This is a genomic window from Pediococcus damnosus (assembly GCF_001437255.1).
Taxonomy (GTDB): domain Bacteria; phylum Bacillota; class Bacilli; order Lactobacillales; family Lactobacillaceae; genus Pediococcus; species Pediococcus damnosus.
In genome coordinates this window covers 1-47174 of record NZ_JQBD01000011.1, presented here as the reverse complement: position 1 = coordinate 47174, position 47174 = coordinate 1, and the positions used below count along the sequence as shown (strand labels likewise).

Below are 47174 nucleotides of genomic sequence, written 5' to 3'. Positions count from 1 at the left end.
GGTTTTCATAGAACTTTTGACGTTACCGAATCAGATAAACAGCAGCGGCCATATTGGATAAGCCGGCACCAATCAAAACAGCTTTATTCTTTTGCATAATAATTCCCCCAATTGTTATTTATCAAGTGTGTTTAAAAAGGTATCTATATCAATCCTACGAACAACGTCATCTTTATAGTAAACAAATATCGGCCTTTTTAGCTACATTACAAGATATTAATCAATCTTAAATTTTTTACAACAAACTAACGTGATTCAAATTCATCATACAAATGACGATCATCTTCAAAAAAACCAGTCTTTTTAGCAAGATACAAAACGCCCACCGTAAGTAAACCAGCGGTAATACCTAAACAAACTAATTTATCATTCATGCTGATGACTCCCTCCTTAAATTAGTGAAATGTCAGGTTATAAGCGTAATAATTTAAGCGCTTCCATTATCTACATTTCATGTCCATTATAAAGCTATCGTGAAAAAACGCAATAGCTGTTAGGAATAATTTTAGATTCGATTATAATCCTAAATCCTCATTTTTGAATCTAACTTATCCCCTCACCTTTAGCTTAGATTCAAGTGGCAAATTTTTTGCCAAAAACGGCCTTGCTAAACCTTCAGACAAAGAAATAAGCACAACATTTGCAACCGCTATCAGGAAACTTATATAGTGGTGATAGCCCCAAAAATTTAACTAAGGATGTGACCAATATGCATGATGATCAAATTAAAGATACTTTTAAACAAGAAGAAAAGCGCCGTGGTGCGCCTGACAGCAATATGAGTTACGACGAGCAAAATGATAATCCAATGGAACCTAATGAAGAATCACCTAAGAACACCCCAGATTCAGTTTTGAAACCAAAGGAAAACATTGTCCTAGAAGAAGATAATTTGGATCACATTTTGCATGCTGAACCCGAAGATATTATTAATGAAGAAGCTAATAAGGAAGCAGTTAACGAAGAGTTAGATCATGAATGAGATTATAAAAATCAGAACCAACAGAAGCCACATCAAGGAGAATTGACATGAAGACAACAAAGTTAGTAATTGGTATTCTTATGCTCGTCCTTGCCGTTTTTATTATATTTCAATCAATGGCCGCTGGAATGGCTAATGCTTTAGAGGGTAATATTCATACATCTGGTACAAATGGTGTTCTAGTCGCTTTCTTGTATATTATTATGGGAATTGTTTACCTTGCCACTAGAAATTCAAAAAAACTTGGCGCTGATATTACAAATCTTATCTTCTCAATTCTAATCTTAATAATTGGCCTGTCAGGTGCAGGAAATTATAGTGATTTACTAATTTGGTCTTGGCTTGGATTCATTATTGGCGCTGGATTTTTCATTTGGCATCTATCAATAAATCGAAAATTAGCTGTATAGTCTTTAGCCTTTAAATATACGTTAAGCGACCTGGCAAATTAAATTTAAACGTCCTCTGTCTGGAATTAGTGAATATCTAATTCCAGTTTTTATTTTGAATTTTTTTGATCGCCAAACATTAAAGCCAGCTTTAATATTTTTATCAAAATTATAAGTACAATGTTTTGTATTTTACTTAAATTTATTATAGAATACAACCACAAAAAATGAATTGCTCAATTTTAATGCTGGCAATTACGTTATTGCTAGCGTATCAGTAATTCTAATTTTTTATGATGGAAACTATAAATAGTGAGACTGGAGGAATATTTTATGAAAGAAGAAAGTAAGCTAATCCAAATTATCGGACGAATTGCGTCCGGATTATCTGTTTTAATGTACGTATCCTATATCCCCCAAATCATTGCAAACTTGAACGGAAATTATGGTAATCCTATTCAGCCTTTGGTTGCGGCCCTAAACTGTATCGTTTGGACTATCTATGGATACTTCAAACCTGCTAAGGATTGGCCGATTATCATTGCAAATGTCCCTGGAATTTTTCTTGGAATAATTACCTTTTGTACTGCATTACATTAGTTCCCAAATTGAACCTAAATTGATAACCACCAATTTTTATAAAAATTACCTCTACTTAAAAATCTATAAAACAAAAAGGTTGATACCAATAAGTGATATACACTTACCAGTATCAACCTTTTTGTTATTTAATGGAGTCGGCGGGGATCGAACCCGCGTCCAAGCATATTGCCACCCGGATATCTACGTTCATAGTCATACTATTTAAGTTTCACTAACCAAAACACCGTATGGCCAGGTTCTCTTGATTAGCTAATCTGATTAGTCTCTTCAACTCACTTCAGATGGGAGCAAGTTGCGTAAGTCCACTTAATTTAAGACCTGTATCTAACACATGGACGATGCCAGGCAGATCTACACTAAGCTGTAATTAAGCAGCTAAAGCGTAAGAATTGTTATTATTTTTTGCAGTTATAATTAAACTGAACGTTTTTACGTAGACGTAACCTACGAAACGCAATCCAGACTCAACCTATACCTGTCGAATCCATAACGACCCCATAACACTACCATCACTATACCACAGACAGCCTCGATACGTTTACTTCCGTGGTTGTGATGCTGAATTAGTTGCTGGAACCAAGGCAATTTGACCACGAGAAACCATTGTGACCAATAACTTATTAACAAGATCAGCATTCTGGACATTCTTAAGCAAATATTCTAACAACGCATTTTTGGTTTTTCTCATTGTAAAATCCTCCACGATTCTTCGCATTTAAAACCTAATCTAGATACCAATGATAAAGGTTGGCCCAAAAATTGTCAACCGAAAAACACCTGATTGAACCTACATATTTAGAAAAATTTATAAATTAGTTTGATCGTTTTCAATATCTTCTGGAAATTAGAATCATTTTAAACTAGAATAGATTTAAATACATTTACATAGGAGGTTCAATTATGACTGGTAATTCAAAATTAACAGCAGTTTTATTTTTTGTTTTCTATTTGATTTTAACTTATTTCGTTTTCGTACATCAAAACATGATTGCAATGTATATGATGGCCATCGGGATGCTATTAGAAGCCACCATCAATTTATGGCATATATTCACTCGTAAGTAAATCAAGTTGGCATACCGTCCTCTGACAGTGTAAACTTAAGGTATTAGGAAATCTGGGGGTATTTTGTATGTCGCAAATTAGCGAATTACATCGCATTGAACTAAATACTTTAAAAAAAGTGGCTGCTATTTGTGATGCTCACCACATTAATTATTTTTTAATTGGCGGCTCACTTTTAGGAGCAATCCGTCATAACGGCTTCATCCCTTGGGACGACGACGTTGATATTGGCATGCGTCGCGATGATTACGATAAGTTTGCTTCGCTCACGCCTGCGCTTCTTCAAAATACTCACTACTTCATGCAAACGGCGGATACAGATCCCAACTTCGCATTCAGCTATATGAAAATTCTTGATACTGATACTTATATTAAAGAACGAAACAATGTCAATGACGCGCGCAAAGGCGTGTTTGTAGATATTTTTCCCTTTGACAAAGTTCCTCGACAACCTGAAATTCGTCGCGCTGTTTATAATCGCTTCCGCTATTTTGACGCCCGAATTTTACTACGCCTGGGCTATAATATTATCCAAACACCTTTCCGCAAAGATCCTGAAACAAATGATCTTGATCATTACATGTCGGTTGCCAAGCTGAAAGAGAAACGCGAAAATATCATGCGTTTGTATAATAAAGAACCTTTTCATCATTATAAAAATTATGCGTCTCAATATGCCTACGATAAGGAAGTTTTAAATCAAGCCGAAATTTCTGAATTGGTTACCCATCAGTTTGAAAATATTCAGGTCAAGATTCCTGAAGCCTATGATCGAATTCTGACCCGTATGTACGATGATTACATGAAGTTACCGCCAGAACGTGATCAAAAAGAAAAACATGTGGACATCTTAATCGTAAATGGTAAACACATTAAATAAAGCAAAAAAGGTTATGACCTCTAAGATCATAACCTTTTTGCTTATCTAAACCTTTATCTAAACATTGTTTTAGTTGCTTTTGCTAAAACCTTTGGTTGCTTTTCATAATGATGCAATGGTGTCAATTCACTATCTGGAAGTCCCATAAAGTGATAGACAGCAATTTGTGCACATCTAAATGAATACTGCTCTGTGAAGACCATGTCAAATGGCATTTCTGCAAATTGACTGATAAACGCCAAGTTTTTCGAATTCTTGGGCACAACATCTGGACGATCACCCACAGCACGTCTGTTAAACAGAGCACTGGCATAAGGCATGTATGCAGGAATCACATTTACAACACTGTCCATAATCTCTTCAGTATGATCAGCAATGTTATCCCGAGCCGGATCAACTGCTGCTAAATGGCCTAAGAGTTCCTGCAACATCTCTTTTCCAGTCATCTCGATAAATGGCTTGTCTACATAGTCCCCATTACGTCGTGGATACATAGCATATCCCCAGAATACCGTTTCATTTTCTTTTTGGGCATGGAAATGAGGTTGATGATGGACAACAATTGATAATAGATTACTACTATCAATCCAAGTATTCAATGCATTACCTGGCTCCTGTTGTGTAATCCTTGAAATTTCATTCAACAAAAAATGGTTGTCAGTCGTAATTGTAAAACTCAACCACTCACTTTGCTTACGATCTGCAAAGAACTTATCTGGATTTCCTAAATTATAGAAATGCTCCGTAGCCTGTTTCCAAAGCGCTGCACTTGGCGCATACTCCATGTTTTCCTTAATTGGTGTATCTAGATCGCCAATAGAAGAACTGTCCGTAATGGAACCATTGGTATCAAAGACAAAGTCGTTCTCGCCGACTTCAATTTCACCAGCCTTATTATCATTATCTACTTCTTCATACTTCAGGCCAGTTACTACAATGTCATCGCGTAACGCGGTGTCTTTAAAAACAAATTCCGTAATTTTACGATTATCGATAAAGTTAACACCATGGTCCTTCAAATACTTACGCATTGGAACAATAATACTCTCATATTGGTTATAAGGGGTCCGCGTGACTCCTTCAAGTGTATTGATCCGACTAAACTCCAAAATCATACGGTTCATATAGCGACGTAATTCCATGGCCGAGCTTTCCTTCTTAAACGCAAAGGTAGTTTGCCACATGTGCCAGAAGTTAGTCGTAAAGATATGCGGACTCTTAGCAAACCATTGTTCAATGCTAACGTCGTTTAATTGCGACTCTTTTGATTCTGGCATCATCATCAGTTTGGTCAATAACATGCGGTCTTGATTATTAAACTGCATATGATTGTAATCTTTTTGATCACCCTTATTACGAATACCATCTAAACTATCCATCAAACGGGCAACATCATGGGTAGGATGAGCATGATCAAAGTTCAAAATATCATCTGTCACTGACTGTCCTGGATTGTCCAAAGAAGGAACTGATCGTAAAACATCCCACAGGTTCTCATAAGTTTCTTCGTTAAGCATCCGACCACCCTTTGCGAGATAGCCTTTACTATTTCCTAGTTTTGGATTGCCATATTCTTTTTCGTAATCTGTAACTTTAGCGCCATCGTTTGCCCCATGTTTTTCTAGCCCAAACATTGTGATTTGGTCGCCACTCCAGCCACCGTCACGAATTAAATAAATTCCTGCTGCTAAATTACCGATCCCAGTTCCAATCATATATGCTTTTGCCATTATATCGTCTCCTATTCACTGTTAATGTCTCGTCGCTAAACTCCTAACCCGGTTAGTTTAATGACTTCATTTATAAACTACGCATTTGATTCTCTAATTAATTTCACGATTCTTTCCAATCGATCCAAAGTATCATCCAACGTTAAAAAGTAGTTATTTTCCAGCCCATTTCGCGTTGAATCCACCATGTGAACTGAACGCAAAATTTTTAAATGATGCGATACGGCCGGTTGAGAAATATCCAGTTGTGAGGTCAACTCACTAACGGTCATGCCCTGTTTTAAACGAGATCCCAGCAAAATGATGATTCTTTGTCGATGTTTGTCAGCCAACGCATTTAAAATATCCAGATCATTAATGAATTCATCCAAAGCTGCCTTTTGTTTCGGTTCCATTGTTACCTCTCCCATAGGCTCACCTCTATCTATACATTTAAATATTTAAATCTATGAATAGAGTAACATGCTTTTTCAATCATAGCAAGCGCTTACAAGCAAATTTAAAAATAAAGCCGTTACCTATTTGGCCAACAGCTTTTAAATGCAGAATCATTCATCTGCCACCTCTTGTTTATCAAGAAACACAGTTGCTAACGTCCCAATCACAATAAAGATGACCAACGCTAAAATCACGCCAATCCATGATCCACTACTTTGGACACTGTTCGCTGCCCCTTTAATAGCGAGTTCCGCCAAAATCCAAATTCCGGCAACGATAATTCCTAACACCGCACAGTAAACTTGATGTGAGTAACGTTTTAGCAAATAATGGAGAGCTTTCGCCATCAGCATAACGCCCACAGCAGCTCCGATAATAAATGGCAGTAAAATCAATACGGAAGAAAAAGCCGATCTTGCTTGATCGAATTTACCGACCAATAGGAACATGAAAGTATCCAAAAGTTTGGCAACTGAATTATAAATCGTTCCATATTGATTCACCATCATGAGCATCACGGCCCCAGAAATACCAGGAACCATCATCATCGAAACTGCAAAAAATCCGGCAAATGCAATTGTTCCCCAATCTGACAAACTATTCAAATGTGTCAAAGCTATAAAATCACTCCCACTGTCAGTACCTTGATGGCTGACAAGCATAATGAAAGCAAACCCGAAAATAATAAGGGCAAAATCCAGCAAATTTAGATGTTGCTGACGGATTTTTTTGTAAACGAATGGCAGCACCCCAATGACCAAACCAATAAAGAATCCATAACTCATCACTGGAAATTGTTCACATAACCACAACACAAGTTTAGTCGATGCTAGCACACCGACTACCGCTCCTACCATAATGGGCAATAAAAATTTGATGTTTTTGCCCGGTTTTGCGCGAAATGTAGAAATTGCTTCAACCATTTTTTCGTATAAACCAACAACAACAGCGAACATACTGCCTGAGAGCCCGGGAATGACTAAAGCAATTCCAATTAGAAACCCCTTCATTGTGTTGATATAAGCTTTTGTTTTTATTTGCTTTACCTCTTTCCTATTCTGCGTTCATTTCTGTGATATATGCCTGTTTTTGTGTTTCCCATTTCTTTTTATCATCGTTATTAATTTCTCGTAGAATGTGACATGGATTTCCTACCGCAATCACGTTATCGGGAATATCGTGGGTCACAATTGATCCCGAACCGACAACCACATTATTTCCGATTGTTACCCCGGGATTAACAACGACATTTCCGCCAATCCACACGTTGTTACCAATTGTAATTGGATAACCGTACTCATAACCTTCAACTCGCACAGTCGCATCAATTGGGTGCCCCGCCGTGTATAAACCCACGCGAGGGCCAAACATTACGTTGTTACCAATTGTAATTTTCCCGACATCAATAAAAATACAATCATAATTGGCATAGAAGTTCTCTCCGATTGTCGTGTTCAATCCATAATCTGTGTGAAACGGAGGCTCAACATGAACATGCTCACCAACCTTGCCAAACAATTTTTTCAATAGTTCTTTTTGATAAGTCATCTGCTCTTCGGTTGTATTATTAAACAACCGCGTCAACACTCGACCATGTTTAAAGTCTTTTCGTAATTCGGGATCATTTGCCACATACAACTGGCTATTTAACATTCGTTCTTTATTGGTCATTAAATTTCCTCCGCATATTTAATTTGATTATATCGAACTTTGAAACCTGTGTCATTTGAAATACAGTTTAAGTTTTTCTAAACATAGTTAACTTGATTCTCAATACCAAACAAAATTTAAAAATAGTCTGTAAAAACAGCGATCCTAATTTAAACATGATACAATAATTGTAAGCGCTAAATTTTTAAAACTTGAAATACATAAATTTACGTTTCAAAAAATGAAAAGAGGTTACACATGTCAATTCGTTTAATAGCAATAGATGTTGATGATACGCTCCTAAACTCCAAGGGCGAAATCTTACCAAGTACAATTTCAGCGATAAAAGAAGCTGTCTCTCAGGGTATCAAAATCGTCCTCTGCACTGGCCGTCCCCTTGTTGGTATTTCTCATTTTCTTCAACAACTGGGGCTTTTCGGTGATGATCAATATGTGATCACTTATAATGGTGCTGTCATTGAAACTATAGCTGGCCGCGTCATTGCCAAACACCTGGTTGATAACGACCACTACAGGCAAATGACTAAATTCGGCCAACAACATAAAATTCCCTTTAACGTTTTAGATGAAGATGGCACAATTTATACTGCCGACCTTGACGTAAATGCCATTACAGTTGTACAGGCTTGGGAAAATAGTGCCGGTATTTTGATTCGAAAGCCGGACGAATTGCCAGCTGATTTTCAGATTACTAAGGGATTATTTGTTGGCAATGAAAAATTATTAGATGCTATTGAACCCCTAGTCAAGGAAAACTTTAGTCAAGATCTTTATGTAGTTCGGGCTGCTCGAAACTTCTTGGAATTAATGCACCCCGCTGTTAATAAAGGACAAGCTTTAAAAGATCTCGCTACCAATCTAAAATTCGATGCACATGAAGTCATGGCACTTGGTGATGAAGGCAACGATATTGCAATGTTTGATTATGCTGGCACCGCAATTTCGATGGGCAATGGCAGTGACCTTGCAAAAAAACATGCCGACTTTGTTACTGGCACCAATGATGAAGATGGATTGGCAGATGCCATCAAGAAGTATGTTTTAGAGTAAATTATCTCCGTAAGTGCATTTATCGAGAAAAACAGCCACGTCTCTTCAAAATTTGGAGAACGTGGCTTTTTACTATATATTTAATTAATTGAACTTCAATCTGACTAATATCCTGAAAAAAAGCAAATGTAACATGATAATTGCGTTACTTTTCCGATAGTTACACGTACGATTATAAATATAGAGGAGGAATATAGATATTATGAAGCTTTCTAGTCAGTTACGAGAAAAAAGAAAAGCGTTAAATTTAACTCAACAAGACTTGGCAGATCAACTACATGTGACTCGTCAAACGCTATCTCGTTGGGAAAACGACTTAAGTTATCCAAACTTAGATACATTGGTTCAACTCAGTCAAATTTTAGATCTATCTTTAGATAATTTACTCAAAGGAGAATCAAATCCAATGGTTACAAAAATCAGTTCCGATGTTCGCACTAAGAAAAAATACAAACGATCCTTAACAATAGTTGGATCCGTACTAATATTAATAGCTTTATTTTTAATACTTTTAGCCTACGGACGTGCTACCCAGAATTCAAACATTGATCGAGTTAATCCATTTTTAGAAACCCGATATGGTTATGCTATTCTTCCAACGCCTTCAACAAGCACTAGACCAGGTAAAATAGACACTTTCGTCTCGGACGACCCCTTTGGTCAAGGTAGTTGGCTAAAATTCCATACCGGCGAATACAATAAAAAAAATAGATGGGCATTAGTTAAACATAAAGGCTCTTATGTGGTTGCTATTCGTTTAGTAAACAAAAAACAAATTCCTTTATCTATGTGTGAACAAGCCGGTTCATTTTATACAAAGTATCATTCCAAAAATGATGGATCACGAACAGGAAAACAATTTTCTTGGTGGCCATTTGATTAATCTGATGCGCATTTATTTATAGATTGTCTTAAGTCCTGCAAGATCACCCTTAGATAAAGTCGTTCTCCCTTGATCGACTGGGTACATAACTGAATTTCTATTTCCGCTGTGCGCCAATCCGAGTGCATGCCCTAACTCATGAACGGCTACCGAAAGCCGAATTGACCCTATATATTGCATGTTCAAACTGGCACTGGCATGATTTACCGTATAAGCGTTCACTCCAGATTGCTGGATCACCTCAGGTCCACCAAGCCCTAATTCAATGGTGCCTCGTTGTGAAGAAGTCATTTTCTTATCATAAATTGAAAACTTAATTTGGTTTTGTTGCTGCGTACCAGCACCAGCAATTAATTTTACTAATCCTGTTTGGTTGTAAATATTAACTGCGGATAAAAACATCTTTCGCACATCCTGTGGCGTATTATCTGCAAAATGGTAATAATAAACGTTGGATAGTTTATGTCCATGAATGACATCTTCTGTGGGCGTTGTGCCGTTAGTATTTGCGTTCAAACTACTTGAAGAGTTACTTTGTGGATTGACACTTATTTCATTGGATGCTTGGCGTGCATTTATATTTGCAATCGCTTTGCTAATTTCTTGTTTACTATCAACATATAATTTTTTGGACGCCGTTTGAAAATCTGGCTTGGTTGCTAAAAATAAGACAACAGCAATCATAATTATCCATATTAAACCTTTATGTTTCACTGGTATCCCCCGTTTGATTTGAATTTTCACTCAGTTCAAAAATTATATCATGGATCCTTTTTTTAAACGTCTATTTCGGCTAACTTACTGAAATTCTAATTTCTAAACAACTGGAAAGTTATTATATGCACATCATAGCATTAAATAAATACTTCTATCTAAAATTAACATTGATTCTTTTCAATCAAATTTACAAAAAATGGGTACATAAAAAAGTGAACTTCATTATTTGAAATTCACTTTCTAAATGTATCCATTTTTTTGACACTAAATTCTAATTCTGAAAATCTTCTTCACCTAATGCATGTTGGGCCGCCAAATTCAATAAGCTCCATTGCCGATCAAACCCAGGTTGGAAGAAGAAGTCTGCATCCGCTAAGTCTTCGAGCCGTAATCCTTGCTGAATTGCCAATGCTAACACGTTTCCTTGTGCCGTTACATCATACGTGGACAAAACAGCTCCACCGAGCAGCTTGTGGGTTACTGGATGATAAAAGAGCTGAACGGCCACCTGTGGATTTCCTTTTTCCACTGGTACATAAGCTGGTCGCAGTGCAGTCTGGAAGAATGATTTAGCAATCTTCACGCCAGCCCCTTTTGCTGTGAAAGAATTTAAACCACTTTGAGTAAACTTATCATCAAAAACACTCAGAGCTGAAGATCCTACGATACCTTTGAAAGGTTCAGACGGAAGTTTCTCAAAGATATGTTTAACCACATAGCGCGCTTCACGCCGGGCAACGGTCGCCAAGGCTACTGGAATCTTTTTATCAGCTGGAATTGAATAAGCTAATGTAGCGTCACCAATTGCATAAACATTTGGCAAGTTGGTCCGCAAATATTCATCGGTTTTAATCCATCCCCGATTATCTAAATCAACAGTTCCCTTTAGCCAGTCTGTATTAGCCTGAACGCCTGCAGCCTGAATAACTAAATCACTTGGGTAACTGTTCGTCGTTGTCTTTACGGCCTGAACCGCCTTATCTCCGACAAATTCAGTAATATGGGCATTCATTTGTAAATTAATTCCTTGATCTTTTAGTTGTTTGGCAATAATATCCGTCATTTCAGAATCCAAATAGGTCCCTAACGGACGATCAATGACATCCAACAACGTCACATTTTTTCCTGCCTTACGACTAGCCTCAGCCGCCTCAATGCCAATATAGCCAGCACCAACAATCGTGACATTTTTAATATCATCACTGTTTAACTTTGACTTGATTTTGGTGGCCCAGTCATATCCACGCATTAGAAAAACATTCTCCAAGTTTACGCCGGGCACTGGTAAAGATTTTGGCGTCACACCAGAACTAATAATCAACTTATCGTATGGTTGATCAACGGTTTCTTGGGTCTCATTATTTGTAACACTAACTGTTTGCTTATCAACATTAATTTTATTAACTGTATGACTTTTCAAAATATGCACATTGGACTGCGGAAAATCACTTGGACGAAAGTTTCGAACATCATTAACATCTGTCACATTATTTTCCAGGTACAATTCCGTTCCACATGACATGAAAGAAATAAAATCACCTGCTTCATAAAGCGTAATATCAACATCATCGTAACGACTTAATAGTTCCAAAATCGATTGATGGCCACCATGTGAGGCACCAACAATTACAACTCGTTTTTTTGACATCTAAAATCCCTCCTACAGTTTATAATGGTTCTCAACTAGAGCTTAAGACTTATCACTAAATAATGCAACGAAATGACCACGACTTAATTAAAGGGCTTCTAAACTGGTTACATTAGCAAACTGTTTAAGAAAGCCAATCTCTATTTGATTGCAAGATTAGCGTTTATCTTGGTATACAAAAAAGTCCTCATATCAACGCTTTAACATTGTATGAAGACTTCAGAATGTTACAAACTGCTCCGGCTGGGATCGAACCAGCGACCTCTTGATTAACAGTCAATTATTCTACCGCTGAACTACGGAGCAATTACTTAATTACCATGTATATATTTATATCATGAAAACCACAGACTTGTCAACTAAATTTTAATAATTATCATTTAAATTTTTTAGGAGATGTGATTTTCTTTCAAAACCGCATTAAAATCAACCATGATTTTATCGTCTTTTTTCCATTCTTCCCAGTGATCCATGTCTTCTCCTGGGACTGAATAACGGGCATTAATATAATCTTCATAATTAATAACATGTGCTGAATGCGGGATATTCAACTGTAAAATACGGACTTCTGTAATAAAACCCCGATCTGCAGCTAACTCTGCTCGCCCATTCATAACCATGTTGGCAATTTCAGTATATTTAGTTCCGTCTTTTCTAGTAATTTCTTCAATTAATGTAAATACTTGCTGACCCATACTATCACCTTCCCTTTTCAGTATAAGGGCAACTTGCTTGTTGAAGCAAGTTGTTTTATTACAAAGAAAAAAATACCTCTAAGCATTATAGCCTAGAGGTACCTTTTTGGCATAAGAGAGAAAGAGAATTGATTAAAGGTAGAGGAGATGCACTACTACCTTTCGAAATAATCATACCTCTATATGTAAGCGGTGTCAATCCAAACTTTAAACTTTTTTATGAGAATAAAAAAAGAATCGGAAGATAATTTCCGATTCTCGCCATCTGATGTATACATCAACTAGAGATGTCCTCATCTGTGTTCATTTGGGGTAAACAGGAAGAGGAAGTAAGTAAATGGTACACTTAATATACCTCTTTTTCTCATCTTAGTCTACCTTATTTTAATTATTTATTCATAATTTTTTAATGAACTAGGCACTTAATGCACTACCATAAACCCAGCCAAGCAATTTACCGTTGTAATAGCAACGATAATAAGGGGTCTTCGTTCCTTCAATAACTCCCGTCATATCAACTTGAACGGTCTTACCCGCATATGACTTACCGTAATATCTACGACTATAGCCATAGTTGCTTTTGGGGATGCACAGCTTTCACTTTTCTAGTTAACGTTTGACTTGTATATGTCGTATTAAGATAACGGACATTCGTCAATGCGCCACCATAAACCCAACCAATGAGTTTACCATTTACATAGCAACGATAATAAGGGGTCTTCGTTCCCGCTCGAACAGCCTGATTATCAATCGTTACGTTTTGGCCGCGATAAGTCGTGCCATAGTGTAAACGTTTTGTTGAATAAACACTGGAAGTTACATGATTGTAAAAATCATTTTTTGGCGTCGTACTCACTGACGCAACTTTATATGTCGACGTGTACTTTGTCACGTTCACAACAGCAGATGAATAAATCCAGCCAATCAATTTACCATTATAATAACAACGATAATATGGAGTTTTGGTTCCCTTTTTAACTCCTGAATTATCAATTGTAATGGTCTTACCCTTATAGGTTGAACCATAATGCGTACGTTTTGAACTATATGTGCTTCCTGGAATATGGTTATAAAAATCGTGCCCCGGACTCAATTTAACTTGCATTGATTTATTCTGCTTTGTATATTTAACCGAAACGCCATCTAAGAGACTATGCAAGTTGTACCCTTTAATTATGCTAATCAAGCTTTTAGCGTATGAAGGTGCCGTTGCGTATCGCCCTGTCAGGTAATTTGCTGCCGCCTCGGGTGTTGAAGCATTCTCTTTCCATGTTCCCTTATAAAAAGAAGAATTCCAAGCCGTCCCATTTCGTAAAACATTCCCGTTATCATTCAGCGAAGCCTTTACGTTAGGATATTTACGGAATGCCGCATTTGTATAGTACAGCTGACCACCTGCCGTATATTCCGCGGTTCGCATGGTTATGGACTTACCCTGATATGTACCTTTAATTCCGAAGTAATTATTACCCTTAATGGCCAATTGGCTTTGGCCCCATGCACTTTCACAAGCTGCCTGAGCCATCATCAAAGACCCATATAAATTATACTTTGTTGAAACACTTTGGACATCTGGTTTTAGTCGCGAAATAAAACTCTGTGGCGAATCTGCGTGAACCGTCTTTGAATTTGAACCCCAAACAGCAATTGTCGAAAGCAATATTAAAAATGAAACAAGTGGTACCCATCGTTTATGCATACTGTTTCCCCCGTATCGTAATGATCTTTAACTATTAGTATATAACTTATACGAGAAAATCTTAACTCATTTAACCATAATGAAATATACAGAATATCCACTCATTTCAAAAATCCCCATATAACGAGGCTGTTCAAGGTAATTTGATTGAATGTAACAAAAATTTAACAATTTAATTGGCTTAATATACAAAAATATCCCGCTGAAAGCTTCAACAGGATACGTTTTGTAAATTTTTATTTGCTTTATTCTACAGTTACACTTTTTGCAAGATTCCGCGGTTGATCAACATTATATCCCCGTTCTAAGCTTGCATAATAAGCCAGTAGTTGTGCTGGTACCACACTTACAAGTGGTAATAATAATTCAGAAATGGTAGGAATGACAATATCATCCCCAGGTTTAGCAAGATTTTCCGAGACAATCGTTAAGACTTGAGCACCACGTGACTTTACCTCTTGAATGTTACTCCTAGTGTGGCTCGCCGTGCGTTCCTGCGTCAAAATGGCAATGACTGGCGTTTTGTCTTCAATCAGGGCAATTGTCCCATGTTTCAACTCTCCCGAGGCAAACCCTTCTGCGTGAATGTAGGAAATTTCTTTTAACTTCAGGGCCGCCTCCAACGCAACGAAGTAATCTACACCACGTCCAATGTAAAAGGCATTCCGTGTTTTTGCTAAGTTGTGGTGGGCAATCTCTTTAATTGTTTGTTTTTCATCCACAATGGCTTGAATAGCATTGGCCGCTAAACTTAACTCATGATTCAAGTTGAAGTTCTTGGCTGTTGAAATGTGACGTGCCATGCCAAGCGCTTTAGCGACAACAGCCTCAACCGCAATTTGTGCTGTATAAGCTTTAGTTGAGGCAACTGCAATTTCCGGCCCCGCATTTAACAACAATTGGTACGTAGCCTCTCTATATAAAGTTGAATTTTCAGCATTCGTGATTGTTAAGCTGGGGGCCTGCCACTCATTATTAACACGAACTAGTACCTGCCGACTATCTGCAGTTTCTCCACTTTGCGTTAGAAAAATAAAGAATGGATGGTCAGACAGGATTGGGTTGTCATAGGCAAATTCTGACGCCAAAACCACTTCTGTAGGAATTTGCGTTAACTGTTCAAACAGCCGTTTTCCAACTAATCCTGCATGATAACTGGTTCCAGCACCAACGATGTATAGGCGATCGGCTTTTTGCATAGCTGCCAACAAATCAGCCGGTATTTTTAAACTGCCATCCTCAGCAAAGTAAGTCTTTTGAATGCGATGTAAAACTGCTGGCTGTTCATCAATTTCTTTGAGCATATAATAAGGATAAGCACCACGATCCGTTTCCTTGGGATCCAAATCTACGTGAAAAGGATCACGATGAACGCTCTCACCGTCCTGATTTGTAATCTCAATTTTTTTAGGTGTCACCACAACCATTTCACCATCATGTAACTCCAAAAAATCTTTGGTCACGTTTAACATTGCTAATGCATCACTACAAACTACATTAAAATCCGTTCCCACCCCAATCAGAAGAGGGCTCTTATTTTTAGCTACGTACAAAGTTTCTGGATCTTCATGGTCCATTAACAAAAATGCATAAGAGGAACCCTTTAAGAGACTTAGTGTCTTTTTAAAAGCCTGTTTCGTTGTTAACCCATCATGGATGACAAAATGATCCACTAATTGCACCACAACCTCGGTATCCGTTTGACTAGCAAAAGATACATCACTTAAATATTCTTGTTTTAGTTCTTCATAATTTTCAATGACCCCATTATGAACCAAATAAAACCGCTCATCTGTCGAAAATTGTGGATGTGCATTTTCGATACTTGGTACCCCATTTGTTGCCCATCTGGTATGGCCAATTCCTGTGCTACCCTGAATCTCGGGAATTAGCTTTTTTTTAAGATCCGCAATTTTCCCTCTAGATTTAACCAGATGTGCTTGTTTTTGATTATTATTCACATAAATACCTGCAGAATCATAGCCACGATATTCAAGCTTTTCTAGCCCAGACACTAAAATTTCAACTGAATCTTTTCTCCCTGTAACGCCGACAATTCCACACATATTCAACATCCTCTTTATTTTTATAATTGGTCTATACGATTTGATGATATTGGTCCATATATCGTATGTCTTAATTTATCTCATTATAAAAGGATTGTCAACCGTTTTATCATCTTTGGTCTTGTAATTATAGTCAATTGGTCTAACTTGCAAAAAGAATAAAAAACTGTTCGAATCAAGCCAGTAGGATATTTCAGCTTGATTCGAACAGTTACCCAATATATATTATTCAGTTACACCAACTTCGGCACGCACAACTTCAACAATGCGGTCTACATAGGCTGCAACTTCTTCTTTCGTTGTTGCTTCAGCCATAACTCGTAATAGATCCTCTGTTCCACTAGGACGGACTAACACGCGACCTTCGCCAGCCATTTCGTCCTCAACGGTTTTAATGATTGCCAAAACTTTTTCGTTTTTTAATGCCGTCTTTTTATCTTGAACCTTCACATTAACTAGTTTTTGCGGATATGTTTTTACTTCGTCAGCTAATTCAGATAGTTTTTTACCTGTCTGTTTTACAATGTTCATAAGTTGTAAAGCCGTCAACATTCCATCGCCAGTCGTATTAAAATCAAGAAAAACAACATGACCAGATTGCTCACCGCCGACGTTATAGCCATTCTTTAGCATCTCTTCGACCACGTAACGGTCACCAACCTGTGTTTGAACCGAATGGAGGCCATTTGCTTCAAGTGCCTTATACAAGCCTAAATTACTCATAACTGTGGTGACAACCGTATCCTTCTTCAAACGTCCCCGTTTGCTAAGATACTTCCCACAGATGTACATAATTTTATCGCCATCAACGATATTGCCCTTTTCATCGACTGCAATGCATCGATCGCCATCACCATCAAAAGCAACCCCCAAATCAGCACCTTTTTCCACAACAAACTTTTGCAAGCCTTCTGGATGGGTTGAACCCACGTTGTCATTGATATTTAAACCATTAGGCGTCGTCGCCATTGTGTCAAAGTCAGCATTCAAATCAGCAAAAATTTGAGATACAAATCCGCTGGTTGCACCATTAGCAGAATCCACACAAACATGAAGGCCCTCTAAATCGTCCGGAATTGTTTGCTCCAAAAATTGGGTATACTTTAAAGCACCTTCTGGATAATCATTTTCCGTACCTAATCCGTCAGCGGATGGTCGTGGCAACTCATCAGTTTTTTTATCTAAGAGGACTTCAATTTCACCCTCTAGTTCATCAGATAGTTTATAGCCATCTGACCCAAAGAATTTAATTCCGTTATCTTGAACGGGATTATGAGATGCTGTAATCATAACTCCAGCATCAGCTTCTTGTTTTCGAACTAAATAAGCAACACCTGGGGTTGTCACAACTCCCATATCCAAAACTTCAATCCCTACAGAAAGTAATCCAGAAATTAAAGACGTTTCCAATAATTGTCCAGAGATTCGTGTATCTCGAGAAACTAAAACACGAGGACGTTCCTTCGTGTCTTCAGCATGTTCTGTTAAGACATATCCGCCAGTTCGTCCTAATTGGAAAGCCATTTCAGGAGTTAAACTTTCATTTGCGATTCCTCGCACGCCATCTGTTCCAAAATATTTTAAAGCCATAATTTTCCTCTTTCTATTCATAAATTAATTTGAACTGGAACTTGCCGATTTCGAACTTGAAGAGCTTGATGCAGAACTTGTACTACCAGTTTCGCTAGTTGAACCAGTCCGTTTGTTATCCGCTGGTTCACTAGATGATTCCTTCGTTGACTCGCTACTACTGTCGGTTGAATTCGATGATTTTTGAACAGGCACTGTCACACTTACAGCCTGTGGATCCAAAATCACATTCACAGTATCGCCTTTATTATCCAAAGCTTGAAGAAGAACCTGCGTTGTGGAATTCTTTTTCGTGTTATTAGGTAAATTAATTCTCGCAACCACTTCAGTAATTCGATTGATCTCTGAAACCGATCCCGTTGCAGTAACTGTTTGGGAACGTAAAATTGCAGCCTTTGCCTCATAACCTTTGGCAATCACATCTTGATTAACCTCTGGTTGAATTGCAAACGTCTTTGTCTTCCGATTAGCTACCGTCACGTTGATCGATTGTGGTTCAAAACTATAGGCCAGCTCTTTATTCAAGCCTTCCTCTTTAATCTGTACACGATGCTTACCAACACCTAATTTTCGTAGTGAAACATAAGCCTTAAAATTCTGAGTATTAGTGGTAGTTGTCACCAAGGCACTCGGGCCCGTAATTTTAATTTTAACTTTTGATGGATACCCACTAATTAAATATTTACTGCTATTTACATCCAATTCCAAAGGGACAGTTAAAGTTTTCGATTTGTTGGCCATCAATGTGGCATCCCCAGAATTACCATTTGACCCAGCATTATTCGAATTTATCTCATCGGACTTCACATAAGTAAACAAAAGGACCGCCAAAATCAAAGCTAATATCCGATATACCCATCGTTGCTTCCAAAAGTTTCTCATTTTTTAGGACCCCCTTTGAAGAACGTTGTTACTCCTTCTATGAAGTCTTGAATAATGTTTTGGCTCTCTGGTTCATCTTCACTGATGAATTGAGCTCTAAAGTAACGAAGATAATCTTCTTGGGTCATATTGCGTAATAACTCATTATCCTTCGTAATCGAAACCTCACCAGTCTCTTCAGAAACGACTACCGTTACAGCATCTGTCACTTCACTAATTCCAACTGCCGCACGATGCCGTGTTCCTAATTCTTTTGGAATCATTGTACTTTGTGAGAGTGGCAAGTAGGCTGCCGCGACAGCGACTTTATTATTTTTTATAATAACCGCCCCATCATGTAAAGGCGTGTTTGGAATAAAAATATTGATCAGGAGTTCACCCGTGATATCAGCATCCAAAGCAATACCGGTTTCAATATATTCTTCCAACCCAGTATCCATTTGAATTGTGATCAAAGCTCCAATTCGGCGTTTAGACATATACTGAATGGCCTTGTCCAAAGCCATAATCATTCGCGTTTCAGCTTCGTTTTTAGTTTTATTTTTAACAAACATTGAGCCCCGGCCCAGATGTTCCAATCCACGGCGAATTTCAGGTTGAAAGATCACTACCATTGCGATGACCCCCCAATTAATCACCTGATCCATAATCCATGAAACTGTGCTTAATCCTAAAAGAACACTAATCACCTTGATTAAGATAATGACTATTATTCCTCGAAACAGTTGAACAGCCTTTGTTCCTCTTACTAACATGATTAATTCATATATCACAAACCAAACTACAAGAATATCAATTAAGTTCATGAAATTATGTAGTGTAATCAGTTGATCCCAAGCAAAATGCATTTGTTTTTCCCCCAAACCAATACAAAAATAATTATAGCACAGACCATGTTTCTTGCGGTCAGAACTTCGGCCACAAGGAACATTAATTCACTTATTTTAATAACCGCTATACCCTTTTATACAACTCTCTATCAAGTATTCAAATCTAGCTTACCTTTGAACCAATTTGTAGAAAAAGCCACCTGTATTCTGCTACAATAAGGTCAACGAGGAAAACATGATGACAAAAAAAACGAAATGGATTATTCGGATTTGCTACGGTCTAGGGTTACTCTATATTGCCCTATTTGTTCATCAACCGTATCATTTCTTACTTCTCAACACTTTTTTAGCTTATATTCCCATCGAAATTGCGTTTCATATCAGCCCAAAGTATCCTAGAAACACACTTTTGTTTTGGTTAGGTATTGTGCTTTGGTTACTTTTTTATCCAAATGCGCCTTATCTATTAACTGATCTCTTTCATTTAAGCTTACTACACCCTTATGCAGACACTGGACTGATTCGACTTTCAGTTTCGATGTGGATCTACTTCATTTATATGTTATTAGCTGTCATTCCTAGCGTCTTACTTGCCATGTGGAGCATGATGCAAGTCACAAAATCAATTGTCAGACGTTACAATATGCACAAGCGATTTGCTGAAATTGGCATTGTATTGATCTTTACGACCCTGTCATCAATTGGAATCTTTATCGGTCGTTTTTTAAGACTTCATACAATCTATCTTTTAATTAGCCCTGAATGGGTGTTGAAACCAATCTTTAATATGTGGTCCTGGCAAATGTTAGCATTCGTTTGCTTAATGACTTTATTACAGGGCGTCATTTACGTGGTCTTACGTGTTATTAAAAACACAAACTAAACGAAAGGATTGAAGTCACTACTGGCTTCAATCCTTTTTATTATATTTATTTTTCACCAATGATTCTAACTTCCGTTTGTAAATGAACTCCAAACTTTTCAAAAACTGTGGCCTGTACATGATGAATAACATTCAAATAATCAGTGGCTGTAGCTCCACCGACGTTAATGATAAATCCAGCGTGTTTCTTTGATACCTGCGCGCCACCAATTTGAAAGCCCTGTAACCCGGATTCATGAATTAATTTTCCTGTAAAATACCCAGTTGGGCGTTTAAACACACTTCCACAAGAAGGATATTCTAGAGGTTGTTTAGAAGCCCGAAGCCGATTCAAATCATCCATTCGATCGCGAATTTTTTGCGCGTTTCCTGGCGTTAAATTAAACGTTGCAGACAAAACAATATCATCATAGTCTTGGATACTGCTGTGCCGATATGCAAAATCCAATTCATGATTTGTTAATGTACGAATTTCACCCTTGCGAGTTAAGATCTGTACTTCACTAACTACTTCACTGATCTCGCCACCATATGCTCCCGCATTCATAAATACGGCACCACCAACACTTCCAGGAATTCCCGCTGCAAATTCAATTCCACTTAAACTGGCCTGATAAGCAGCTTCAGTAGTTGCAATTAAGGCTGCTCCCGCTTGAGCAATTACTTGATTCCCTGAAACTTTAATTTCTTTCATCTGAGTTAAAATAACAGTTAAGCCACGAATGCCTCCATCCCGAACAATCAAGTTACTAGCATTTCCAACAACTGTTAATGGTAATTTTTGCTGATCTGCCCATGTTAACAATTCGCTAACTTGCTTCACTGTTTTAGGAAACGCTAGATAATCGGCTGGTCCACCCGTTTTCGTATTCGTGTACTTGGACAATGGTTCATGATTCATAATTTTAATATCTGGAAATGTTTCAATTATTGTTTGCAAGATTTTGGGGTTCCTTTCGGCTTTATTTTTAGAATGAATTCTAAAATTATACATTTTAAATTAACTTAAAAGCGTCCATAAAGTCATTAATTTTCACATTAATATCAATGTCAAATCAAAACTTTTTTAGGACACTCTCTAGTTTAACACTTCAAAAGAACGAACGGCATCCCGACAAACTCGGTGACTTTCTATCGCTGATTCTGCAGAAACGGGATTCGCCTGTTGGCCTTCAATAGCTGCCAAAAATTGGCGAATCAACGGATCAAAACCGCGGGTCACTAATGTTGGTTGCCAATCAGGTGTAGCGATTATTCGTTGGCCTTGCGTGCTTTTTTCAACGAATGTTTGACAATTTTCAACACTTGCAAGCCCATTTTTAGTTTCAATAGTTACTTCTTCCTGATTCACGCCGCCAACTAAATTGACCTCGGCAGATGCTAACGAATTAGCTGTTTCTAAGGTAATTACAGCTTGCTTTAAATTATGACCAGTTGTAAATAACTTAGTATGCTGAGATTGGATAGGTTCATCCAACAAGTAACATACTGTATCAACTACATGAATAAGCAAATCATAAATTGCAAACTTAGTTTCTTGTGTGGCATTTACTCGCAACTTGATTCCGCGAATAATTTGTTTGTTTGGTAAAGCTTTTAACTTTTGATTCAAGGGAACGAATCGTCGATTAAAACCGCAAGTTAAAATCAAATGCTTTTCATCAGCTAACCGATAAAGCTCTTCTACCTCATCGAAATTTTCTGAAACTGGCTTGTCAACGTACACATTAATGTCATGTGAAAGTAGTTTCTTTATAATCTGGTAATGGGTTGCGGTTGGTGTATGAACGAAGACCGCAACTGGGTTTTGTCCAATCAATTCATCAATATTTGCTTCACCATGTGTAACCCCATACTGAGTTTGTAATTTCTGACGTTTTTCATCATTACGCGTACAAAAATGCCATTCATACCGATCCTGCAAGCTTGCCATGACCGGTAAATAAGCCTTTTGGGCAATATTACCTAATCCCATAACTCCAATTTTTTTCATTTAATTTGCCTTCTCATGATTTGAATTTTGAAACTCTCTGCTATCTTTCTTGGCCTTTGCAGATTATAATAGGAACAATCAGAAAGCTAGAAAGGATTTTTTATATGAATTTTGTTGCAATGGATTTCGAAACTGCCTCACCAAAACGATACAGTGCATGTTCACTTGCCCTCACAATCGTACGTGATAACCAAGTAGCAGATGAATTTTATTCTCTCATCAAGCCCGATACTGAGTTTAGCTGGCGAAATGTCCAAATTCATGGGATCCACGAAGATGATGTGGCCGATGCACCAACGTTCCCTGAGATTTGGCCAGTTATTAATCCACTTTTTCAGTCTAACCAACTAGTTGTGGCCCACAACGCTCCGTTTGATAATGGTGTTTTAAAAAGCTGCCTTGAACACTACAGCTTGCAGCGCACCCACTATTTGACCCTTGATACCGTGCGTACAAGTCGCAAGTTGTTCCCAGATTTTGAAAACCATAAACTAGATACCGTTTGCCAACATTTGGGAATTGAACTTGATCACCATCATAATGCCTTAGATGATAGTTTGGCATGTGCAAACATTTTACTATATGAAGCCAACAACTTCGGCACCGAACAACTCAAACCAATGATTCGCATGGCTAATTAAAGGCTAATTTCATATCAATCGTTTCAAACAGGATCCCGCTTTTATCACGGAATCCTTTTTTATTGCGTTTAATCTCTTTAAATCCCAGTTTTGTATAAATATGAGCAGCAGTCACATTTCTAGCTTGCACTGTTAATACCAATCCTGAAAGCCAACTAAAAGTTTCTCCCCAAGTAAGGGTCTCTTCCATCAACGCAGTTCCTAAGCCTTGTCCCCAAAAATCAGATAAAACAGCCACACCTACTTCACCAAATTCATCAGTATCACTTTTCATGACTGTTGCCAATCCAATTGATTGCCCTTGGTACTTTGCCAGTAAAATAAGATTTTCGCGACTTGCTTGAATAATTTTTAGTTGCTGACTTTCCGTATCAACAGTTAAATTATCTAAATCATCTTCAACCGTAAAAGTTTCCGTTTCTTGATCCAATTGTTTCAACAAATCTAGTACCTGTTTTGCATCCCCAGCTTCAGCCTCTACAATTCTGACCTCATCACTCATTTTATATCCTTTTTAAAATCATTTAGAAGCGTTGCATAACGACTACCTTGCGCCTCAAATTTTAAAATCCGCTGATCATCACTTTCATCATTACGACTAATCGTAATTCTTAAATATTCATCTGGGAGATACTCTTCAATAAATTGGGACCACTCGATAACCGATACCCCATCACCATAAAAATATTCATCCCAACCGAGATCATCACCACCACCATCTTCAAGACGATAAACATCCATATGAAATAAAGGTAAGCGACCCTCTCGATATTCGTGAATAATGGTAAAAGTTGGACTTTTTACATAACGTTTAATCCCTAATCCCTTGGCTAATCCTTTTGTGAAGGTCGTTTTGCCAGCACCTAAATCGCCATCCAACAAAATAACATCATTAGGCTTCAAACTTGTAGCAAGTTGATCTCCAATCTTTTCGGTTTCATCTGCTTGATTTGTTTTGATTGTAAACATAATTTACCTCGTTTGCTGAGACTTATTCTCAGGTTCTTCAGCCACTTCAACATGTTCTGGTAATTGCCAGTCAATCGGAGTTTCTCCCAATGCTTCCAAGGCCGCATTTGTTTTTGAAAATGGATGGGAACCAAAAAAGCCATGATAGGCAGAAAATGGACTTGGATGTGCCGATTTGATTACAATATTTTTATCGGTATCGATCAATTCAATTTTAGCTTGGGCAGCCTTACCCCAAAGAATAAACACGACCGGCATTTCACGGGCAGACAACTTTTCAATTGCTACATCCGTTAATTGTTCCCAACCTTTTCCTTTATGTGAAAATGCTTGGCCGTTGCGAACTGTTAAAACAGTATTAAGCATTAAGACGCCTTGCTTAGCCCATTTTTCCAAATAACCATGCGAAACTGGTTTAATCCCCAAGTCATCTTGCAATTCTTTATAAATATTCTGTAGAGATGGTGGAATTCGCACCCCTGGTAACACTGAAAAACTCAATCCATGAGCCTGATTTGGTTCATGATAAGGATCTTGTCCTAAAATAACAACTTTAACTTCACTAAATGGCGTCCATTCAAATGCTTCAAAAATATGAAACATATCCGGATGAATTAATTGAGTTCTGTATTCAGTTTTTAAAAAATCATGTAATTTTTTATAATAAGCTTTTTCAAATTCTGGTCCCAAAACTTCTTGCCAGTCATTATGAATAAACGTTTTCATTTTTGCACCTCTCCTCACATTCTAGCATAGCTAAAATTGTTTTAATAACATTAAATGCCGTTATGTTATGACTAAAAAAAAACGAGGGTTCATGTTAAACTGAAGATATATAAATCTGATAAGGATGTGTAAATATGATTTCAATAATTGCTTCTGATATGGATGGCACTTTACTCAACGAAAAGATGGAAGTCTCTGAAGAAAATGCGGCTGCGATTAAACAAGCCCAAAATGAAGGTGTTCATTTTGTTGTGGCAACTGGTCGTCAACTTTCGGAAGCCAAACCGCTGATCGAAAAGTTTGGGATTCAAGCTCCCATGATTACATTGAATGGCGCTGCTGTTTATGATGTCGATGGAAAAGCACTGGATATGGTTCCTCTTCATCGCGCAGCCGTCACACAAATCATGCGCGAATTAAACTTAGCCCACTTATATTATGAAATTGTCACAATTGATGGCGTAGTTTCTAACAGTCGTTCAATGCATATCCAGAACCTTGCTGATTTACTTTCAAACACCAACCCTGATACCCCATTTAAGTTGGCCGTTACATTGGCTTCGGCTCGCGTTGAACTAATGGACATTTCTTACGTAGATGACTATCAAGAATTAATTGATGATAAAAACGTACGAATTTTAAAAATTATTGCTTTTTCAAACGACGGTCAGAAGAAATTACAACCTGTGGCTGATAAAATTAATAAAAAGGTCGAAGTAGCCATTACTTCATCCTCACAGTCTAATATTGAAATCAACAACGTGCGTGCACAAAAAGGAATCGCCTTACAACATTTTGCTGATGGTCTCAATATTCCCATGTCACAAGTTATGGCGATTGGCGATAATTTAAATGATGCTTCAATGCTAAAAATTGCTGATACCAGTTATGCAATGGAAAATGCGCATACTGAAATAAAAAAAATAGCCAATCATTTAACCGTTTCAAACAATGAAAATGGGGTTGGTAAGGCTATATTGGAACAACTTAAAACAAACCGTCAATAATAGGGTCACTGTTATAGGGGTGAAAATTTATGCGCAGGCTTTATGTAAAACATCAAGATGCAAAAAATAAGGGTGCCACCGTCATCTATGATGATTACAATAACCCTTGTTATTTAATGGTCGGTAAATGGGGGATCCGCCATGATGCGCTTTCTGTCTATAGCACAGATGGTGAGTTGTTGGCTGAAATCAAGCAAGTTGCAGTCGGCCTTTTCCCCAAGTTTGACATTTTCTTTAACGGTCAGAAAATCGGTTCAATTTCAAAGACATTTGGTTTAATACATGAATTCATGTATGTAAGCAAACTAAAATGGTTTATCACCGGTAATCTTCGAACAGGATTGCATCACGTTTATAGTGGTAGAAAACAGATCATGAAATTGATATGCGGAAACACTTATAACGAACTAACCATTACTTCTGAAGCAACCGAACCGGTTTGTATTTGTATTGCTGCAATTTTGGATCGTTGGTCTAAAAGAAACGGTAAATCAGGCGTTCAAAACCGATCCGCAATTCCAGGGTGGCGGCTACAAAATGGTGAAACAAGTTTTAATAATATTCATAAACATAAAAAAGATAAAAATAAACTGATTGAATAATGGAGGATTATTTTGGAAATAAAAAATGCTCAAATAAAAGATGTCCCTCAGGTTGTCACTTTAGTTAAAGTGATTCTAGAGGAAATGGAACTTCCAGCTCTTCACGAATTAAGCGATGACCAACTAACCCAGCTCTTTGAAAAGACTTTTGCTTCACCCGAATATCAAGGCGAAATGGCTAACCTCATTGTTGCTAAGGATCACGATAAAGTTCTTGGTATGATGTTTGGCTATGTTGGTAAATTTGAACAACAACTCTTTGACGTCTTCCCTCGTTATTATGCTGAATTAGCAATTCCTGAAAAAACAGTGATTTTTTCAGATCATGAAGCAGATGAGGATGAATGGTATCTAAACACACTTTGTGTAGACGCTAGCCATCGCGGTGAAGGAATTGGTACGCAGCTTTTAAACTACCTGCCAACAATTGCCAAACAAGTTCACACTAATGAAGTTGGCTTATTAGTTGATTTTGAAAATCCCCAGGCTGAAAAACTCTATAAGCGGATTGGCTTTAAAAAAGATCGGGTTCAAGTCGTGGCTAATCATAATTATGATCATCTAAAAATGACTGTTTAATTTTTAAAAATTAAATAAACGACCATCTTAAAAACTTGAAGTGAAAAGTTTCATTTTCGCTTCAAGTTTTTATAGCGTGCAGCCTTAAATCTATGCTAAAATTAAATGATTTTTAGATGGGAATTGGAATATGAAAAATACAAAGTATATTAGTTGGCCGGTCCTTGGACTTATGGCCTTTGTCAATGTCATTGGCTTTGATGACATTATTTATAATTTTAAAAACCAGGGTTTAGGCGTCATTACCACTTGGGTGATTTTATTTGCGCTATATGTTGTTCCCTATGGTTTAATGGTTGGCCAATTAGGCTCCACTTTCAGCAGTTCAGGTGGTGGTCTCAGCTCTTGGGTTCGAGAAACTAGTGGTGACACCCTTGGCTATTTCACGGCCTGGACGTACTGGGCAGCATCCATCCCCTACGTAGTTGATACTACCAATTCTGTCGTTGTTGCTTTTGGTTGGTTAATTAATGGCAATAACTCAATGGAAGAACATATGTCAAATGCAATGTTTGCGTTACTTACCTTTCTAGTTTTTGTTATTTTTATTCTGCTGCAGAACCACATCAAAAATTCTTTGCAGGTGCTCAATGTATTGGGCGGTGGTGCCATGTTTATTATGACTATCTTATTCGTTGTTTTAACGGTCATAAATCTAGCTCACGGCACTCACATTGCTTCTGCACCTTTACATTTATCAACTTTTACACCAAAGATTGATCTACACTTCTTCTCTACCCTTGGTTTGTTGATTTACGCCACAAGTGGTTCTGAATTAGTCGCCCCATACGTTACCCGGATGCGCAATCCAAAACGTGATTTTCCAAAATCAATCATGATGTTAACTATAATGGCTGGGTTTCTAACAATTTTTGGTTCATTTTCACTGGGCGTTTTCTTTAATGATCATCATCTTCCCGTTGATTTAAAAATGAATGGTAGTTATTATGCGTTTGATTACGTCGGCCGCCACATTGGGTTAGGCCACTCCATGTTGTTTTTATTTTCAATTGCTCAGCTTCTCTATATGTTTGCCCTACTAGCTTTATTGTTAGATTCCATGACCAGAATGCTAATTTTGGATACGGGCAAACGATTCATGCCACGGCAACTACTGAAACTTAATCGTAACGGTCGGCCAATTAATGGTTACATTCTCACTTCTGCTTTATGTGCTGGAATTCTTTTAATGGGCGTGTTTCTTCCTGACATGAATGAAATTTTCAATTGGCTATTAAACCTGAACGGCATTGTGTCACCTTATGTCACTTGTTGGATTTTCTTTGCCTTTATGCAACTTCGAAAAAATTCACAGAAATACAAATCAGCATATGTTTTTATTAAAAATGATCGGGCCGCCTACCTCGTGGCTCTATGGTGTTTTATGATTACATTTGTTGCGGCCACCTTTGGAATTCTTCCTCAGGATGTTCCACCAAGTTCCTTTACCTATTGGCAGGAACTGGCTATGAACATTGCCACGCCAGGACTTCTTTTGGCCTTGGGATGCGTTATGCCAGCAATTGCTCGAAGACAACATAAGAAACTTAATCAATAACAAAAAAGTGTGGATATCTAACTATCATATTGATAGTAGATATCCACACTTTTTATAAACAATTTAACGGTACCGTTTAACGACCTTAGCTATTTCACGTTCCTGATCACGACGCTTAAGGGTTTCACGTTTATCATACTCATGCTTACCCTTGGCCACGCCAATTAGAACCTTGGCAAAACCGTGCTTTAAGTAAACCTTTAAAGGTACGATGGTAATTCCTTTATTTTGGGTTTGCTCTGCCAATTCCGCAATTTGCTTTTTATGCAATAATAATTTACGGTTTCGTAAAGGATCATGATTAAACTGGTTACCCTCTGTGTACTCACTAATGTGAATATTCATCAGGATTGCCTCGCCATTACGAATTTGTACATAACCATCTTTCAGGTTGATCCGACTAGCGCGAACCGATTTAATTTCTGTTCCGGTCAGTACCATTCCAGCCTCAAAGGTTTGTGAAATTATATAATCATGGCGAGCTTTTTTATTTTGAGCTAAGGCCGGATCTCGATGCTTTGTTCTTGCCTTTGCCATTTAAACATCACTCCTACTTTTTCCGATCATAAGTTTTTGAAGATGATGGCTTACCATGTGAATTTGTTGAATGAGAGTTTCTAGCAGAATTATTCCGATAGTTATTTGAAGACTTTTTGTTAAAGTTCTTGTTGTGACTACCTTGATGATTACCACCCTTGTATTTTCCGCCATTACGGAATTGACGTGGTGGTAACTGAATTTCACTAGTTGGCGTATTTTCAGGATGCAAGAGATCAAAATCGACTTCTCGTTGATCCTTGTCCACACGAACTAATTTCACTTCAATCTCTTGACCAATTTGGTATGTGCGATGCGTATTTCGCCCCACCAATGCCATCTGGTTTTCGACATATTCATAGTAATCGTCCTTCATCTGACTAATGTGGACAAGTCCTTCAACAGTATTATCTAATTCCACAAACAAACCGAATTTCATTACAGAACTCACAACAGCCTTAAACTCTTCACCGACATGATCACCCATATACTCGGCTTTCTTCATGCCATCTACGTCACGTTCAGTATCAATTCCGCGACGTTCAAGTTTAGAAGTATGTGCTGCAACCTCAGGCACTTTTTCTACATATTGAGCTTGTGACTCTTCACTCGTTCCGTCTTCTGCATAATGACGAATCAAACGATGCACAAACATATCTGGATAACGCCGAATTGGTGAAGTGAAATGAGTATAATATTCAGCCGCAAGTCCAAAATGTCCCAAAGAATCTTCCGAATATTTTGCCTGTTTCATACTACGCAACATCATAATCGAAATCATGGGTTCTTCCTTACTTCCAGCAACCTGCTTCAGAACACTCTGGAGCATCTTTGGTTTAATATTCTTTGGACTACCCTTAACTGTATAGCCAAAATTGGTTAAGAATTCAAAGAATTTTAACATGCGATCACTGTCAGGTGTTTCATGAACTCGATACAGGAATGGAACTTTGAGTTCTGAATAATGTTGTGCAACTGTTTCGTTGGCTGCCAACATAAAGGATTCAATCATTCGTTCAGAAGTCCCACGAACGCGCAGTTTAATATCAATTGGATGACCAGTTTCATCGACAATAATTTCAGCTTCATTGTCATCAAACTCAATAGCGCCACGACGTTTCCGACGCTTTAGCAAAATCTTATGCAATTCGCCCATTGTTTCAAACATTGGTACCAAATCTGCATACCGTTCGCGTGTCTTTTCATCATGTGCTTCAAGAATCTTATTCACATTTGCATAAGTCATTCGAGCATCTGATTTAATCACACTTGGATAAATCTTGTGATTAACAACCTTACCGTTCTCATCGATTTCCATTTCACACGTCATTGTCAGGCGCTCCACCTCAGGATTCAAAGAACAAATTCCGTTTGAAAGCTTCCGTGGCAACATTGGAACTACTCGATCAGTTAAATAAACACTGGTACTGCGTCGATAAGCTTCATGATCCAGAGGAGAACCCTCTTTAACATAATGACTTACGTCAGCAATATTAACGCTTAAATGATAATGGCCATTGGACATCTTATATGCGCCAACCGCATCATCAAAATCTTTAGAATCATCCCCGTCAATCGTTACCACAGTCTCATCAGTTAGGTCTTTGCGACCTTCCTTTTCCTCATCGGTAACAAATTCTGGAATTGATTTGATTTCTTCTTTAACATCATCAGGAAATTCATATGGTAATTCATGTTGATAAATAACCTGAAGAATATCGACACCGGGATCATCCTTAAATCCGATTGTTTCCGTGGCAAGTCCTGCCATTAATTTAGGATGTTTTAAAGTTGGATACTGAGTTACTTCAGCTGTGACAACTGCTCCATCTTGGGGTTTAATTCCTGAAGCCAGAACATCGAAATGATAAGAAGCTAACTTCTTGTCTTTTAATTGAATTTCACCAATGACACCATTTTCAGGATCTGCACCAGATGACTGAAAAACACCAACTGCTTGCGTAAAATTACGTTCTGTTATTTTAGTTACGACCCCTTCAGGCCCCTTAGCGTCACCCGGTTTAGCCGCACGAGTAATCCGAACATCAACTTCATCTTGATTCAAAGCAAATGCTGTATGATCTTCACTAATGTATACGTCAGGAATTTCTGGATCAATGGCTACGAAACCAAAACCACGGTCATTAGCATGGAATACACCATGAACAATCTGTTGATCTTGTTGAATAGGCAAGGTAAACTTTCCCTGTTCCGTGATATGGACGCGTTTTGAACGCTCCATCACTGCAAGTTCTTTAACCAAAATGTTAAAAACACTTGCGCCCTCAAGATTCAGTTGCTGAAAAATTTCTTCAGCAGTGAAACTCTCTTTAGGATGTTGACTTAAAAAGCTACTTACTGCAGCTTGAATTTTATTTGTTTCCATCTTTTACCTCAAATTTTAATTTGTTCTTTGCCTTAATTAAAAGCCTCCTGCAAAACACAGGAGGCTTAATCATTAGTGAGAAGAAACATACATCATTGCAATCGCAACGGCAAGGAAAATAATTCCTAATACTAATGTGACTTTTTGCATAAACGCTTCGAATCCACGCGGTTTTGACTTGGCAAAAAGGTCATCTGCCCCACCAGAAAATGAAGACAATGCATTATCTGTCTTTGCTGGCTGCATCATTACCGAAATGATAATCAAAACTGAAACAATTAATAATGTTGTCATTAAAAAATTATACAAGTAGCGACCTCCTACCTAAAATCTTGTAGTATATATCCTCTATATTTTATCATAGTTTAGCTTTTTTTCCAGTCTTATGGATAATTTTCCCGATTATTAAAATTTTTCTGTCCCTCAACTATCAATCTGACTATATTGCAGCTTCTTTAGCTTGCGTAAAATATTTCCACGATTTTGATGCCCGGTTGTCACAATTAATGTATCACCAGCCTGCAACAATGTATCACCGTGGGGAATAATTTCGCGTTCACCACGACGAACAGCAATTAACAAGCTATTTTCTGGCCATTTAAAATCACGCACTTGATGATTTGCTAAATCCGATCCTGCAAAAATCGGGAACTCCACCCGATCAAGTTTACCACCTGTTTGCGCCATTTTTGGTTTCACAATTTTATGAAGCAACGATTCATAAATTGGCGCGCCGCCCATGAGATCGACCACCAAATAGGCAGTAATCGAAACAACAGCTAGTGGCATCAAATGATGGAGCGTGCCGACCATTTCCGTAATCAGTAAAATCGCAGTAAACGGTGCTTTCCCAATTCCAGCAAAATAGCCTGCCATTGCTATAATAATAAAGTTAACCAAATAAGCAGATGGCATCCAGCCTAACTGAATCATAACTTTCCCATAAATTGCCCCAAGGATTGCTCCTAATGACAGAATTGGCAAGAAAATCCCACCTGGCAATCCTGATCCATAAGAAATCATAGAAAATACAAATCTCAGAACAAATATGCCAACCAACACAATTAAAGCCGGTGAATGGGCGGCAATTGCTAGAATAATATTATTGCCACCACCCAACAAATTAGGAGTTAAAATTCCAATTGGAATAACCAAAACAAAAGGCACAATTCCAAACAGCCAACTTGGTAATTTCGTCAAATAAGCGTACCAATCACCCATTTTCAGTAGAACACGTTGGTAAACAAATCCCATCACACCGAGAAAAATACCTAATAATAGTAAGTGCGGATACATCGTCAGTGGCAACGTCCGGGCATAAACAATATGTAAAACAGGTGTTAATCCAAAAAAGACCGTAGAAACAAAATTTGAAGCAATCGCACTAGCCAAAGCTGTTGTCCATATCAGTGGCGAAAAATTGTGATAGACCTCTTCAAGCACAAATAATGTACTGGCAATTGGTGCATTGAATGCAGCTGATAATCCGGCTGCTGCCCCACTTGCAATCAGGACACGCCGTTTCAATTCCGTCTGATGCGTTACCTCTGCATAGCCTTGCGCAATCGTGGCTCCTAACTGAATTGATGGCCCTTCCCGACCTAAAAACAGACCGGAACCGATTGATAAGATTCCACCAATAAATTTACGCCATAACACTGGCCACCAGGCATATTCTAAATTTCCAGCCAGTTGTCCTTCCACTTGTGGGATTCCAGATCCTTTGATTTCCGGATACTGGCGTCCCATATAACCAACCACAACGGCGACAAGCAACATGAGAAGTAACCAGACTGGGATTAACTCAAGATGCACCGAAAGCTGCTTATAAACGACTGTCATTAGTTTCAAGCCGTTCACAATTGCCAAACGGAAAACACTGACTACTAACCCGGCAATGGCTCCTGTAAGGCATCCCTGTAGAATATAAGTTAACCGTGTGCGATCGGGAACTCTTTGTTTTTTGGTTGGCTGGGCTTGCCATTGCATATCATTTCACTTCTCATTTTTATAAATTTTAAAACATCACTGTTTAGTTTAGCACGAAAATACTTTAATTAAAAAAAGGTTAAGCCAATTAACTACGTATGTTTGGCTTAACTTTATTTATAATTTATTTTTTTCGATACGGCTGGTGTTTAAACATCCGAGCAGCTTGTACGGCCTCTTGCCAGCCAGAATACAAATTTTCACGCTCTTCTGAATTCATTTTCGGTAAAAAGCTCTGACCACTTTGATAAATAGTTTTAATATCCCCAATATCTTTCCAAAAACCAACGCCCAGACCCGCCAAAAACGCTGCACCCAATGAAGTAGTTTCAAGATCTGCCGCTCGATCAATCTCAATCCCTAAAATATCAGCCTGAAATTGCATCAGATAGTTGTTATGAGAAGCGCCTCCGTCCACTTTAAGCATCGGAATCTCAATCCCGGCATCTTGCTTCATTGTATCAACAACATCTCGTGATTGATAAGCCAATGACTGCAGCGTGGCTTTAATAAAATCATTTTTGGTTGTTCCTCTCGTGATTCCAAACACAGATCCTCTCGTGACAGAATCCCAATACGGCGCCCCCAGTCCAGTAAACGCCGGTACCACATAAATTTCGTTATGGTCCTTTGAATTAAGTGCGGCTTGCTCCGATTCTTCCGAAGTTTTTAATAATTGCATGCCGTCGCGCAACCATTGAATGGCCGATCCCGCAACAAAAATGCTCCCTTCCAATGCATAGTAAACTTGATTATTTATTCCGTAAGCAATTGTGGTCAGTAAATTATGATCAGATAACTGTGGTTTAGTGCCTGTATTCATCACAACAAAGGCCCCAGTCCCGTATGTATTTTTGACCATCCCTGGTTCAAAAGCCATTTGCCCAAACAAGGCAGCCTGCTGATCACCAGCCATTCCAGAAATAGGGACTTCACTTCCATAAAAGTGATAATCCCTTGTATAGCCATAAATACCAGAATTGGGTTTTACTTTCGGTAACATAGTTTTGGGGATATTTAAAAGCTGCAAAATGTCGGTATCCCATTTAAGGTCATAAATATTATATAGCATTGTTCGACTGGCATTGGAATAATCCGTAACATGCACAGCTCCGCCAGTAAGTTTCCAAACTAACCAGGTATCAATCGTTCCAAATAACAACTCGCCATTTTCTGCACGTTTTTGCGCATTGGGCACACGATCTAAAATCCAACGAATTTTCGTTGCAGAAAAATAAGCGTCCACAATTAAACCAGTTTTTTCATGAATCTCTTTTTGATATCCCGCCAAAATCAACTCATTAGCAATATCAGCCGTCTGTCGTGATTGCCAGACGATCGCATTATAAATTGGCAACCCAGTTTTCTTATCCCAGATTACAGTTGTTTCACGTTGATTTGTAATTCCAATTCCTTTAATTTGCGATGGTTGGATCCGTGATTTAATTAGCGCGTCCGCAATTGTTGATAACACGGCATCCCAAATTTCATTTGCATCATGTTCCACCCAGCCAGGATTAGGAAACTTTTGTGAAATTTCTTTCTGAGCCTCAACCACTTTTTGACCAGCATGATCAAAAATAATGGCTCGTGTACTTGTAGTCCCTTCATCAATGGCCAAAATATAACTTTTTGACATTTGTATAACCTCGTTTTTATTTTTAAATCGGCCCAGTAACTAATCAGATAGCAAATCCGATTTTTTGTTTATACACATCCAAAACGGACTTGAACCACCGTTACTACAAAATTTCTCCATTATGTGAAAATGAAACCACACTTTTTTATAAAAAGAGAAAATCCATCATGATCAATCATTAAAACTGCTTGTTGCCGATTATCAAAAACTAAACGGTGGCAAACCATTTGATGTATAAAAGCCCTAATCTTAAGTATTAATTACCATCATTTTACTCTTTTTTAAGATAACACGCAGCACAAAAAAGAGCCATCCAGAATAACCCGAATGACTCTTAACGAACTTATTTATAAACGTAAAATTACTTGTTTGTAATTGCGTTACGTGCTTGTTCGCTCAAGTTGTAGAATGATTTGATACCCTTGTAATCTGCAACTTCACCTAATTGATCTTCAATACGCATCAATTGGTTATATTTAGCAATTCGCTCTGTACGACTCATTGAACCAGTCTTAATTTGACCAGCATTTAAAGCAACAACTAAGTCAGCAATGGTTGTATCTTCTGTTTCACCAGAACGATGAGAAACGATTGCTGTATAGCCAGCTTCTTTTGCCATTTCGATAGCATTAACAGTTTCTGTTAATGTACCAATTTGGTTCAACTTGATCAAGATAGCATTACCAACGCCCATCTTGATACCTTTAGCAAGGTAGTCTGTGTTTGTAACGAATAAATCGTCACCAACGATTTGAACTTTCTTGCCAAGTTTGTCAGTAGCCATCTTCCAGTCTTCCCATTCGTTTTCATCCAAAGGATCTTCGATAGAAACAACTGGGTACTTTTCAACGATACCATCAAGTAAGTCAACAAATTCTGAAGCAGTATATGACTTGCCGTCACCCTTTAAGTCATACTTCTTTGTATCTGCATTGTAAAATTCAGATGCAGCACAATCAAAGGCAATTGCAATGTCCTTGCCTGGTTTGTAACCAGCACGCTTGATAGCTTCAACAAGGATTTCGAATGGTTCCTCATTGTTCTTCAAGTCAGGAGCAAATCCACCTTCATCACCAACAGCTGTTGAGTAGCCTTTTTCGTTCAAAAGGTTCTTCAAGTTATGGAATGTTTCTGAACACCAACGAATTGCTTCTGTAATTGTTGGAGCACCAACAGGCATAATCATGAATTCTTGGAAGTCAACATCATTGTTTGCATGTTTACCACCATTAATAACGTTCATCATTGGTGTTGGTAAAACATGAGCATTGAATCCACCCAAGTAATTGTACAAAGGAACCTGGAGTTCATCAGCAGCAGCACGAGCAGCAGCCAAAGAAACACCAAGAATTGCATTTGCACCTAACTTAGCTTTGTTAGGAGTACCATCAAGGTCGATCATAGCCTTGTCGATAGCTAATTGGTCAGTTACTTCATAACCAACGATCTTCTTAGCGATCAACTTGTTAACATTGTCAACAGCCTTGGTTACGCCTTGGCCCATGAACTTGCTCTTGTCGCCATCACGAAGCTCAACAGCTTCATGTTCACCAGTTGAAGCACCAGAAGGAACGATACCACGGCCGAAACCGCCATCTTCTGTATATAATTCAACTTCAACAGTTGGGTTACCACGTGAATCTAAAACCTGACGTGCATAAATATCAGTAATAAGTGACATATTGTAATTTTTCCTCACTAAATTTAATAAATTCTGTTACAACTCAATTGTATTACACTTCCGCCTAAAAATTAAGCGTTAAAGTTAACCAATTCCAAGAATGATTCAGGAACCATACTTGCACCACCGACTAAACCGCCATCGATGTCTTCTTTGCTCATTAATTCTTTAACGTTAGCAGGTTTAACACTGCCACCGTATTGAATACGAACTTTAGAAGCTGTTGTTTGGTCATATAACTTAGCAACAGTTTCACGAAGGACGTGAACGACTTCTTGAGCTTGATCACTTGAAGCTGTTTTACCAGTTCCAATTGCCCAGATTGGTTCGTAAGCAATTACAAGTGAAGCCACTTGATCTGCAGATAAACCTTTAAGTGCATTTGTGATTTGGCCTGAAACCCACTCATTGGTTTGACCAGCTTCACGTTGGTCTAAAGTTTCACCACAGCAAATGATTGGTAACATATTGTTAGCAAAAACTGCCTTAGCTTTTTTATTGATGTCTTCATCTGTTTCGCCAAAGTATTGACGACGTTCTGAATGACCAATAATAACATAATCAACGCCCATTTCAGAAAGCACTTTTGGTGAAGTTTCACCAGTAAAAGCACCTTCATCTTCAAAGTAGCAGTTTTCAGCAGCTACTTTAAGGTTTGTACCCTTAGCTGCATCTAACAAAGCTTGTAAATCAACGGCAGGAGCACCGATAACAGATTCTACTTTGCTACTTTCAGGAAGTTGATCCTTAACAGCATTAACAAATTCAGTTGTTTCTTTAGGGTTCTTGTTCATTTTCCAATTTCCAGCAATAATTGGTGTACGCAAAATAATACTTCCTTTCATTTATAACAAATTCTTTTCAGACAGCAGAAAAGAATTGAAATTCAATTCAATCCTGTTGTGAAGCTTATTTGTTTGAAATTGCAGCAATTCCTGGTAATTCCTTACCTTCGAGGTACTCAAGTGAAGCACCACCACCAGTAGAAATATGAGTTAACTTATCGCCAACGCCAAGTTGTTTAACAGCAGCAGTTGAATCACCACCACCAACAATTGTGGTTGCATCAGTTAATGTACCTAAGAACTTACCAATTTCAAGAGTTCCTTCAGCATAGTTGCTCATTTCGAATACACCCATTGGTCCATTCCAAACAACCGTCTTAGCATCTTTTAAAACATCTTCAAATTCTTTAATTGACTTAGGTCCGATATCAAGTGCCATATAGCCATCAGGAATATCTCCTTCAACTACTTTATGAGGAACATCGTTATCGAATTTTTCAGCAACAACACTGTCAGATGGTAACACAATCTTGTCACCAGCTTTGTCCAAGATTTCTTTTGCTAGTCCAACTTTGTCTTTTTCAACAAGTGAAGTACCAATCTTCATGCCTTTAGCAGCATAGAATGTATATGTCATACCACCACCGATAATAACTTTATCAGCTTTATCAAGTAAATGATCAATGACACCAATCTTATCAGAAACCTTAGCACCACCTAAGATAGCAACAAATGGGTGCTTTGGATTATCAACAGCATTTCCAAGGAATTTAATTTCCTTTTCCATCAAGAATCCGGCAGCAACAGGTTTGTTAGCTGCTTTCATAGCTGTAGCGATTCCCACGTTAGAAGCGTGTGAACGATGAGCAGTACCAAAAGCATCATTTACAAACTCGTCGCCAAGTGAAGCCCAATATTGGCCAAGTTCTTGGTCGTTGCCACTTTCTTTTTTGCCATCAAGATCTTCAAAACGAGTGTTTTCAAATAAGAGAACATCTCCGTCTTTCATATCAGCAATAGCATCTTCCAATTGTTTGCCACGGGTTGCAGGCACAAAAGTAACTGGCTTGCCTAAAAGATCAGACAAACGTTGAGCAACTGGACGCATTGTTAAAGCCTTTTTATCATCTTCCGTTTTAACACGGCCAAGATGTGAGAACAAGATTGCTTTACCATCATGTTCGATGATGTATTTGATTGTTGGTAATGCAGCAACGATTCGGTTGTCGTCACCAATCACACCATTTTTAACGGGAACATTAAAGTCCACACGCATTAAAACTTTTTTATCTTTAACATCTAAATCAGAAACTGTTAATTTAGCCAAAGTTATTCCTCCTAATTTAAGAAATTAATGTATTATCAATAAAAAAAGACGGAGGAAGTTTGCCTCCCTCCGCCTTAAACCGTTAGACGGTTTTGAAATCTGCAAACTTAAAGATTAATTTAATCCTAGAGAGTAGCAAACTTCAATAAAGTACGTACCATTTGGCAAGTGAAGCCATATTCGTTGTCGTACCAAGCAACAGTTTTAACTAATTGATTGTCTCCAGCGCTTGTAACTTCAGTTTGTGTTGGGTCAAAGATTGAACCGTATGTTGTGCCGATAACGTCACTAGATACGATTTCGTCTTCGTTGTAACCAAATGATTCGTTGTTTTCTGTATGTTTCTTCATTGCAGCATTAACTTCGTCAGCTGTAACATTCTTACCTAAGATTGCAACTAATTCTGTTAATGAACCATCAACAACACCGACACGTTGTGCATGTCCTTGTAATTTACCAACTAATTCTGGAATTACAAGACCAATAGCTTTAGCAGCACCAGTTGAATGAGGAATAGTGTTAACACCAGCAGCACGAGCAGCACGTAAGTTTCCACCACGAACTGGGCCATCAAGTAACATTTGTGTACTTGTGTAAGCATGGATTGTTGTCATTGTACCTACTTTAATACCAAATTCTTGGTTTAAGAAGTAAGCCATAGGTGCTAAACAGTTTGTTGTACATGAGCCAGCAGAAACAATCTTGTCATCTGCAGTTAAAACGTCATCATTAACGTTGTAAACAACAGTCTTAAGATCATTACCAGCAGGAGCAGAAATCAGAACACGTTTTGCGCCGGCATCCAAATGAGCTTGTGCCTTTGCTTTTGATGTATAGAAACCTGTACATTCAAGAACAAAATCAACACCATCAGCTTTAACCCATGGAATATCCTGTGCTTTAGGTTCTGCGTAAACACGGTATTTCTTGCCATCAACAATGATGGAGTCATCTGTCGCGCTAACCTCACCAGGGAAAGTGCCATGTGTTGAGTCATACTTCAATAAATGTGCCAACATTGCTGGACTTGTCAAATCATTGATAGCCACAACTTCAATATCATTTGACTTTGCGCCTAATTCATAGATCCGACGGAAAGCTAAACGACCGATACGTCCAAAACCATTAATACCAATCTTTACAGTCATACTAAGATTTCCTCCTTTAGGAATCAAAAAAAATATATTTTATTTTAAAAAGTGATGTTAAAAACATTACTTTTTTAAAATCAAGTTTGCAGCACCCTCATCAGTAACCAAATAGGTTTGTTGAGGTGCTAAATTCATGTAAGAGCGAATTGCTTGAGCTTTTGTATGCCCACCTGCAACTGCAAAAACATGATCGATTGAATTGATACGCTCAAATTGCAATCCAATTCGAGGTACCCGATAGACGATCTCACCTTGCTGATTATAGAAACAACCAAAAGCTTCACCAACTGCATTCTTATCTTTTAAAAGATGCAGAATCTTTGGATCTACTTCCCGGCGCTCAGCCATTTCATCGGCGCGACCAATCCCATGAATCACAACATTACTCTGCTTAATAAGTCCCAAAACTAATTGAACACTTGGCTCCTCTAATAATGGTTGATAGCTTTTCTGACTCAATTTTTCTGGCACATACATTGATTGGCTTTCACCATGTGTACGCTCTGCCATAATCGAGCAAACTGTATTCGCCTGCATTGCAAGCGACTGACCCATACCACCACGTCCAGGAACAAAAGTAAGTTGTCTTTTATTGGATAATTCTGGGGAAAATTCTTTAGCAACTTGTGCCATTGTATTTCCGCCCATCACTACTATTACATTATTACCCTCTGGTAACAATTTTGCAAGTGTATCGTTCAGAATTGTTCCCATTCCATCAAGAACTCGATCTTGGCGATCACTATCACCAGAAACGATAAAACAACGATCAATGTTTAGGATTTGTGCCAACTCTCGTTCGGACTGTTGTAATCCCAACATACTGTCAACCATGGCACTTAGTCCGGTCAAAGCAGCTTGTCCTTCGCTAGTCAACATCATCCCTGCCGGAGAACTTTGAATCATTCCCAGCTTTCTCAACATATCTGTATGCGTTCGTAAGACACGCTCACTCATATTAAGATGAGCAGCTAAAGCTCGTCGACCAATGGGAGCCATTAGTGCAACTGACCGCAGAACTGAAAAACGCTTTAAGAAAACGTCAACCATATCTGGTGCAATTGCTTCTAACCATTTTATCTCGTTTCGCATGATCTCTCTGCTTCCAATTGGGACGTAAGCCGTCCATATGTGTCACCGAACGACCCAACTAATTCAAAATAATTGGCATACACCTAATCAAATGACTTTTTCGGTTGTATACCACTCGCTTACATATTGAATTATATCAGGAGCTGTCCTTCAATGCAACTCAAACCACTAGACATTATCAAACGTTTCCATCTAGCTATAGTTAATTCGCTTCATACCGCTTTCTAGCTGAAGAAGACGGAATATTTAAACTTTCGCGATATTTTGCAACTGTCCTTCGTGAGACTTCAATCTTTCGAGCTGCTAATTGTTTAACGATTTTTGCATCCGATAATGGTTTTTGTTTATCTTCTTCATGAATAAATTTTTGGAGAAGTTGCTTTACCGTGTCTACCGATAATCCCTCTGGTGAAGCGTCTGTTTTGGCAACTGCACTACTAAAAAATGATTTCAGTTCAAAAGTGCCAAATCGCGTTTGCAAATACTTTCCATTGACAGCACGACTAATCGTTGATTCATGCAAGCCCAATTTTAGTGCAACATCTTGTAACAAGAATGGTCGCAATTCTTTTGTTTTTTCAAGAAAGAAATCCTGTTGATGTTCCACTAAGACTTTCCCAACACGCAAAATTGTGCTTTCCCTTTGTTCAAGGCTTCTAGAAATCCAATCGAACTCTTTCTTTTTATCTTTAACATATCGTGTTACTTTTTCGTCTTTACGTTGCAACATTTTTTGAAAATAGTGCTGTTGAAAATGAACGCTTGGTTTAGCTGATCGCGACATTCGAACAGTTAATTTTCCTGCATCATTTTCTACAATTAAATCGGGAAAAATATACTGAGGTCCCTCATCACTAAAACGAGCCCCTGGGTTGGGTGTTAGCGTACGGATATAGTCGAAAGCATCTTGAATTTCAGCCAAAGTCATCCCTTGCTGCTTAGCAATTAGTGTCCATTTTTTATTTGCTAATTCATTAAAATTATCTTTCAAAATGGTAATTGCATTTTCAGGCGCCCAGTCATCGTCCTCAGCCTGAAGAAGCAAGCTTTCCTGTAAATCCTTTGCTCCAACGCCCGGCGGATCTAATTGTTGAATTAAGGTAACCGCATCAATCACGTCCACCTTATTGCTACCTGTTTTTTCCATCGCATCTTCAGTTGATATTTCTAAATAACCGTCTTGATCAATATATTCCAGTAAAAATAAAACTAAATTACGTAACGGAGTGTCCCGCAGTGTGAGATGAATCTGGTCCAAAAGATATTCAAATAAGGACTGATGCGTATCATCTGGAATCTGATTCATATAATTTTCATCACTGGATTGAGTGGATGCTCTTGGCCGAGAATCAATTGGTAAGTCTTCGCGACTAGTTGACACGTCAATCAATGGGTTTTCCAGAGCCTTTTGATTTAAAAAATCTTGTAATTCTTCAACATTGTATTGAAGAATTTGAATTGATTGTTGCAAAGTCTGCGTCATTGCTAAACGTTGTGCCTGTTTTTGATGTTGATGAAGACCTTGTTGCAGAGCCAAGTTAACCACCTCTTTTTTAATAACTTGTTTTTTCAAAGCGAATACAGTAAAATTAAAAAGTAGTTTGCGCCGTTAGTGTAGTGGATCGCACGTGAGATTCCGGTTCTTGAGACGCGGGTTCGACTCCCGCATGGCGCATTTTTTTGTATCCTGATTTATTAGTAATAGTTTTAATGCTACTATAAGTGCTGTCACAGCCCTGTTGAAAGGGCGTTCACAGTCTTCTAATTATCAATCACTACCAATTAGATGTCAAACAATATCAATTCAAATCAATTTGTAATTTATAGATGCTGATTTTTGGATCCATCCCGATTATAAATTCTAATTTCAAGACTGCTTAACTACAGTCTTTTTATTTTGCTTTTTTACAAACACATGTACATTTGATGTATTATAAATTTGCTTGTCAATTCACTTCCGTAACCAATTATAAAGGGTCTTACGCAAATTCATAAAAAGATAATTCTCAACGTAAGCAAAATTGTTTGACCTTTTTTGACCTTGGAGTTAAGCTATTACTATATTAGTGATGAACTAATAAAATAAAAATTAATTTTAAAGGGAGGCTACTAAGTTATGAACTTAGTTCCAACAGTTATTGAACAATCATCACATGGTGAACGTGCCTATGATATCTATTCCCGTCTATTAAAGGATCGAATCATTATGCTTTCCGGTGCCATCGATGATGACGTTGCTAACTCAATTATTGCCCAGCTTTTATTTCTTGACGCCCAGGATTCTGATAAAGATATCTATCTTTACATTAATTCTCCTGGTGGTGTTGTAACTGCCGGCCTTGCTATTTACGATACGATGAACTTCATCAAATCTGACGTTCAAACAATCGTTATGGGAATGGCAGCATCTATGGCTAGTGTCTTGGCTTCTTCTGGTACAAAGGGCAAACGTTTTGCTTTACCTCATTCAGAAGTACTCATTCATCAGCCATCTGGTGGTGCTCAAGGTCAACAAACTGAAATTGAAATTGTCGCAACTGAAATTTTGAAGACACGTAAACAATTGAACCAAATTTTATCTGACAATTCTGGTCAGCCATTAAAAGTTATTAATCGCGATACTGATCGTGATCATTATTTAACGGCTCAAGAAGCAGTCGATTATGGTTTGATTGACGGAATTATGAAAAATAATGCCGATCTAAAGAAATAGCTTTAGCTACNGGACAACGAGTTTAAACTCGTTGTCCTTTTTTTATATCCACAAGCTTAAGCTCGTAGTTTATCTGCATACTCATTTAATTTTCGTAATCGATGGTTTATTCCCGACTTGGAAATAACCCCACTGGGAATTAGTTCACCCAATTCTTTCAAACTAACTTCCTGATTATCCAGCCTCACTCGTGCCACTTCTTGCAATTTTGGTGGCAGTTTTCCAATTCCCACCGTTTCATCAATATATTTAATATTATTAATTTGTTTACTTGAAGCATCGGCTACTTTCGTCAAATTGGCATTCTCGCAATTTACCAAGCGATTAACAGAATTTCGCATATCACGCAGGATACGCACATCCTCAAATTTTAGCATGGAGTTTGTCGCTCCAATTAAAGATAAGAAATCGGCAATTCGTTCTGCTTCTTTTAGATAAACGATATATCCACTGCGGCGTTCCGTTGAGCGGGCATTCAAATTATAACGATTCATCCATTCCGTAAGCATTGCGTTATGTGTTTCATACAAAGAATAAATTTCTAGATGATAGCGACTGGTTTCGGGATTGTTAACTGAGCCTCCAGCTAAAAATGCCCCTCGTAAGTAAGAACGAACTTCACCCTCACTTGTTAACAGCCCATCTGGTACCTTTTCGTTAATTTGAAAATCATCTGTTAAAATCGATAAGTCTTCCAAAATAGCTTGGGCATTGGTCATCAATCGCACAATATACAAGTTATTTTTCTTCAATTTCATTTTACGACGAACAATCAGTTCACCTTCGACAGAATAAAAATCTTTTAATAAAGTATAAATTCGCCGCGCAATGGCAGGATTTTCGGTCTGCACACTTAAAACCAACTGATGATGCACTAAATTAATTGATCCATTCATTCGAATAAGAGCCATTAATTCAGCTTTAGCGTTTTTGGGATGAACTTTTATCCCGGTTAGCTCTTTTTTTACTTCACTTGCATAAGACACGAAAATCCCTTCCTTCTATACTTATTCTAATTATTGGCTAGTCACATGTTTTGGGGCTTCCAGCCACATTAAACAATTCTTCAGCAACCCGATCACCATCATGAAAGGCCCCATGATCTCTTAAACAAAGAAAATCATCAGAAACTACCCGACAGTTCTGAGCTCTTAACCCCTGAAAATCAGGTTGAACCTGAGTAGAATATTCATCATATCGTTCATAGTCCATATAATTATCTGGTACCTTAGCATTATTCACCAAAACAGTATCAACGAAGTTTTGGCCTAAATGGTCATTAAGAACTCGCACATGATCTGAATCAGTAAAGTTATCCGTTTCGCCTTTTTGAGTCATAATATTACAAATATAAACGACTTCTGCCTTTGTTTTTAAAACAGCATCACCAATATTAGAAATCATTAAATTAGGTAAAATGCTTGTAAACAAGCTTCCTGGCCCCAGAACAATTTCATCAGCAGCCAAAATGGCATCAATGGCCTCTTGAACTGCATGTGGTTTTTCGTTTGCATTCCAAGAAGTTGGCTCTACCCAAACGCGCTTTATCGTTTTATGAGCCGCAGTAATCTCTGACTCGCCGGCCAGTTGAGCACCATCAGTAAACTCGGCGTGTAACACAAGTGGTTCATCAGAAGCTGGATAAACATGCCCATCAATTTTCATCATTTCAGAAAGCTCTTGAACAGCAGCAAAAATTCCTGATTTCATTTCAGACAAAGCAGCAATAATTAAATTACCAATTGCATGTCCAGAAAGAAAACTATCATTGCTCTTAAAACGATACTGAAAAATATCCAGTTCTAGTTTAGGTAAATCAGAAAGTGCTACAAGGACATTACGAATGTCACCAGGCGGCACAACGTTAACATAATTTCGAATAATACCTGAAGAACCGCCATCATCGGCAACTGTCACAATCGCTGTGATATCAGCATTCTGTTTTTTTAGACTTTTTAAAATAACTGGTAACCCAGTTCCGCCACCAATTACCACAAACTTAGGGCGATTTTTCGCTGAATATTTCTTTGTCATGATCGATTCACAGTTTCCTTCCGTTTGTTCATGTCACGATGTTGAATATGAACTGTATAGTCTTTATCTAGGTCCTCAGCAACACGCTTTGCAATGGCTACCGAACGATGTTGCCCACCTGTACAACCGATCGCAATCGTCACTGTTGATTTACCCTCTTTTTGATAACCTGGCATTACATATTTTAATAATGAAATAAAATGTTTATAGAATTTTTCAGTAACTGGCTGATCCATAACGTATTTGTATACCGCGTCGTCTAAGCCAGACTTATTTTTTAATTCGGGTACATAATATGGATTGGGTAAAAACCGGACATCCATGACAATATCGGCATCAATTGGCAGTCCATATTTAAATCCAAAGGAAACAACTTCGATATGAAATTTACCGGTTGCCCCATCAGTCCCAAAGCTTTCAAAAATTTGCTCTCGCAATTCACGTGGTGTCATGGTCGTTGTATCAATGACATATTCGGCATTCGTACGAATTGGCGCTAATAATTCCCGTTCTTTGCGGACCCCATCAACCACGCGCCTTTCCATTGCTAATGGATGTGAACGACGGGTTTCCTTATATCGTGAGATTAACTCTTTATCCGAGGTGTCCAGAAACAAAATTTGTGAGTCAATTGCAGCTGTCTCTGATTCTTCATCTGTAAGCATGTGCAAAATTTGGTCATAAAATGCACGTGATCGCAAGTCGACAACTAACGCCACCTTACTGATTTTCCCTGATTCTTTCACTAACTCCCAAAATTTAGGTAAAAGCGCTGGTGGCATATTATCTACACAAAAAAAGCCAAGATCTTCAAAGCTTTGCATAGCAACTGTTTTACCAGCACCACTCATTCCGGTTATAATGACTAGTTGCATTTTTTCATCTGCCATTTCAATATCCCCCGTTCATGATAACTAAGTATAACACACCGGGTGTGCCTTTTTAAACCAGCCGCTTTTTTTGTTAGCCATAGCCAATTTCAAACAAAATCGCGATCAGCCAAATAAAAATGGCTCTCCTCACACAAAAAAAGTGGTTCTACAATATCTGTTGTTGGTAATAGA

At 38.0% G+C, this 47174-nt stretch carries 48 protein-coding genes, 2 tRNA genes and 1 other RNA gene; 15 read left to right on the top strand and 36 right to left on the bottom strand.

Translation table 11 applies throughout. The features are described from left to right. Positions 1-245: 245 nt before the first annotated feature. A complete protein-coding gene (locus IV84_RS02850; protein WP_046870813.1) occupies positions 246-374 on the bottom strand; it encodes a hypothetical protein in 129 nt (42 codons plus the stop codon). A 335-nt stretch (positions 375-709) separates the two neighbouring features. Between IV84_RS02850 and IV84_RS02845 the strand changes: the two genes are divergently transcribed. From IV84_RS02845 to IV84_RS02835, 3 genes are all read left to right on the top strand, one after another. Continuing rightward, the gene (locus IV84_RS02845; protein ID WP_046870814.1) at positions 710-982 is read left to right on the top strand and encodes a hypothetical protein; all 273 of its coding nucleotides are present in this window, start codon (positions 710-712) and stop codon (positions 980-982) included. A gap of 47 nt (positions 983-1029) precedes the next feature. Then, on the top strand, positions 1030-1392 hold the full coding sequence (locus IV84_RS02840; protein WP_046870815.1) for a hypothetical protein: 363 nt from the start codon (positions 1030-1032) through the stop codon (positions 1390-1392). A 312-nt stretch (positions 1393-1704) separates the two neighbouring features. After that, on the top strand, positions 1705-1971 hold the full coding sequence (locus tag IV84_RS02835; RefSeq protein WP_046870816.1) for a SemiSWEET family transporter: 267 nt from the start codon (positions 1705-1707) through the stop codon (positions 1969-1971). 129 nt (positions 1972-2100) lie between these two features. Here IV84_RS02835 and ssrA read toward each other — a convergent pair. Both ssrA and IV84_RS11060 read right to left on the bottom strand, forming a co-directional pair. After that, positions 2101-2471, bottom strand: a transfer-messenger RNA (tmRNA) gene (ssrA, locus tag IV84_RS10665). Between the two features lie 41 nt (positions 2472-2512). Then, complete coding sequence (locus tag IV84_RS11060) at positions 2513-2662, bottom strand: hypothetical protein (protein WP_162841290.1); 150 nt, start codon at positions 2660-2662, stop codon at positions 2513-2515. Between the two features lie 212 nt (positions 2663-2874). On the opposite strand from IV84_RS11060, the gene IV84_RS11055 reads away from it, so the two are divergent. Together IV84_RS11055 and IV84_RS02830 are read left to right on the top strand one after the other, a co-directional pair. Then, a complete protein-coding gene (locus IV84_RS11055) occupies positions 2875-3039 on the top strand; it encodes a hypothetical protein (protein WP_100078369.1) in 165 nt (54 codons plus the stop codon). A 67-nt stretch (positions 3040-3106) separates the two neighbouring features. Beyond that, a complete protein-coding gene (locus tag IV84_RS02830; RefSeq protein WP_046870817.1) occupies positions 3107-3919 on the top strand; it encodes a LicD family protein in 813 nt (270 codons plus the stop codon). 53 nt (positions 3920-3972) lie between these two features. Here IV84_RS02830 and IV84_RS02825 read toward each other — a convergent pair whose 3' ends face one another. The 4 genes from IV84_RS02825 to IV84_RS02810 form a co-directional block, all read right to left on the bottom strand. Further along, the gene (locus IV84_RS02825) at positions 3973-5649 is read right to left on the bottom strand and encodes an oleate hydratase (RefSeq protein WP_046870818.1); all 1677 of its coding nucleotides are present in this window, start codon (positions 5647-5649) and stop codon (positions 3973-3975) included. A gap of 77 nt (positions 5650-5726) precedes the next feature. Beyond that, complete coding sequence (locus IV84_RS02820) at positions 5727-6044, bottom strand: ArsR/SmtB family transcription factor (RefSeq protein WP_100078164.1); 318 nt, start codon at positions 6042-6044, stop codon at positions 5727-5729. Positions 6045-6197: 153 nt separating this feature from the next. Then, on the bottom strand, positions 6198-7097 hold the full coding sequence (locus IV84_RS02815) for a DUF368 domain-containing protein (RefSeq protein ID WP_046870820.1): 900 nt from the start codon (positions 7095-7097) through the stop codon (positions 6198-6200). A 43-nt stretch (positions 7098-7140) separates the two neighbouring features. Then, the gene (locus IV84_RS02810; RefSeq protein ID WP_046870821.1) at positions 7141-7758 is read right to left on the bottom strand and encodes a sugar O-acetyltransferase; all 618 of its coding nucleotides are present in this window, start codon (positions 7756-7758) and stop codon (positions 7141-7143) included. Between the two features lie 237 nt (positions 7759-7995). On the opposite strand from IV84_RS02810, the gene IV84_RS02805 reads away from it, so the two are divergent. Continuing rightward, positions 7996-8808 (top strand): Cof-type HAD-IIB family hydrolase, encoded by an 813-nt coding sequence (locus IV84_RS02805; protein ID WP_056986075.1) that lies wholly within the window; start codon positions 7996-7998, stop codon positions 8806-8808. Between the two features lie 202 nt (positions 8809-9010). Beyond that, on the top strand, positions 9011-9691 hold the full coding sequence (locus tag IV84_RS02800; protein ID WP_056986074.1) for a helix-turn-helix domain-containing protein: 681 nt from the start codon (positions 9011-9013) through the stop codon (positions 9689-9691). Between the two features lie 12 nt (positions 9692-9703). Here IV84_RS02800 and IV84_RS02795 read toward each other — a convergent pair whose 3' ends face one another. The 10 genes from IV84_RS02795 to cdaA form a co-directional block, all read right to left on the bottom strand. Next, positions 9704-10405, bottom strand: coding sequence for a matrixin family metalloprotease (locus IV84_RS02795; protein WP_046870824.1), 702 nt, complete (start codon positions 10403-10405; stop codon positions 9704-9706). 274 nt (positions 10406-10679) lie between these two features. Further along, entirely contained in the window at positions 10680-12056 is a 1377-nt protein-coding gene (locus IV84_RS02790; protein WP_056986073.1) for an FAD-dependent oxidoreductase, read from the bottom strand. A gap of 234 nt (positions 12057-12290) precedes the next feature. Beyond that, positions 12291-12362, bottom strand: a tRNA-Asn gene (locus tag IV84_RS02785). 83 nt (positions 12363-12445) lie between these two features. Next, on the bottom strand, positions 12446-12751 hold the full coding sequence (locus tag IV84_RS02780) for a hypothetical protein (protein WP_046870826.1): 306 nt from the start codon (positions 12749-12751) through the stop codon (positions 12446-12448). 414 nt (positions 12752-13165) lie between these two features. Beyond that, a complete protein-coding gene (locus tag IV84_RS11405; protein WP_237028341.1) occupies positions 13166-13264 on the bottom strand; it encodes a hypothetical protein in 99 nt (32 codons plus the stop codon). Between the two features lie 49 nt (positions 13265-13313). Further along, positions 13314-14450, bottom strand: a complete 1137-nt coding sequence (locus IV84_RS02775) for a glucosaminidase domain-containing protein (RefSeq protein WP_056986072.1) — start codon at positions 14448-14450, stop codon at positions 13314-13316. A 245-nt stretch (positions 14451-14695) separates the two neighbouring features. Then, entirely contained in the window at positions 14696-16516 is a 1821-nt protein-coding gene (gene glmS, locus IV84_RS02770) for a glutamine--fructose-6-phosphate transaminase (isomerizing) (protein ID WP_046870827.1), read from the bottom strand. Between the two features lie 225 nt (positions 16517-16741). Further along, positions 16742-18106 (bottom strand): phosphoglucosamine mutase, encoded by a 1365-nt coding sequence (gene glmM / locus IV84_RS02765; protein ID WP_046870828.1) that lies wholly within the window; start codon positions 18104-18106, stop codon positions 16742-16744. Between the two features lie 24 nt (positions 18107-18130). After that, on the bottom strand, positions 18131-18988 hold the full coding sequence (locus IV84_RS02760) for a CdaR family protein (protein WP_056986071.1): 858 nt from the start codon (positions 18986-18988) through the stop codon (positions 18131-18133). Continuing rightward, entirely contained in the window at positions 18985-19836 is an 852-nt protein-coding gene (gene cdaA / locus IV84_RS02755; RefSeq protein ID WP_046870830.1) for a diadenylate cyclase CdaA, read from the bottom strand. The genes IV84_RS02760 and cdaA overlap by 4 nt, the downstream gene beginning before the upstream one ends. Positions 19837-20056: 220 nt before the next feature. Here cdaA and IV84_RS02750 point away from each other — a divergent pair, with 220 nt between their 5' ends. After that, positions 20057-20701, top strand: a complete 645-nt coding sequence (locus IV84_RS02750) for a DUF1361 domain-containing protein (RefSeq protein ID WP_056986070.1) — start codon at positions 20057-20059, stop codon at positions 20699-20701. A gap of 46 nt (positions 20702-20747) precedes the next feature. Here the strand turns inward: IV84_RS02750 and murB are convergent, their stop codons facing one another. Together murB and IV84_RS02740 are read right to left on the bottom strand one after the other, a co-directional pair. Beyond that, on the bottom strand, positions 20748-21602 hold the full coding sequence (gene murB, locus IV84_RS02745) for a UDP-N-acetylmuramate dehydrogenase (protein ID WP_371861599.1): 855 nt from the start codon (positions 21600-21602) through the stop codon (positions 20748-20750). A gap of 177 nt (positions 21603-21779) precedes the next feature. Further along, complete coding sequence (locus IV84_RS02740) at positions 21780-22694, bottom strand: Gfo/Idh/MocA family protein (protein ID WP_046871553.1); 915 nt, start codon at positions 22692-22694, stop codon at positions 21780-21782. Between the two features lie 104 nt (positions 22695-22798). On the opposite strand from IV84_RS02740, the gene IV84_RS02735 reads away from it, so the two are divergent. After that, positions 22799-23335, top strand: a complete 537-nt coding sequence (locus IV84_RS02735) for a 3'-5' exonuclease (RefSeq protein WP_046871554.1) — start codon at positions 22799-22801, stop codon at positions 23333-23335. Here IV84_RS02735 and IV84_RS02730 read toward each other — a convergent pair. The 3 genes from IV84_RS02730 to IV84_RS02720 are packed head-to-tail and all read right to left on the bottom strand — an operon-like array spanning position 23328 to position 25030. After that, the gene (locus tag IV84_RS02730; protein ID WP_046871555.1) at positions 23328-23837 is read right to left on the bottom strand and encodes a GNAT family N-acetyltransferase; all 510 of its coding nucleotides are present in this window, start codon (positions 23835-23837) and stop codon (positions 23328-23330) included. The genes IV84_RS02735 and IV84_RS02730 overlap by 8 nt on opposite strands. Continuing rightward, positions 23834-24304: a tRNA (adenosine(37)-N6)-threonylcarbamoyltransferase complex ATPase subunit type 1 TsaE gene (tsaE, locus tag IV84_RS02725; RefSeq protein WP_046871556.1), complete on the bottom strand. Its 471-nt coding sequence runs from the start codon at positions 24302-24304 to the stop codon at positions 23834-23836. Before tsaE ends, IV84_RS02730 begins: the two co-directional genes overlap by 4 nt. A 3-nt stretch (positions 24305-24307) precedes the next feature. After that, positions 24308-25030 (bottom strand): uracil-DNA glycosylase, encoded by a 723-nt coding sequence (locus tag IV84_RS02720; protein ID WP_046871557.1) that lies wholly within the window; start codon positions 25028-25030, stop codon positions 24308-24310. 134 nt (positions 25031-25164) lie between these two features. Between IV84_RS02720 and IV84_RS02715 the strand changes: the two genes are divergently transcribed. The 4 genes from IV84_RS02715 (at position 25165) to IV84_RS02700 (ending at position 28776) form a co-directional block, all read left to right on the top strand. Then, positions 25165-26037 (top strand): Cof-type HAD-IIB family hydrolase, encoded by an 873-nt coding sequence (locus tag IV84_RS02715; RefSeq protein WP_046871558.1) that lies wholly within the window; start codon positions 25165-25167, stop codon positions 26035-26037. 29 nt (positions 26038-26066) lie between these two features. Beyond that, positions 26067-26639: an LURP-one-related/scramblase family protein gene (locus tag IV84_RS02710; protein WP_046871559.1), complete on the top strand. Its 573-nt coding sequence runs from the start codon at positions 26067-26069 to the stop codon at positions 26637-26639. Between the two features lie 12 nt (positions 26640-26651). Further along, positions 26652-27218: a GNAT family N-acetyltransferase gene (locus IV84_RS02705; protein ID WP_046871560.1), complete on the top strand. Its 567-nt coding sequence runs from the start codon at positions 26652-26654 to the stop codon at positions 27216-27218. Positions 27219-27348: 130 nt separating this feature from the next. Continuing rightward, positions 27349-28776: an APC family permease gene (locus IV84_RS02700; protein WP_046871561.1), complete on the top strand. Its 1428-nt coding sequence runs from the start codon at positions 27349-27351 to the stop codon at positions 28774-28776. Between the two features lie 63 nt (positions 28777-28839). Here IV84_RS02700 and smpB read toward each other — a convergent pair whose 3' ends face one another. From smpB to rpoN, 11 genes are all read right to left on the bottom strand, one after another. After that, on the bottom strand, positions 28840-29313 hold the full coding sequence (smpB, locus tag IV84_RS02695; protein ID WP_046871562.1) for an SsrA-binding protein SmpB: 474 nt from the start codon (positions 29311-29313) through the stop codon (positions 28840-28842). Positions 29314-29326: 13 nt separating this feature from the next. Continuing rightward, positions 29327-31699, bottom strand: coding sequence for a ribonuclease R (gene rnr, locus IV84_RS02690; protein ID WP_046871563.1), 2373 nt, complete (start codon positions 31697-31699; stop codon positions 29327-29329). Positions 31700-31771: 72 nt separating this feature from the next. Continuing rightward, complete coding sequence (gene secG, locus IV84_RS02685) at positions 31772-32008, bottom strand: preprotein translocase subunit SecG (protein WP_056986069.1); 237 nt, start codon at positions 32006-32008, stop codon at positions 31772-31774. Between the two features lie 114 nt (positions 32009-32122). Next, positions 32123-33688: a ClC family H(+)/Cl(-) exchange transporter gene (locus IV84_RS02680; protein ID WP_046871565.1), complete on the bottom strand. Its 1566-nt coding sequence runs from the start codon at positions 33686-33688 to the stop codon at positions 32123-32125. Positions 33689-33812: 124 nt separating this feature from the next. After that, positions 33813-35327, bottom strand: a complete 1515-nt coding sequence (gene glpK, locus IV84_RS02675) for a glycerol kinase GlpK (protein ID WP_046871566.1) — start codon at positions 35325-35327, stop codon at positions 33813-33815. A gap of 361 nt (positions 35328-35688) precedes the next feature. Next, positions 35689-37008 (bottom strand): phosphopyruvate hydratase, encoded by a 1320-nt coding sequence (gene eno, locus IV84_RS02670; protein ID WP_046871567.1) that lies wholly within the window; start codon positions 37006-37008, stop codon positions 35689-35691. A gap of 71 nt (positions 37009-37079) precedes the next feature. Then, positions 37080-37835 carry a triose-phosphate isomerase gene (tpiA, locus tag IV84_RS02665; protein WP_046871568.1) on the bottom strand — a complete coding sequence of 252 codons (756 nt, stop codon included), beginning with the start codon at positions 37833-37835 and terminating at the stop codon, positions 37080-37082. A gap of 82 nt (positions 37836-37917) precedes the next feature. Continuing rightward, positions 37918-39120, bottom strand: coding sequence for a phosphoglycerate kinase (locus tag IV84_RS02660; protein WP_046871569.1), 1203 nt, complete (start codon positions 39118-39120; stop codon positions 37918-37920). Between the two features lie 125 nt (positions 39121-39245). Then, positions 39246-40268, bottom strand: a complete 1023-nt coding sequence (gene gap, locus IV84_RS02655; RefSeq protein WP_046871570.1) for a type I glyceraldehyde-3-phosphate dehydrogenase — start codon at positions 40266-40268, stop codon at positions 39246-39248. Between the two features lie 66 nt (positions 40269-40334). Further along, on the bottom strand, positions 40335-41363 hold the full coding sequence (locus IV84_RS02650) for a sugar-binding transcriptional regulator (RefSeq protein WP_056986068.1): 1029 nt from the start codon (positions 41361-41363) through the stop codon (positions 40335-40337). Positions 41364-41565: 202 nt separating this feature from the next. Further along, positions 41566-42900: an RNA polymerase factor sigma-54 gene (gene rpoN, locus IV84_RS02645; RefSeq protein ID WP_056986067.1), complete on the bottom strand. Its 1335-nt coding sequence runs from the start codon at positions 42898-42900 to the stop codon at positions 41566-41568. A 66-nt stretch (positions 42901-42966) separates the two neighbouring features. Between rpoN and IV84_RS02640 the strand changes: the two genes are divergently transcribed. Both IV84_RS02640 and IV84_RS02635 read left to right on the top strand, forming a co-directional pair. Then, positions 42967-43038 (top strand) — tRNA-Arg (locus tag IV84_RS02640). Positions 43039-43479: 441 nt separating this feature from the next. After that, positions 43480-44076, top strand: coding sequence for an ATP-dependent Clp protease proteolytic subunit (locus IV84_RS02635; RefSeq protein WP_046871572.1), 597 nt, complete (start codon positions 43480-43482; stop codon positions 44074-44076). A gap of 56 nt (positions 44077-44132) precedes the next feature. Here IV84_RS02635 and whiA read toward each other — a convergent pair whose 3' ends face one another. The 3 genes from whiA to rapZ are packed head-to-tail and all read right to left on the bottom strand — an operon-like array spanning position 44133 to position 47000. Continuing rightward, the gene (whiA, locus tag IV84_RS02630) at positions 44133-45062 is read right to left on the bottom strand and encodes a DNA-binding protein WhiA (RefSeq protein WP_046871920.1); all 930 of its coding nucleotides are present in this window, start codon (positions 45060-45062) and stop codon (positions 44133-44135) included. Positions 45063-45099: 37 nt separating this feature from the next. Further along, positions 45100-46110: a gluconeogenesis factor YvcK family protein gene (locus IV84_RS02625; RefSeq protein WP_046871919.1), complete on the bottom strand. Its 1011-nt coding sequence runs from the start codon at positions 46108-46110 to the stop codon at positions 45100-45102. Further along, complete coding sequence (rapZ, locus tag IV84_RS02620) at positions 46107-47000, bottom strand: RNase adapter RapZ (protein WP_056986066.1); 894 nt, start codon at positions 46998-47000, stop codon at positions 46107-46109. Before rapZ ends, IV84_RS02625 begins: the two co-directional genes overlap by 4 nt. Between the last annotated feature and the right edge of the window lie 174 nt (positions 47001-47174).

Excerpts from the sequence above, each read along its gene's own strand:
- IV84_RS02850 (WP_046870813.1), bottom strand. The coding sequence starts at position 374 with ATGAATGATAAATTAGTTTGTTTAGGTATTACCGCTGGTTTACTTACG.
- IV84_RS02845 (WP_046870814.1), top strand. The coding sequence starts at position 710 with ATGCATGATGATCAAATTAAAGATACTTTTAAACAAGAAGAAAAGCGC.
- IV84_RS02840 (WP_046870815.1), top strand. The coding sequence starts at position 1,030 with ATGAAGACAACAAAGTTAGTAATTGGTATTCTTATGCTCGTCCTTGCC.
- IV84_RS02835 (WP_046870816.1), top strand. The coding sequence starts at position 1,705 with ATGAAAGAAGAAAGTAAGCTAATCCAAATTATCGGACGAATTGCGTCC.
- IV84_RS11060 (WP_162841290.1), bottom strand. The coding sequence starts at position 2,662 with ATGAGAAAAACCAAAAATGCGTTGTTAGAATATTTGCTTAAGAATGTC.
- IV84_RS11055 (WP_100078369.1), top strand. The coding sequence starts at position 2,875 with ATGACTGGTAATTCAAAATTAACAGCAGTTTTATTTTTTGTTTTCTAT.
- IV84_RS02830 (WP_046870817.1), top strand. The coding sequence starts at position 3,107 with ATGTCGCAAATTAGCGAATTACATCGCATTGAACTAAATACTTTAAAA.
- IV84_RS02825 (WP_046870818.1), bottom strand. The coding sequence starts at position 5,649 with ATGGCAAAAGCATATATGATTGGAACTGGGATCGGTAATTTAGCAGCA.
- IV84_RS02820 (WP_100078164.1), bottom strand. The coding sequence starts at position 6,044 with ATGGAACCGAAACAAAAGGCAGCTTTGGATGAATTCATTAATGATCTG.
- IV84_RS02815 (WP_046870820.1), bottom strand. The coding sequence starts at position 7,097 with ATGAAGGGGTTTCTAATTGGAATTGCTTTAGTCATTCCCGGGCTCTCA.
- IV84_RS02810 (WP_046870821.1), bottom strand. The coding sequence starts at position 7,758 with ATGACCAATAAAGAACGAATGTTAAATAGCCAGTTGTATGTGGCAAAT.
- IV84_RS02805 (WP_056986075.1), top strand. The coding sequence starts at position 7,996 with ATGTCAATTCGTTTAATAGCAATAGATGTTGATGATACGCTCCTAAAC.
- IV84_RS02800 (WP_056986074.1), top strand. The coding sequence starts at position 9,011 with ATGAAGCTTTCTAGTCAGTTACGAGAAAAAAGAAAAGCGTTAAATTTA.
- IV84_RS02790 (WP_056986073.1), bottom strand. The coding sequence starts at position 12,056 with ATGTCAAAAAAACGAGTTGTAATTGTTGGTGCCTCACATGGTGGCCAT.
- IV84_RS02780 (WP_046870826.1), bottom strand. The coding sequence starts at position 12,751 with ATGGGTCAGCAAGTATTTACATTAATTGAAGAAATTACTAGAAAAGAC.
- IV84_RS11405 (WP_237028341.1), bottom strand. The coding sequence starts at position 13,264 with ATGACGGGAGTTATTGAAGGAACGAAGACCCCTTATTATCGTTGCTAT.
- IV84_RS02775 (WP_056986072.1), bottom strand. The coding sequence starts at position 14,450 with ATGCATAAACGATGGGTACCACTTGTTTCATTTTTAATATTGCTTTCG.
- glmS (WP_046870827.1), bottom strand. The coding sequence starts at position 16,516 with ATGTGTGGAATTGTCGGCGTTACAGGGAGAAAAGATTCAGTTGAAATT.
- glmM (WP_046870828.1), bottom strand. The coding sequence starts at position 18,106 with ATGGCTTTAAAATATTTTGGAACAGATGGCGTGCGAGGAATCGCAAAT.
- IV84_RS02760 (WP_056986071.1), bottom strand. The coding sequence starts at position 18,988 with ATGAGAAACTTTTGGAAGCAACGATGGGTATATCGGATATTAGCTTTG.
- cdaA (WP_046870830.1), bottom strand. The coding sequence starts at position 19,836 with ATGCATTTTGCTTGGGATCAACTGATTACACTACATAATTTCATGAAC.
- IV84_RS02750 (WP_056986070.1), top strand. The coding sequence starts at position 20,057 with ATGACAAAAAAAACGAAATGGATTATTCGGATTTGCTACGGTCTAGGG.
- murB (WP_371861599.1), bottom strand. The coding sequence starts at position 21,602 with ATGAATCATGAACCATTGTCCAAGTACACGAATACGAAAACGGGTGGA.
- IV84_RS02740 (WP_046871553.1), bottom strand. The coding sequence starts at position 22,694 with ATGAAAAAAATTGGAGTTATGGGATTAGGTAATATTGCCCAAAAGGCT.
- IV84_RS02735 (WP_046871554.1), top strand. The coding sequence starts at position 22,799 with ATGAATTTTGTTGCAATGGATTTCGAAACTGCCTCACCAAAACGATAC.
- IV84_RS02730 (WP_046871555.1), bottom strand. The coding sequence starts at position 23,837 with ATGAGTGATGAGGTCAGAATTGTAGAGGCTGAAGCTGGGGATGCAAAA.
- tsaE (WP_046871556.1), bottom strand. The coding sequence starts at position 24,304 with ATGTTTACAATCAAAACAAATCAAGCAGATGAAACCGAAAAGATTGGA.
- IV84_RS02720 (WP_046871557.1), bottom strand. The coding sequence starts at position 25,030 with ATGAAAACGTTTATTCATAATGACTGGCAAGAAGTTTTGGGACCAGAA.
- IV84_RS02715 (WP_046871558.1), top strand. The coding sequence starts at position 25,165 with ATGATTTCAATAATTGCTTCTGATATGGATGGCACTTTACTCAACGAA.
- IV84_RS02710 (WP_046871559.1), top strand. The coding sequence starts at position 26,067 with ATGCGCAGGCTTTATGTAAAACATCAAGATGCAAAAAATAAGGGTGCC.
- IV84_RS02700 (WP_046871561.1), top strand. The coding sequence starts at position 27,349 with ATGAAAAATACAAAGTATATTAGTTGGCCGGTCCTTGGACTTATGGCC.
- smpB (WP_046871562.1), bottom strand. The coding sequence starts at position 29,313 with ATGGCAAAGGCAAGAACAAAGCATCGAGATCCGGCCTTAGCTCAAAAT.
- rnr (WP_046871563.1), bottom strand. The coding sequence starts at position 31,699 with ATGGAAACAAATAAAATTCAAGCTGCAGTAAGTAGCTTTTTAAGTCAA.
- IV84_RS02680 (WP_046871565.1), bottom strand. The coding sequence starts at position 33,688 with ATGCAATGGCAAGCCCAGCCAACCAAAAAACAAAGAGTTCCCGATCGC.
- glpK (WP_046871566.1), bottom strand. The coding sequence starts at position 35,327 with ATGTCAAAAAGTTATATTTTGGCCATTGATGAAGGGACTACAAGTACA.
- eno (WP_046871567.1), bottom strand. The coding sequence starts at position 37,008 with ATGTCACTTATTACTGATATTTATGCACGTCAGGTTTTAGATTCACGT.
- gap (WP_046871570.1), bottom strand. The coding sequence starts at position 40,268 with ATGACTGTAAAGATTGGTATTAATGGTTTTGGACGTATCGGTCGTTTA.
- IV84_RS02650 (WP_056986068.1), bottom strand. The coding sequence starts at position 41,363 with ATGCGAAACGAGATAAAATGGTTAGAAGCAATTGCACCAGATATGGTT.
- IV84_RS02635 (WP_046871572.1), top strand. The coding sequence starts at position 43,480 with ATGAACTTAGTTCCAACAGTTATTGAACAATCATCACATGGTGAACGT.
- IV84_RS02625 (WP_046871919.1), bottom strand. The coding sequence starts at position 46,110 with ATGACAAAGAAATATTCAGCGAAAAATCGCCCTAAGTTTGTGGTAATT.
- rapZ (WP_056986066.1), bottom strand. The coding sequence starts at position 47,000 with ATGGCAGATGAAAAAATGCAACTAGTCATTATAACCGGAATGAGTGGT.